Source organism: Streptomyces fumanus, from assembly GCF_014655295.1.
GTDB classification, from domain to species: Bacteria; Actinomycetota; Actinomycetes; order Streptomycetales; family Streptomycetaceae; genus Streptomyces; species Streptomyces fumanus.
In genome coordinates, this window is sequence record NZ_BNBI01000003.1 from 395,583 (window position 1) to 450,985 (window position 55,403).

Below are 55,403 nucleotides of genomic sequence, written 5' to 3' on the forward strand. Positions count from 1 at the left end.
CGCCGCGGGCCCACCGGGGCGGGCCGCTCGGTCTGCTGGACGCGGGCACCAGGGCGGCGATCGCGGAACTGCGGCTGCTCCCGCAGGAGGGCGTCGACTGCGACGCCGTGACCGCCGTGTGGGAGGAGGCGCTGCGCGGCCCCGGCCGGGACGGGCCCGAGGTGTGGCTGCACGCCGACCTGATGCCGGGCAACCTGCTGGTGGCCGGGGGCCGGCTGACCGCGGTGATCGACTTCGGCTGTACGGGGCGGGGCGACCCGGCGTGCGACCTGTTCCCGGCGTGGAACCCGCTGCCCGCCGACGCGCGGAAGGTCTTCCGGGAGAAGCTCGGGGTGGACGAGCCGGCCTGGCGGCGCCGCCGGGCCCGCACCCTCTCGCAGGCCCTGATCGCCCTGCCGTACTACCGCAACCGCAACGAGGCGATGGCCGGCAACGCCCGCCATGTCGTCCGGGAGGTACTGGCGGAGACGGGCTGAGACCGGCCCGCCCGTGGACGGGCCGGAGTCAGGGGAACGCCGGTCGCGCGGGCGGGGTCAGGGCCGCGCCGCGCCGGCCGCCGTCGGCACGGGGGGCGTCGAGGAGGCCGACCGAGGCCGTGGTGCGCTTGCCCACGGCCGCCCGTTCCGAGGCGAAGCTCTGGCAGAGGGCGATCACGATCTCCAGGCCGTGCTGGCCCACCCGGCTGGGGTCGGGGTCGCGTGCCACCGGCAGCGTGGGGACGCTGTCCCACACCGTGACCCGTACCTCTTCCCCGGCCAGCTCCAGTTCCAGCAGGGTCGGGCCCGGCGCGTGCTTGCAGGCGTTGGTGAGCAGCTCACTGACGACGAGCTGCACGACGTCCACGGCCCGGCGCGACACCGGCAGGCCGTGCTCCGACCGCAGCCCCAGCAGGAAGTCCCGTGCCATGTCGCGCGCACGCGCGATGTCACCAGGTGCTCCCTCGTACGCCGCCGACCTTCTGACCGGTCCCTCCTGGAGCCGGTCGTCATTCCGGGCAGCCTTGTCCATCCGATCCGCCCACTTCCCGAGCCACGACCGTTACGGCAGCCGTCTACCCAGAAAACCGTGAAGCAACGGACCGGGGCCCCGTCCGATCGGGTGGCGCCGGTCACCTCCGCCCCCGGGCGGACCTGCCCGAACGGTGGTCGTCGCACTGAACCACTACTAAACTTAACCGGTTTTGTCACCTGTGTTGTCAACCCCCATGTCTCCCCCTAGCCTCTTCCCCGATTGGCCGGGCCGGGCGCATTACGGCGCCCCGATCTCCCCTTTTCATTTTTTCGGCGCCACGGATTCCCGCTGCCCGCCCGGAAGAGGAATGCACCCGCGTCGGACGACCCTTCGGGAGCGACATGAGAAAGAGACTGGCCACCGTGGCCGGGGCGGTTCTGGCCCTGGCCGCCGCGCTGACCGCAGCGCCCCCCGCCACCGGCGCCGCCGGGGCCCCGGGGTTCCAGGTGAGCGACGGCCGGCTGCTGGACGCGAACGGCAACGACTTCGTGCTGCGCGGGGTGAACCACGCGCACACCTGGTACCCGGACCGCACCACCCGGGCCCTGCAGGACATCAAGGCGCTCGGCGCCAACTCGGTGCGCGTGGTGCTGAGCACCGGCGACCGCTGGACCAGGAACGACACCGCGGACGTGGCGTCGGTGGTCGACCGGTGCAAGCAGAACCGTCTGATCTGCGTGCTGGAGGCGCACGACACCACCGGCTACGGCGAGCAGAGCGGCGCGGCCACCCTCTCCCGCGCCGTCGACTACTGGGTCTCCGTCCAGGACGCGCTGCGCGGTCAGGAGAAGTACGTCATCGTCAACCTCGGCAACGAGCCGTACGGGAATTCCGGGTACGCCGCGTGGACGGCGGACACCAAGAACGCGATCGCCCGTATGCGGGCCGCCGGATTCGACCACACCCTCATGGTGGACGCCCCGAACTGGGGACAGGACTGGACCTTTACGATGCGGGACAACGCGGAACAGGTCGCCGCCGCCGATCCCGACCGGAACACGGTGTTCTCGATCCATATGTACGGCGTCTTCGACACGGCGGCCGAGATACAGGACTACGTGAACCGGTTCGTGTCCCGGAAGCTGCCGATCGTGATCGGCGAGTTCGGCGACGCGCACTCCGACGGCAACCCGGACGAGGACGCCATCATGGCGACCGCGCGGCAGCTCGGCGTGGGCTACCTCGGCTGGTCCTGGAGCGGCAACGGCGGCGGTGTCGAGTACCTGGACATGGCCACCGGCTTCGACGCCTCCCGGCTCACCGCCTGGGGGCAGCGGTTCTTCAACGGGGCCGACGGCATCCGGCAGACCGCCCGCGAGGCCAGTGTCTTCGGCACCGGGGGCGACACCCGGGCCCCCACCGCGCCCGGCACCCCGACCGCCACCGACATCGGCCCCACCGGTCTGCGGCTGACCTGGCCGGCCGCCACCGACGACACCGGCGTCACCGGCTACGACGTGGTCCGGCTGAACGGCACCCAGGAGACCCCGGTCACCTCCAGCACCACCACCGGCGCCACCCTGACCGGTCTGACGCCGTCCACGGCGTACGTCTTCGCCGTCTACGCCCGGGACGCGGCCGGCAACCGTTCGCCGCGCTCGGCCGAGGTGCGGGTGACCACCGCCGCGGCACCGGACACCGGCAACTGCGCGGTCGGCTACCGGCTGAGCGACTGGGGCACCTCGTTCAACGCCGACGTCACCGTCCGCAACACCGGCACCGCCCCCGTCAAGGGCTGGAAGCTGGAGTTCGCCTTCCCCGGCGACCAGAAGGTGAACTCGGCCTGGAACGCCAAGGTCACCCAGGAGGGCCGGCAGGTGCGGGCCACCCACGAGTCCTGGACCGAGACGATCCCGGCGGGCGGCTCGGTGAGCTTCGGTCTGAACGGCTCCTCCGGCACGGGCAACGGCGTCCCGGCCGCCTTCACCCTCAACGGCGTGCGCTGCGCCGTCCAGTGACACCGGCGCCCCGCCGCACGCCCCACGGCCCGCGGCGGGGCCCGCGACGGTACGTCCCTCTCCGTCGTTTTCGTCGGCCACAGGGCGGGAACCCGAGGTCACCGGTCCCCGACCAGGACCGACGAAGAGAGAGGCAGACACCGTGAACCAGCCGCAGAACCCCGCCCACCGGCATCCCGAGCCCGATCTCCCCGACCAGGAGCAGCCGCACCCCGGCTGGACCGGGCCGATGGACCCGCCCCCGGACCACGGCGAGGAGAGCTACCGGGGCAGCGGCAAGCTGGAGGGCCGCAAGGCCGTCATCACCGGCGGTGACTCGGGGATCGGGCGGGCGGTGGCCCTCGCCTTCGCCCGCGAGGGCGCCGACGTGCTCTTCACCCACCTCGACGCGGAGAAGGAGGACGCCGAGGAGACCGTACGGCTGGTCGAGGCGGCCGGCCGGCGCGCGGTCCCGGTGCCCTGCGACATCCGCGAGGAGGCCAACTGCCGGTCGCTGATCGACCGGGCCGTGGAGGAGTTCGGCCGCATCGACATCCTGGTGAACAACGCCGCCTACCAGATGTCGCAGCCCGACGGCATCGAGGCGATCTCCACCGAGCAGTTCGATCGCGTGCTGCGCACCAACCTGTACGGCATGTTCTGGCTGACCAAGTTCGCCCTGCCGCACATCCCGGAGGGCGGCAGCGTCATCAACTCGGCGTCCGTGCAGGCGTACAAGCCGAGCCCGCACCTGCTGGACTACGCGATGACCAAGGGCGCCATCGTCACCTTCACCCAGGGGCTGGCCCAGATGCTGGCCGAGCGGGGCATCCGCGTCAACGCCGTCGCCCCGGGGCCGGTGTGGACGCCGCTGATCCCGGCGACCATGCCGGACACCGTGGAGTTCGGCAAGCAGGCACCGCTGGGCCGGCCGGCCCAGCCCGCCGAGATGGCCCCCGCGTATGTGTTCCTGGCGTCGCAGGAGGCGTCGTTCATCACCGCGGAGATCGTCAACGCGACCGGCGGCACCCCGCTTCCGTAACCGAGGGGCGGGCCGATGACGACGCTGTCCGAGACCGTCCTGGTGCCCGGGGAACCCGCCGGTCTCCCCGGCGACTTCGTCTCACCCGCGCCCGCCCGCGCCGTCGCGCTGTTCACGGACGGCGGCGGCAGCTCACGGCAGAGCCCGCGCGACCGCAGGGTCGCCGCGGAGCTGCGCGAGGCCGGGTGCGGGACGCTGCTGGTGGATCTGCTCGGCGAGTCCGAGGACGGCGCGGGGCCCCGGCCGGCCGAGCGGCACCTCGACATCCCGCTGCTGGCCGGGCGGCTCGTCGCCGCGATCGACTGGCTGGCCACCTGGTCGCACGGCCGGGGCCTGCCGGTGATCCTCTGCGGGGCGGGCACGGGCGCGGCGGCCGCGCTGGTGGCCGCGGCCGACCGGCCGGAGCGGGTCCTGACCGTGATCTGCCGCGGCGGGCGGCCCGAGCTGGCCGGTGCCGCCCTGGAGCGGGTACGGACCCCGGTGCTGCTGATCGCCGGCGGGTACGACACCGAGGTGCTGCGGGCGAGTCACGGGGCGGCCCGGCGCCTGCGCGCCCCGCACACCCTGCACGTGGTGCCGGGCGCCACCCACCTCTTCGAGGAGCCCGGCGCGCTGGAGGAGGTCGCCGACACCGCCCGGCTCTGGTGCGAGCGGCACCTTCCCGATCCGGGGTGACGCGGTGAGAGGATGACGCCGTTCGCGCGGACGGGACGGCAAAAGGGGGCGGGCATGGCCGTGCTCGTGGAACCGGGGACGCCGGCGCAACTGCTGGTGGTGCAGCACACGCCCGGCGGCGGTCCCGGCCGGTTCGGTGACTGGCTCGCCGCCGACGGGATCGGCCTCGACGTGGTCCGGGCGTACGACGGCCAGGCCCTCCCCCGGCGTCTGGGACACGCGGGTGTCCTGGTGCTCGGGGGCGGCTACCTCCCGGACGACGACGCCTCGGCGCCGTGGCTCGCGCCCACCCGGGCGCTGGTCGCCGAGGCGCTGGACCGGGCCGTGCCGGTGCTGGGCATCTGTCTGGGCGGGCAGCTCCTCGCGCACGTCGCGGGCGGCACCGTACGGGGCCGGTACGGCAGGCCCGAGGTCGGCAGCACGCCGCTGACCCTGCGCGCCGAGGCGGCGTCCGACCCGCTGCTGCGGGGGCTGCCGCGCCGGGTGACCGCCGTGGAGCACCATGTGGACGCCGTCACCGCGCTGCCGCCGGGGGCGGTGTGGCTCGCCGAGAGCGAGCACTGCCCGTACCAGGCGTTCCGGGTCGGTGACGCGGCCTGGGGTGTGCAGTTCCACCCCGAGGCGGACGCGGCCCGGGTGCGGTCCTGGGACCCCGGGCAACTGCGGGCACGGGGCCTGGACCCGGAGGAGCTGGTGCGCGCGGCGGAACGGGACGAGCCCGCGGCCACGGTGGTGTGGCGGGAGGCGGCCCGCCGGTTCGCCGGGCTGGTGCTCGGCCGGGGGTGAGCGCCGCCGATACCCGGTGGCGCGGGCGGGGCGGCCGGTGGCAGGCTGGCCGGTCATGGTCGACCGACAGTTCTCCGAGGCGCGGCTCGCCGCGCTGTACGACCTCTTCTCGCCGTGGGAGGACCGCGACGACTTCGCGTTCTACCTGCCGCTGGTCAGATCCGCCCGGTCCGTCCTGGACGTCGGCTGCGGCACCGGCACCCTGCTGCGCCGGGCCCGGCGGGACGGGCACACCGGGCGCCTGTGCGGACTGGACCCGGCGGCCGGGATGCTGGACGTCGCCCGGCGGGACGCCGGTGTCGAGTGGATCCACGGCGACCTGACCTCCGTACCCGGCTGGGACCGTGAGTTCGACCTTATCGTGATGACCGGGCACGCCTTCCAGGTGTTCGTGACCGACGAGGAGCTGCGGGCGGCGCTCGCCGTGATCGCCGCGGCCCTCACCGACGACGGGCGGTTCGTGTTCGAGACCCGCAACCCGCTGGTGCGGGCCTGGGAGGAGTGGCACCTGCGCTACAGCGGCGAGGTGGTGGACGCCGCCGGCACGGTCGTCCGGGCGGTGTGCGAGGTGGACCGGCCGGTCCGCGGCGACCTGGTCTCCTTCACGCACACCTACACCAGCCCCGCCTGGGACGCTCCCGAGCGCAGCTCCAGCACGCTGCGCTTCCTGGACCGGGCCGGGGTGGCCCGGTTCCTGGCCGGGGCGGGCCTGGCCGTCGAGGAGCAGTACGGGGACTGGGACCGCGGCCCGTGCACCGACTCCGCCCCGGAGATCATCACGGTCGCGCGTCCCGTGCGCCGGCCGGTCACGGGCACGGGGTGACGCCGGGCCCCCGGCCGTCCCGGTCGCCGGACGCGGCCCGCCCCTGCGGCGGGCCGGTGGCGAGGTGGTCCGGGACGGGCTCGGGGTCGATCAGCCGGTTGAGGCGGCGCGGCACGTCGAAGCCGATGAGCGCGATCACCGTCAGGGTCAGGCCGCAGGTGAGGACGGCGAGGGCCCGGCCCAGGGACATCGGCCCGGCCAGTTCGGCGCCGAGCACCGGGGCGACGGCGCCGCCGAGCGCGCCCACGTTGTAGGTGAAGCCCAGGGACGCGGCCCGGGTCGCGGTCGGGAAGTGCCCGGCGATGTACCTGGGCAGCAGGCCGGAGATGCCCTGGAGGCAGGCGAGCATCAGGAACAGCAGCACGCCGAGGCCGACCAGGCTGTCGCGGACCGCGAAGACCGGGAACACGAAGGCGAGGCCGGCCAGCAGGGTGCAGCCGTAGGCCCTGCGGGTGCCGAACCGGTCGCCGAGGAACCCGGCGGCGACGCAGCCCGCCATGGTGCCGAACCCGGCCCAGTACAGGGCGTCGCTGACCTGCCCGGGCGTGAAGCCCAGCTCGGTCTTGAGGTAGGTGGGCAGCAGGGCCTGGACCGGCCAACTGTAGAGGAAGGCGCAGAAGACGGTGGCGCAGAGCGCGAGCAGCAGCAGCCACCGCCGCCGCCCGCCCAACTGCACCGCGAACGCCACCAGACTGGCCGCCGCCAGTACGGACAGCAGCGGCACCGCTCCCGCGCCGAGCGGGGTGAACACCGCGAACAGCGCCGCCGTGGCCACGGCCGTCAGCAGGGAGTTGACGGCCGCCCGGCGGGGGCCGGCGAACAGCGGCCGGAACGGGTTGGGCCGCTCGGCGGCGGCGCCCACCCGGGCCTGCCAGTCGTCGGCCTCGGGCAGCGCCCGGCGCACCCAGAGGGCGACGGCCACGGGGAACAGGCCGATGTAGAACAGCCAGCGCCAGCCGTGGGCGGGCACCACCTGCTCGTACACCTCGGCGGCGAGCACACCGCCGAGGGAGAACCCGGAGATGAGGAAGCCGGAGGCGCGGTTGCGCAGCCGGGCGGGCCAGCTCTCCAGGACGTAGGTGGCGCTGGCGCTGTACTCGCCGGCCATGCCGGTGCCGATGAGCAGCCGGGCGGCGAACAGGCTGGTGTAGTCCCAGGCGAAGCCGCAGGCGAAGGTGCCGGTGGAGTACAGCAGGATGCTGGCCACCATGGCGCTGCGGCGGCCGAACCGGTCGCCGAGGGCGCCGAGCACGGCCCCGCCGAGCCAGCGGGTGACGAAGGCACCGGAGACCAGGCTCGCGGACTCCACCGCCGTCAGCCCGAAGTCGTCGGCGATCTCGGTCAGGACCAGGGTGATCAGGACGAAGTCGAAGCCGTCCAGGAGATAGCCGAGCCAGGCGGCGAAGAAGGACTTCGCCTTCCGCCGGGTGATCTCGCGGTACCAGGGCGTGCGGGCGGGGCGCGCGGTGGGCATGGCGGCTCCCATGCGGGTGGGGGGCGGGCCGGGCGGCGGGCCCGGCCCGGGTCACAGGAGTCCGGCCTCGGCGAGGTGGGTGCGGACCCGGGCCACGGCCCGCTCGTCGAGGGGGATCTGCGGGGCGGCGGTGGCGGGGCAGTCGATCAGCCCGAGCAGATGGGCGGCGGCCTTGAACGCGCCGAGCGCCGAGGAGTTGGGGCCCATCCGGTCGGGGTCGCCCGCCTCGGTGAGGGCGAACAGGGCGGCGAGCCGGTCCTGTTCGGCCTTGGCGGCGGCCCAGTCCCCGGCCCGCGCGGCGGCGTACAGCCGTACGTAGCCGCGGGGGTCGACGTTGCCGAGTCCGGGGACCACGCCGTCGGCGCCCGCCAGCAGGGCGGTGTCGACGGTGAGTTCGGAGCCGGTGAGCACCGTGAAGCCGGTCGTGGTCCGGCGCGGGTCGATCAGCAGGCGGCGCAGTGACGCGTCGTCGCCGCTGGAGTCCTTCAGCCCGGCGAGCGTGCCGTCGGCGGCCAGGTCGAGCACCACCTCGCGGGGCAGCTCGGTGTGGACGGCGACGGGGATGTCGTAGGCGAACAGCGGGCGGTCGGCGGCGGCGCGGATCCGCCGGAAGTGGCCGGCGATCTCGGCGGGGTGGGTGCGGGCGTAGAAGGGCGCCGTCGCCACCAGCGCGTCGGCGCCCGCCCGGACCGCGTCGGCGGCCCGGTCCAGCACCCGGGGCGTGGTGGTCTCGATGACCCCGGCCAGCACGGGGACGCGGCCCGCGACGGCGTCGACGGCCGTCTCCAGGACGGTGCGCCGCTGGGCGTCGGTGAGGTAGGCGGCCTCGCCGCTCGACCCGAGCAGGAACAGGCCGTGCGCCCCGGCCGCGATCAGATGGCCGACGAGGCGGCGCAGCGAGGCGGTGTCGACCTCGCCCTTCTCGGTGAGCGGGGTGATGACCGGCGGGACGACGCCTCGCAGGGGCGCGGGAAAGGTCATGCGGCCTCCAGGTGGTGCGGTGGTGCGTGTCCCTCCGCCGGCCCGTGCGCGGGTCGGCGAAGGGACGTAGGACGTCTACGTCCTGTCAGGGTGTCACACGGCCCGGCGGCGGCGCAGGCGGCGTTTCCCGCACGGGGGCCGTGGTCAGCCGGCCGGTGCCGCCTCCCGTTCCAGGACCGTGCGCAGGCTGTTCGGGGGGCGGCCGGTGATCCGCCGTACGGTGTCGGTGGTGCGGTCCTCGGCGCCCTCGGCGACGGCCCGGTCCAGGCCGGCCAGCAGTGCGGCGAACTCCGCGGGCAGCAGCGCCGCCAGGCGGTCCCGCATCCCCTGGTAGCCGAGGTGCCGGTGGACGACCGGCCGGCCGGTGACCTCGGTGACCAGCGCGGCGACGTCGTCGTAGCTCAGCGCCTCGGGGCCGGTGAGGACCAGGTCGGTGCCGGGCGCCCGGTCGCCGGTCAGGGCGTGGGCGGCGACGGCGGCGATGTCGTCGGCGTCGACGAAGCCCACGCGGCCGGTACCGGCGGCGGTGAGGATCTCGCCGTCCTCGCGGATGCTGCGGGCGTGGGCGTGGTCGCCGGTGAAGTTCTGCATGAACCAGGAGGGCCGCAGCACCGCCCACTCCTCGAACAGCTCCGGCAGCGCCCGGTGCACCTGCCCCACCGCCGGGCCGCCCTCGGGGACGGCCGAGGCGCTGAGCAGCACCGCGCGCCGCACCCCGGCGGCGCGGGCCCGCCGCAGGAAGGGCAGCATGACCGCGGCCGGGTCGGGGTCGCCGACGGGCGGCACCAGGTAGACCCGGTCGGTGCCGACCAGCGCGTCGCCGTGGGTGGTGTCGTCGTACCAGTCGAAGCGGACCGGGTCCGCGCCGGGCACCGGGGCGGCGCGGCGGCTCGCGGCCCGGACCCGGTGCCCGGCGGCCAGCAGGCGCGCGGCGGTACGGCCGCCGGTGGTGCCGGTGGCCCCGGTGACGAGGACGGCGGCGCTCATCGGGCGGACCCGGCGAACTGTGCGCCCTCCTGCTGGAGGACGAGGGGGTTCCAGTAGTCGCGGTAGGAGGTGATCAGCCCGTCCCGGACCGTGATGACGGCGATGTACGTCATGTCGTAGGGAGCGCCGGTCCGTACCAGGCTGCCCACGGCGCGCATCTCGACGACGATCGTGCCCGGCTCGGTGGTCTCGTGGATGCGCAGGTCGGGGAAGTCGCGCAGGTCGATGTGGTCGGGGTAGTCCCGCATGTAGGCGGCGACGGCCTCCTTGCCCTCCAGGCGGGCGGGCCAGCCCTCGGGGGCGAACGGGAACTCCATCGAGCAGTCCTCGGCCCACAGGCCGAGCCAGCCCGGGATGTCCTTGTCCAGCAGCAGGCGCAGGCTGTGGCGGAACAGCTCCGCCGGTGAGGTGTGCGCGGACATGGGTGTGGTGTGCTCCGTTTCCCTGGATAAGATGCGGACCCGCGGTCCGTTTCACCGACAACAATACGGACCCGTGGTCCGTTTTTCAATCGAGAGGAGCCCGCGCGTGGCCGAGCGCAGACCCCGCAAGGACGCCGAACGCAACCGGGCGGCCGTCCTGGCCGCCGCCGACGCCCTCTTCGCCCGCTGCGAGCGCCCCGAGGACGTCACCATGGCCGACATCGCGGCCGAGGCCGGAGTCGGCAAGGGCACCCTCTTCCGGGCCTACGGCGACCGCGCCGGACTGATCCGGGCGCTGTACTCGGCGAAGCTGCGGCCGCTGCGGGAGGCCGTCGAGGAGGGCCCGCCGCCGCTGGGACCCGGCACTGACCCGCTGGAGCGGGTGCCCGCGCTGCTCGACGCCGTGCTCCGCTTCAAGCTCGACCACCGCCACCTCGCACTGGCCCTGGAGAGCGACGGCGGCGGCAGCCCGTACGGGGCCGAGCACTACGACCGGTGGCACACCCTGCTGCGGACCACGCTGGAGGGGGTCCCCGGTCTGGCCGACGGCGACTTCGCCGCGCACGCGCTGCTCGCCGCCGTCCGCGCGGATCTCGTCGAGCACCTGGCCGGGCAGGGGGTGGCGCGGGAGGCGATGCGCGCCCGGCTGGCGCAGTTCACGGCGCGGTTCCTCGGCGCCGGGCATTGACCGGGGCGCTCCCGCCCGTGATCATCGCCACGGACCCAGGGCGGCAACCGGGCTCCCCGCTCCCGGTGCGCCGGGGCGGCCGGGCAGGTGCCGACCCGCCGACAGAGAGGACCCCGTCATGTCCCGCACCATCGCCGTACTCGGCCCCGGCGGCGTCGGCGGCCTGCTCGCCGCGCTGCTCTCCCGGGCCGGCCACCGCGTGATCTGCCTCGCCGGGGAGGAGACCGTCCGCGCGCTGCGCGAGCACGGTGTCCGGGTGACCAGCCGCCAGTACGGTGCCTTCACGGCCCGGGTGGAGGCGGACACCGTGCTGCGCGAACCGGCCGGCCTGTGCCTGGTGTCGGTCAAGCACGGCGCGCTCGGCACCGCCCTGGACCGGGTGCCGGCGCCACTCCTCGGCGACGGGCTCGTCCTGCCCTTCCTCAACGGCGTGGACCACATGGCCGTGCTGCGCGGGCACTTCGGCACCGACCGGGTGGCGGCGGCGGTGATCCGCGTCGAGTCCGCCCGCACCGCGCCGGGCGTGATCGAGCACCACAGCCCGTTCACCGACATCGACCTGGCCGGGTCCGCCGAGCGCCTCGATCCGGTGGTCGCGCTGCTCGAAGCCGCCGGGACCCGGGCCCGGGTGCTGCCGGACGAGAACGCCGTGCTCTGGGGCAAGCTGGCCTTCCTGGCCCCGTTCGCCCTGCTGACCACCCGCTACCGGCTGCCCATCGGCGCGCTGCGCACCGAGCGGCGCGCGGAGCTGACCGCCCTGGTGGCGGAGGTCTGCGCCGTCGCCCGGGCCAGTGGCGGCGGCACCGGCGCCGAGCGGGTGCTGGCGGGCTACGACGGCTTCCCGGCGGACGGCAAGTCGTCGATGCTGCGCGACGCCGAGGCGGGCCGGCCGCTGGAGCTCGACGCGATCGGCGGGGCCGTGCTGCGGGCCGCCGCCCGGCACGGCGTCCCGGTCCCGGTGACGGAACGCCTGGTGGCCGAACTCGCCGCCGGCTGAGGACGGCGGGGCCGCGCAGGGGGCGGCGGCACCGGCCCGCACGCCGCCCCGCTCCCGGGCCGGCGTACGGGCCGCCGCTCACGTCAGTCGACGATCACCGTGCCCCGCGGCACCGGGGCGGGCTTCGCCGTGAGGGCGCCGCCGAAGTTGCCCTCGACCTCGGCGCGTTCCGCCGCGTCCGGGTAGGGGTTGGTGCACGCGGTGCCCGCGCTGGAACCGGACATCAGGCTGGAGCAGGGGCCGGGCTTGCGGTCCGGCAGGCCCAGGATGTGGCCGAGTTCGTGGGAGGAGATCCGGACCGTGTTGTACCCCTGGTTGACGGCCTGCCGTCCTATGTAGACGGTCCCGTTGCCGAGCGAGGTGGGCAGGGCGCGGGGCCAGCCGTTGTCCGCGAGGACCCGGACGTTGGCGCGCTGCCCGGCCGCCACCGGGCGCAGTTCGACGGCGTCGACGCTCTCGTTCCAGATCGCCGCGCCCCGGTCGACGGCGGACCGGAACTCCGCGGCGCCGCTGGCGTCGTAGGTGACGACCCGGGCGGCCGCCCCGGCGGGTTCGGCGGGAGCGGCGAGGGCCTGGCCGCCCGCCAGCGGGAACGTCACCACCAGCGCGGCGGCGAGTCCTCTGGTCAGCGTACGGATGTGCATGGTCGACCTCCTTGTGGGGGAAGGCAGTCGTGCTCATGACAGTTCAGGTTCCAGGGCACCCTGCCCGCCGGAACCGGGCGCCAATCCGTCAGTTCGACCGACCGTCACGCCGTGCACTCCGGTCCCGGCCGTCCGCGCGGCGCGCACACCGCTGCCCGGCGCCGTCGGGTCCGGGGACCGACCGCGCCGGGCAGGAGCGGGGGCACTCAGTCCCGGTCGGTGTGCTCGCGTACGACATCGCCCTTGACGGCGTCGATGTCGTACGTCGTCTTGTTCCAGTTGCCGGTGTCGACGACGTCGACGGACCAGACCAGGCGCTTGTCGTCGTTCTCGTCGAGTTCGACGGAGGTGACGGTGCCCTTGGTCTTGCCGGTGGCCGTCTTCACGGCCTGCTGGGGGGTCTGCTTCGCCTTGTCGAGCCGGTCGGCGATCTCGCTCTTGTCGTCCGCGTCCTGGTCGGCGGCGAGCTGGGAGCGGAACACCTTGCCGGTGACCGCGTCGATGTCGATGTCGTGCACGGTGCCGTCGGGGGCGGCCACCTTGGCCGCCCATTCCGGGGCGCCCGAGGACGGGGCGGGGTTGGGGGTGGACGGACTGGCCGAACCGGACGCCGAGGGCGACTCGCCGGAGACGCGTCTCAGCTCCAGCTCGGTGAGTTTGCCTTTCGGTACCTCCTTGACCGCGGTGTCGGCCGCCTTGTCCCAGGTCACCTTGGCCTGGGGGACCAGGGCCTTGCGGTCGGCCTGGTCCTCGGTCATCGAGGACTCACTGGCCGAGGGGCTGCTGGACGAGGGACTGGCGGTGGCCGAACCGCTGGCGGACTGTCCGCTCGCGGACGGGCTGGTGGGGGCGGCGGCGACCACGTCGGCGCGGGTCGTTTCCGCGTTCCCGCAAGCGGTCAGCAGCAGGGCGGAACTTCCCAGGGCGCAGATCAGGGCCGCCGGACGGGCGGAGAGAAGACGTCGCACAGAACTCATGTGATGGTCGTTAACCGTGCTGTCCAGCCATCACGCCGGGTGTCGCCGGAAACCACCTGGATGGCCGGGTGGGGACGACCCGGCCGGCCCTCAGGCGCAGGCCCAGGCGGACATGCCCTGGATGTCGGCGAGCCGCTCGGCCACCGCGATCTGCTCGGCGCGGGTGGCCAGATCGGCGCGCGGGGCGTACTTCAGCCCGCCGGCCGCGGCCCAACTGGAGGGCTTGAACTGGAGCCCGCCGTAGTGGCCGTTGCCGGTGTTGGCCTGCCAGTTGCCGCTCGACTCGCACGCCGCGATGGCGTCCCAGTCGGTGCCGCGGTGGCCCGGGGACGGGGCGGCGGAGGCCATGGCCGGGGCGGTGCCAAGCGCAATCGCGGCCGTGACGGGGACCAGGACCGCGCGGACGGAGCGGCGGACGAGGGCGCCGCGCTGGGTCGTCTCAGGGTTGTGTGACCACATCATGGACAGACTGTTGCACGACGTGACGGAGCGTGCGGGCACGGGACAGGCGGGGGTACGCCGGATGGCGGCACGGCGTACGGCCTCCCGCGCACCGGATCGCGCGCCGGCAGAGGGCGCCGCGTACCGGAGCAGGGTGCCGGCACCTGTCGGCCGGGGCCGAAACGTGCGGCCGGTAGCGTCCCGTCCATGCGGACCACCCCGGATGCCGGAGCCCGGCCATGACGCCCCTGGAGATGACCGCCGTGCTGCTCGCCGGCGCGGTCGGCGGCGCCCTCAACACCGTCGTCGGCTCCGGGACGCTCGTCACCTTCCCCGTACTGCTCGCCGTCGGGCTGCCGCCGGTCACCGCGACGGTCTCCAACGCCCTGGGCCTGGTGCCCGGTTCGGTCGGCGGGGCGATCGGCTACCGGCGGGAGCTGACCGGCCAGCGGCGGCGCGTGCTGCAACTGGCCGCCTGTGTGCTGCCGGGCGGGCTGGTCGGGGCGGGGCTGCTGCTGGCGCTGCCCGGCTCCGCGTTCGACCTGATCGTGCCGGTCCTGGTGGGCCTGGCCCTGCTGCTGGTCGCGTGCCAGCCGCTGATCGACGCGCGGGTGCGGCGGTGGCGCACGCGGACCGGCGGTGCCGCCCGGCGGGACGGCGGTCCGGCGCTCGCCGCCGGGCTGGCGCTGGCCAGCGTCTACGGCGGGTACTTCTCCGCCGCCCAGGGCACCGTGTACCTGTCGCTGATGGGCGTCTTCCTCGACGAGTCCCTGCAGCGGCTCAACGCCGTCAAGACCGTCCTGGTCGGCGGCGTCAACGCGGTCGCCGCGGTGTTCTTCCTGTTCGCCGCCGAGTTCGACTGGGCGGCCGTGCTGCTGGTGGCGGTCGGCTCGGCGGTCGGCGGGCAACTGGGGGCGGGATTCGGCCGGAGGCTGCGCCCGGCGGTGCTGCGCGGCGTGGTCGTGGGCTGGGGCGTCGTCGCGCTGGTGCTGCTGCTGGCGCGCTGACCGGCCGGCGGTCGTGACAGCCGCCGAGGGGTGCGGCCACACTGGTGGGCCGAGAGGGGGTGGTCCGGTGGAGGACGGCCGGGAATCCGCACGGAAGGTGGACCGGGGACGGGAGCGGCCGGGCTGTCCGGTCGGCCGGGCGCCGGACGGGACCTGGCAGGTGCGGGAGTACGCCGTGGCCCGGGAGGTGCTGCGCGCGCCGGACACCGTGCAGGCCGGGCTCGGCATCGAGACCGTGCGGAAACTGCCGCGCCGCATCCGCCGGCCGGTGCTGTACCGCGACGGGCCCGAGCACCGCGAACACCGCCGCCAGACCGCCCGGTACTTCACCCCGCGCCGGGTCGACGAGCACTACCGCGGCCTGATGGTGCGGATCGCCGAGGAACAGGTGGCGCGGTTGCGGGCGGCGGGCCGGGCCCCGCTGTCGGACCTCGCGTTCGACCTGACGATCGGGGTGGTCAGCGAGGTCATCGGGCTGCGGTACAGCCGTCCCGGCATCCGCCGCCGGCTGGAGCGGTTCTTCCCCGAGGAGTTCGGCGAACCGGGCCTCACCAGTGCGCGCGGCCTCTACTGGCTCTTCCGGCAGAACACCAACTGGCTGCGCATCCACCTCGCCGACGTCCGCCCCGCCATCCGCGCGCACCGCCGGGCGGAGCACGACGACCTGATCTCCCATCTGCTCGCCGAGGGCTGCTCGGACGCCGAGATCCTCGGCGAGTGCCTGACCTTCGCCGCGGCCGGGATGGTCACCACCCGGGAGTTCATCTCGCTGGCCGCCTGGCACCTGTTCACCGACGAGGCGCTGCTGGCCCGCTACCGGGCGGCGGAGGAACCCGAACGGCTGGCGGTCCTCCAGGAGTTGCTGCGGCTGGAGCCGGTGGTCGGCACGCTGCGCCGCCGGGCGACGGCCGCGCTGCGCCTGCCCACGCCCGACGGGCCCGCCGAGGTCCGCCCCGGTGAGTGCGTCGAGGTGCTCCTGGAGGACGTCAACACCGACCCGGCGGCCGTCGGCGCCGATCCGCTGCTGGTCCGCCCCGACCGGGACATCGCGTCCGGGCCCGGGCGGGCGGGGCTGTCGTTCGGCGACGGGCCGCACCGCTGCCCCGGGGCGCACATCGCCGTACTGGAGACCGATGTCCTGCTCAGCCGCCTGACCGCCCTCGACGGCATCCGGATGGCCGGGCCGCCGCGCGTCGCCTTCCAGGAGGCCATCGGCGGCTATGAGATCCGGGACCTGACCGTGGCACTGGACTGAGCCGCACGGCCGGGCCCCCGCCTCAGCGGGCCGGTTCCCGCTCCACCGGGAGCCACAGCTCGGCGTCGGCGTGCGCCCCGTCGTCCGACAGGACCGTGCGCAGGATCTCGGGGCCGGGCCGGCCGCGGTAGGGGGTGGACGGGAACCACTGGGTGAACACGTCCGCCCACAGCGTCTGGATCGCCTCCGGTGCCGGCCCCGAGGTGGTGAAGACCGCCCAGGTGCCGGCCGGGACGCGCAGCGCGGCCGTGTCCTCGGGCGGGTCCGCGGCGGTGATCACCCCGTGGTAGTAGTCGAGTTCGGTGCCTTCCGCCCGGCTCGGGTCGAGGCCGTCGCAGACGGCGACGATGCCGTGCGGCTCCTGGTCCGACAGCTCCTCCAGTCGTCGCAGGGTCTCTGTGCCTATGCCGCGGACGAAGTCGATGATGGCCTGGTTGGGGCCCGAGTGGATCAGGGGGACCCGGGTCCTGGGGCCGACGACGGTGAAGTCCGGCTTGTCGATGACGCGGTAACGCATGCTGCTGCTCCCTTCGATGGTGAGGCGGAAGGCCATCCGGGGCTGGGAGCTGAGCGCGGCTCCGGTGCGGCGGGCCTCGCCGGGTCCGACGCCGTGCACGGCGCGGAACGCCCGCGCGAACGCCTCTCCCGAGCCGTAGCCGTAGCGCACCGCGATCTCCAGCAGCGTCCGCTCGCCCGCGAGCACCTCCGCGCCCGCCAGCGTGAGCCGGCGCCGCCGGACGTACTCCGACAGCGGCATGCCCGCGAGCGCGGAGAACATCCGGCGGAAGTGGTACTCCGACGTGGCCGCGACACGGGCCAGCTCGGCCGCGTCCACGGTCCCGTCGAGATGCTCCTCGATGTGCTCCATCGCCTGGTTGAGCCGCTCCAGCACGCCCGTCCCCTCTCCTTCTCGCCGTCCGCCACGCTAGGCGGCGGGCACGGCGGCGGACCCGACATTCCGTGCCGGGTCCGGTCGGGTGGACGGGGTGGGGCCGAAGGGAGGTGTGCAGGTGGCGGCGCGGCCGTCCCTTGCCGCGCCGCCACGCCCCTGCACCTTCCCGCGACAGGCGAGTGCCCACCGCGCGGGCGCGCACACCCGGGTTCCCGGCGGAGTCCGGGGACGACCACCCGATCGGCGGAAGAGTGACCCGCCCGCCATCCGCCGCTCGCCGCTCGCCGCTCGCCGAGAACGACGCCCGCCCCGCCGGGAGCGGCGGGGCGGGCGTGTGAAGGGGGCGCCGGGTCAGGCGTTCAGGGCGGCGAGGACGACCTCCTTGGCCTCGTCCTGCACCTGGCGGAGGTGGTCCGGTCCGCGGAAGGACTCGGCGTAGACCTTGTAGACGTCCTCGGTGCCGGAGGGGCGGGCCGCGAACCAGGCGTTCTCGGTGGCCACCTTGATGCCGCCGATGGAGGCCCCGTTGCCCGGTGCCTCGGTGAGCACCGTGGTGACCGGCTCGCCCGCCAGGGTGTCGGCGGTGACCTGCGCCGGGGAGAGCTTGGCCAGCTTGGCCTTCTCCTCCCGGGTCGCGGGCGCGTCGATGCGCGCGTACGCCGGTTCCCCGAACCGGGCGGTAAGGTCGGCGTAGTGCTCGGAGGGCGTCCGGTCGGTGACGGCGGTGATCTCGGAGGCGAGCAGCGCCAGGATGATGCCGTCCTTGTCGGTGGTCCACACCGAGCCGTCGCGCCGCAGGAAGGACGCCCCGGCGGACTCCTCGCCGCCGAACCCGAGCGAGCCGTCGACCAGCCCGTCCACGAACCACTTGAAGCCCACGGGCACTTCGACCAGCCGGCGGCCGAGGTCGGCGGCGACCCGGTCGATCATCCCGGAGGAGACCAGGGTCTTGCCGACCCCCGCGTCGGCGGGCCAGTCGGCGCGGTGGGCGTACAGGTAGGAGATCGCGGTGGCGAGGTAGTGGTTGGGGTTCATCAGCCCCGCGTCCGGGGTGACGATGCCGTGCCGGTCGGCGTCGGCGTCGTTGCCGGTGGCGATCCGGAACCGGTCCCGCTGCTCGATCAGGGAGGCCATCGCGTACGGCGACGAGCAGTCCATGCGGATCTTGCCGTCCCAGTCCAGCGTCATGAACCGCCAGGTCGGGTCGGTCAGCGGATTGACCACGGTCAGGTCCAGGCGGTGCTGCTCGGCGATCCGGCCCCAGTAGGCGACGGACGCCCCGCCCAGCGGGTCGGCGCCGATGCGCACCCCGGCGGACCGGATCGCGTCCAGGTCGAGCACGGCCGGCAGGTCGGAGACGTAGCTGCCGAGGAAGTCGTAGCGGCCGGTGCCGGGCGCGGCGAGCGCCTTGGCGTACGGCAGACGGCGTACGTCCTTCAGGCCGCCCGCGATGATCTCGTTGGCCCGGTCCTGGATCCAGGAGGTGGCGTCCGAGCCGGCCGGGCCGCCGCTGGGCGGGTTGTACTTGAAGCCGCCGTCGGCGGGCGGGTTGTGCGAGGGGGTGACCACCACGCCGTCGGCGAGGCCGGAGGTGCGGCCCCGGTTGTGGGTGAGGATGGCGTGCGAGACGGCCGGGGTGGGCGTGTAGCCGTCCGCCTCGTCGATCAGGACGGTGACGTCGTTGGCCGCGAAGACCTCCAGGGCGGTGACCCTGGCCGGCTCCGACAGGGCGTGCGTGTCGGCGCCGAGGAACAGCGGGCCCGTGGTGCCCTGGGCCGCGCGGTACTCGCAGATGGCCTGGCTGGTCGCCGCGATGTGGTCCTCGTTGAACGCCGCCGCCAGCGACGAGCCGCGGTGCCCCGAGGTGCCGAACGCCACGCGCTGCCCCGGTTCCGCCGGGTCCGGGTGCAGCGCGTAGTACGCCGTCACCAGCCGGGCGACGTCGATCAGGTCCTCGGCTCCGGCCGGCCGGCCGGCCCGGTCATGCTGCATGCGCCCACTCCTCCGCATCGTCGTACATTCGCTCGCTGCCCTATCTTCCCCGGACCGCCGGTCACCTGCGCGTCCGGGGGCCGGGGCGGGGCGGGGCGGAGGGACCGGGCCCGTCGGCGCCGCGCGCGGGCCGGCGGACGGACGGGGTCCGGGTCGGGTGTGCGGGTCAGATGCGGCCGCCGGTGAGCCGGGTGAGGGGCCCCTGGGGCTGGCGTCCCGCGCGCCGTCCGGCCGCGTAGGAGGCGGCGGTGAGCACGGTCAGACCGGCACCGACACCGGCGGCGACGGCCTTGCGGTGGGCGATGACCGTCCACGCGGTCTTGGCGGTGGCGGCGACCTGACCGGAGGTCGTGATGATCGCCTGCCGGCCCACCTCGACGCCCTTGGCGGCGCTCTGCACGGCTCCGGTGGCCGCCTCGGCGGCACGGCCCGCGCCCGACCCGGCGGCTGACGCGGCGTCACTCGCCGTCGACTTGGTCTTGTCGGCCGCCTTGCCCGCGGTGTCCCCGGCCTTGTCGGCGGCGTTGCGCGCCGTGCGGGACGCCGGGGCGGTGGCCTTGTCGGCGGTCTTCCGCGCCGTGGACTCGGCGGTCCGCTCGGACTGCTGGCTGCTGTTCTTGGTCGGTTCAGTCATGGACATCGCGTTGCCTCTCGCCGCTTGCGCAAACGCCTCTGTCGATGCCTGTTTCGGCCGAAACCTGGCCGGAACACAGCCGTCTCGCGCCGGGCCGGTCCCGGGCGGGTAGAGGTCTCGCAGTTCACACGCCCGCGCGTCCGCACCGGACGGCGGGCCAGGGGCAGGGGGCCGGCTCCGATGGCATCGTGGCGCGGCACGACCGGCGGGGACGGCTCGCCGCGCGCCCGACGGCGGCGCACGGTGCGGCTGTTGCGGGCCGAGGGGCGGCAGGGGCCAGGGTTCCGCGAGGTGTTCCCGGCGCTGGCCGGGCTGGTCCTCGTGCTGTGCGCCGCGGTGGCGGGGCTCGCGGCCGGTTACCGCGTCCTCGGCATCGGTGTGCCGGCCGCCTTCCTCGTCCTGCTCGCCCTCGCCGTCCCGTTCGTCCTGCGGCGGCTGCGCCCCGCGGCCCGGCGTCGGCGCGGCTACTACACCACGCGGGAGATCGCCGAACTGGACACGCCGCAACTGGCGTCGGCCGTGGCCCGGATGCTGCGCCGGGACGGCTGGTCCGCGCACCCGCCGGCCGGCGATCGGGTACGTCCCCGGGTGCGGGCCCGCCACCCCCGGGGCCTGCGCCTGGAGGTGGCCTTCCGGCCGGTCGCCGAACCCCTGCCCGACGAGGAACCCCGCCGGCCGCCTCCCGGACACGCCGAGCCGCTCGTCCGACTCGTCGTCCACCGGGGCCGGTTCACCGACCGGGACGTGCGGTGGGCGAGCCGCCGGAGCGGCGTCCGGCTCATGGACGGGGCGCTGCTGGGCCGTTGGGCGCAGGGCACGCCCCTGGAGCGGCTGATCGACCTGGACGGGGAGCGGGGCGTGGGCGACGACGGAACCGGCGAGTGAACGGACCGGGCGGCCTGCCTACCGCTCACGCCGGTCGCGCGGGCGTCCGGGGCGGCCCGGGCAGCGCGGAGTGGACGGCGTGGTGCACGGCTCGGGCCAGTCGGGCGCCCCACTCCGAGCGCGGCCCGGCGAAGGCGTGCGCCCCGGCGCCGGGCCCGGGGACGCGGGCCGCGACGCACACCGCGTCGGTGGGCGTGCCGGAGCAGTCGTACCCCGCCTCCACCAGCGCCTGCACCTTGGCCTCGGTGGCGGTCAGCACGGCGTTGACCAGGGCCGCGTCGGTCAGTGCCACGGGCACGGCGACGACGGTGTTGATCGTGCCGGGCGCGGGGGTCCCGGCGGCGCCCGGGGCCGGGGAGGCCGCCCAGCCGCGTACCGAGACGCCCGCGGTGACGACGGCCTCCACTCCCCCGTCGGCCGCGCGGCCGGGCCGGGTCACGTCGGCGGCGGTCATCAGGCCGACGCCGGAGCCGTCGGCGCCCGCGGCGCGGGCCAGCCCGGCCAGGTGCCGCGCGGGGTCGGTGCGCCGGTAACCGTGCGCGACCTGGGCGTTGAGCACCCAGGCGCGGTCACCGACACCGCCGCCCAGCACGGCGCTGCTGACCATCCGCCAGCCGGGTCCGGCCCGCCACAGCAGGGCGTGCAGGTCCTCGCCGTCCTCCCGGCGGACCAGGCGCTCCCCCTCCAGCAGGCGCGGCGGGCCGGTACGGACGGGCGGCAGGACGGCGGACACCGGGGGCGGCTCCTTGCGACGGACGGGCGACGGATCGGGCGACGAACCGGACGATCGTACGCGCCCGCCTGGCCGGGCCCGCCCGGGTGCCGGTGCGTACGGGGTGCTAGGCCGTGTCCGCAAAGTCCCTCCTGCCCCGCGACGCCCCGCGCCGGTGCAGCGACGGACCCTGCCGGACGGCTACCGCCGCGCCATCATGGCGCACCGTCAGGCCGTCCGGCCGTCGAGGGTGGACCCGGCCATCGCCGAAGCGGTGGATCGGCAGACCGCCGCGATGCGGGAGCTGAGCCGCCGTGCGTTCCCCGAGCCGGACGTCGTCGCGGACGCTGCGCCCGCCTCGATCGTGGCGGGCGCAGCGCCGCCGCCAGGAGGCCGGAAGGGCTGTGAGGGCCGCTCGACGGGTCGCGTACGGACGACTACGGTGTGAACCTTTGTTCTATTTAGTGATTGTTCAGGATCGGTACGAACACCAGCAGTCCCGGTCGTCGCTTCCCGCAACGTGGCGGCGGAGGGCATCGTTGGGCAGCACACAGCAGGAGGGGACCAGTGAGCGACCGTAGTGCGATCGAGTGGACCGAGGCGACGTGGAACCCGACCACGGGATGCGACCGTGTGTCGGAGGGCTGCGACAACTGCTATGCACTGACGCTGGCGAAGCGCCTGAAGGCGATGGGCTCGCCGAAGTACCAGACGGACGGTGACCCGCGGACCTCCGGTCCGGGTTTTGGGCTGACGGTCCATCCGGACGCCCTGCGAGTGCCCTACGGGTGGAAGAGCCCGCGCACGGTGTTCGTGAACTCCATGAGCGACCTCTTCCACGCCCGGGTGCCGCTGGACTACGTGCGCCGGGTCTTCGAGGTGATGGCCGACACCCCGCAGCACACCTACCAGGTGTTGACCAAGCGGGCGCGGCGCCTTCGGCAGGTCGCCGGCCGGCTGGAGTGGCCGGACAACCTGTGGATGGGGGTGTCGGTGGAGAGCGCGAAGGAGTTGGCGCGCGTGGACGACTTGCGGCAGGTGCCGACGGCGGTGCGGTTCCTGTCGTGTGAGCCGCTGCTGGGACCGCTGGACGGGCTCGAGCTGTCGGGGATCGACTGGGTGATCGCGGGTGGCGAGTCCGGGCGCAGGCACCGGCCGTTGGACGAGGCGTGGGTCGCGCAGATTCGGGACGTGTGCCAGCAGGCCGGTGTCGCGTTCTTCTTCAAGCAGTGGGGCGGCCGCACGCCGAAGGCCGGCGGCCGCGTACTGGACGGCCGCACCTGGGACGAAATGCCCCAGCCCGCGACGGTATAGCACCGCGGGCCGCAGATGGCTTGGTCAGGGGCGTGCGGGCTGCACGACCAGAGCCCGGGTCTTGTCGCCGCCGACACCTGTAGTGGGTGTCTTGCCCTGGCTGTGCAGGTACTTGACGGCCTTGCGGGCGGCCGGATCGGTGACCTGCCCGAAGTAGTCGCCGAACACGGCCAGGGTGTGGTCGACCAGCCGGACCGGGCGCCCCGCGCTCAGCAGTCTCTCCAGGTTGGCGGCCATCGCTGGGACGGCTTCCTTCTCCACGGTGGCCGGGTCGGGCCGCAGGACGGAGACAGCGGAGAACAGGGCGTCAGGGTCGTCCCGGGTCTCCTGCAGTTCCAGGGTCTTCCACCATTCCGCGCGGGCCCGGGCCACGGTGTCGCCGAACACCCACAGCCCGTACTGGCTACGGGTGGCGAACACCAGCCGGTAGACCGCGCGCTTGTGCGGGGCGTGAGAGACCGGCACCGAATGCACGAGCATGCCGGTGCGGCGGGCCAGGCGGCGGGCGTACTCGGCTGCCACCGCCTCAATGGCGTCCTCCGCAGCGCCGACCTGTGCACCGGGGGCCGCCGCCTCGGCGAAGTACTCTCGCCACCAGGCGCCCCCGCAGACCTCGTCGAAGCGCCGCAGCGAGGTCTCGTTGCCTTTCGGCGAACGGACGTGCCCGCCCAGCCGCCACACCGCCATCATGCTGAAGTTCATCAGCAGCTCGGTCGCCGGTTTCTTGTCCGGCCGCTGTCTGGCCAGCACGTCCACGAGCCGGTCCTGGGGCAGCACCAGCCCGCACGGGTCCAGGAAGAGAAAGAGCGGTCTGCCTGCTGCCCGCCGGACGACGCTGTCGAGCACCCCGTCGACCTCACCGCAGTGAGCGTGCGCGACGACCCCCTGGCGGCGGTAGCCCTCCACGACGTCCTGCAGCCGCTGGAACGACCTGGCCCGCGCCTCGGTGAAGAAGCCCTCCACCGTCACCCCGTGGCTGGCGCGGAAGTAGGAGGCGACCCGGAGCGCGAGCTCCGCCGAGGCTGGCGCGCCGTTCTCGTAACGGCCCTCGCCCGCGTACCCATCCAGGTAGACCACCCGTTTGTCGTGCGACTGGCCGCTCAACATGCCGCCGAACTGCGCCAGATAGCGCTTCAGCAGATCATGTTTGAAGACGCTGGGCAGTGCTTTGTCTTTCCAGTAATCTCCGCTCGTTCCTGTCGACATGACCCCCACCTCGCCACGGTCCGGACAACCGTTCCGCTACGAATCGTCAGCCACGCACCGGAGTCCGACAAGAGGTGAATTGCCTAACCCCCGCAGTTCTGGCCCGGCGGTGCTGCTTGAGAGCCCACCGCGCCCGGGCACGATTGCAGGGCGTAACCCGTTCGAGTGGCAGACCCGCCATGCATCGGTACCGCGCTGGCCAGGCCCCGGGCCACCGTCCCAGTCTCGTGACCTCCTCATTTCCGTCCCAGGCCGAACCGACAGTGTTGATCAACACCCGGCGTTCGGCTTCGTCGCGGGCCAGCAGCCTGGCCAGGATGCCGACCTCGAGGTCGAAATCCTTAGGCGGGCGCACTGCCGGTGAGCGGCGGAGTGGAGCCGTTCCTCGTTGTATCAGGTGGCCTATTGGAAGCTCGCCCGCTCGACCTGGTCAACGTCCCGCCACGGTCCTTGCATCTCGATCAGCTCGGCCTTGAAGGTGCCGTTCAGGGCCTCGGCCATCGCGTTGTCGTAGCGTCCGCGACCGAGCCGACCGAGGCTGAAGCCCCGATCTCGGACAGCCTCTCGGTATACCGGATTGATACGTATTGCGACCCGCGGTCGCTGTGATGAATGAGGCCGGAGTCCTTCTTGATCCGGCGCCTCCACAACGCCATTTCCAGCGCATCCAACGGCAGTTCGGTCCGCATGTGGTTCGCGACCTGCCAGCCGACAATCATCCGCGAGTACACGTCCAGGACGAACGCCACGTACGCCCAGCCGGACCAGGTGCGTACATACGTCATGTCCGCCACCCACAGATGGTCCGGATGTGAGGCCGTGAAGTCGCGGTCGACCAGGTCCGGCGGCCTGGGTGCCGACGGCTCCGGCACCGTGGTACGGCGACGCTGCCCGCGGATCACGCCCTCCAGGCCCAGCTCACGCATCAGCCGCTCGACGGTGCATCGGGCCACGAGGACGCCCTTGCGCCTGAGCGCGCGGGTGATCCGGCGGACACCGTAGGTGCCGCCGGACTCGGCATGGACCTGTTCGATCAGCGGCATCATCTGCTCGTCGCGCAGCCGGCGGGCCGACTTCGGCCGTTTCCTGCGCGCGTAGTACGCCGACTCCGACAGCCCCAGCACCCGGCAGGTAGACCCGACCCCGAGACCCTTGTCCTTGAGGTGCTCGATCACCTGGTCGGCCTCGTCCGGGGACGTTCGACTTCCGCCGCAAAAAACGCGCTCGCGGCCTTAAGGGTCTCGCAAAGTTGCCTCAGCTCTTCCCGCTCGGCGGTGGTCAGCCGGTCATCGCGTTCGCCGGTGTCCGCCTCGGCCTGGCGGACCCAGCCGCGCAGGGCCTCCTTGTGGAGGCCCAGGTCCTTCGGGCCAGGACCATGAGCCTGGCTTCAGGTACTCCACCAAACCGGGGGCAGCTCAGGTAGCGGGTGGGTTGTTCGCGGTGGTGGTAGCAGGGGGTGCGGAAGGTGGCGCCAGCGCCCTGGTAGGCGCGGGCGGCAGCCACCGGTGAACGGCCACCGCGGCCGACCTGGCGCGACACGCCGCGCGCCGGAAGAGACCGCCGGGACGGCAGGAGGTGGAGCGCGCCTCCGCCGGGGATCCGGCCGGCCTCGTCGGGCGCGGTGCGTGTCGCGATCACCCGGGTGCCATTGACGACGGGACGCCACTTCAGTGACCATCCGCTGTTTTTTAACTACGCTACGGAGTCATCATGTGCATCACACCACAGGGAGGCAGACGATGCTCAGCCCCAAGCCCGAGTTGGTCTGGCAAGGCCGGGTACACCTGGGCGACGAGCCCGGTGTATACGGCGACTCCTGCTACTCCGGGCTCGCCGTGGACATCCCCTTGACCCTGCTGAAGACCGACCCCGGCGGAGCGGACACGACCACGCTCCAGATCGTGACGGAGGACGTCGAAACGTTCGCCGGCTATCCGGGGCACCTCATCACCGTGGTGCTCTACGAGCCGGAGCCCTCCCAGCCGCTCCACTTCAGGGAGGTGGAGCTGGCGAGCACCCGGCTGACAAGCGCGGACGACAACCGCGTGAACGTCAGCATCAACCTGGCGAACAGGCCCTCGCCCGCTCGCGTCAGCGTCCGTGTCCGGGTGGACACGGAGGTGCCGGCGGGACTGTACGACGACTTCGTGGTCACCCGGCTCAGCAACAAGTCGTCGAACTACACGTGGGTCGCCTCACTGGGCTTCCCGGCCTGACGCAGCAGGCGGACCCGTGAATTCCTTGCTGCCCGCCCTCGTCCACAGCCATGCAGGTTCCTGGCATGACTGTGGCGTGGCGATGCTCCTGCCCGACGGCGGGATCGTGGCGTTGGCGTCCGAGCGCGTCGGGGAGCGGCGCAAGCACAGCTGGGACCCCCGGCCCGCCTACTACCATCTGCGGTCTCTCCCCGCCTATCAGCCGTACTTCGGCGGCCCGGGCGACCAGTTCGTGGACAACGTCGACGGGCTGCACGTCGACGACCACCATCGCAACCACGCCGCGAGCGCGTTCCACGGCTCCGGTTTCGAGCAGGCCGCGGTGCTGGTGGTGGATGGCCAGGGCTTTTGCGGGGACCGCCTGGTCACCACGTCCATCTGGGCGGGGACCGCCGCGGGCCTGCACCTGGTGGAGGAGCAGGCGGACCCGGGCGGGGTTTTCGCGGCACGTTCGATCGGTCACTTCTACAGCGCCGTGGGCGCCCTGGCGGGGATGGGGCGACTGCACGACGAGGGGAAGACGATGGCCCTCGCCGCGTACGGCCGGCCTTCGCGTTTCCTCGACAGGCTGCGCGTGTTCGCTGGGACGGAGGAGGACGGCGGTTACCGGATCGATCCGAGGTTCACCACGACGGTGCTGGCCAACACCCTCGGCCGGCAGTACTACGGGTGGTCGGCGCCCTCGCCGGAGGACCAGGCCCTGTGGGACGACCTCGTCGCGGCACGTGCCCGGCCCCCGATGGCGGGCTGCTTCGACCAGGACGACATGGACATCGCCTACGCCGGCCAGGTGATCCTGGAGGAGATCGTTCTCGGCCTGGCCCGCCGGGCCCACCGCTTGACCGGCAGCACCCGTCTCTGCCTCGCCGGCGGTGTCGCGCTGAACTGCGTGGCGAACGGGCGGGTGGCCGGGGACGGGCCTTTCGAGGAACTGTTCGTGGTGTGCGCTCCCGGCGATGACGGTCAGGCCGTGGGAAAGCTGTTTCTGGACGTGAAACGGCGCGCGCTGCCCGTGGACACCACGATGCATACCGCCTACTACGGCCCGGAGTATTCGGCGGCACAGATCGAGTTGGCCGTACGGGAGGCAGGAGCGAGCGTCGTGTGCGTGCGCATGGACGACTCCGACCTCCTGCCCGAAGTGGCCACCCGGCTGTCGAACGGAGAGGTGATCGGCTGGTGGCAGGGACGGTCGGAGCTCGGCCCGCGGGCACTGGGCCACCGCAGCATCCTGGCCGACCCTCGCCGGCCCTGGATGCGGGACCACATCAACTCGTCCGTCAAGGAGCGCGAGTGGTTCCGGCCACTCGCCCCGATGACCGTCGAGGAACGGGCCGGGGAATTCTTCGAACTTGATCAGCCGAGTCCGTTCATGGCGCGCGCCGTCAAAGTACGCCCCGGCGTGCGTGCGCTGATCCCGGCCGTCACCCATGTCGACGGTACGGCCCGTGTGCAGACCCTGCGCCGCAGTCAGGATCCGCGTTGCTACGAACTACTGGAGCGCTTCGACGAACGCGCGGGCGTGCCGATCCTGCTGAACACCTCGTTCAACCGGCGTGACGAGCCCTTGGTCGAGACGCCGTCCGACGCGTGCCGGGCCTTCCTGGACATGAACCTCGACGCACTCGTCCTGGAAGACCGTCTCCTGGTCAAGCAGGGTGCCCGGTAGCGCTTCCGGCCGGTCGGATCCCCAGAACGTTCCGCCGGACGGCCTTCCAACGGTCGAACTGCTCGGCGCGGACGGTACGGATCTCCAGCGCGTCCTCGTCGGAGGGCGCCGAGACCTCGGTGCCGTCGGGAAAGAAGACGGCGCTGCGCCCCAGGTAAATGGTCCCGTCCTCCTCCGCGCCGTGCCTGTTGCAGAAGACGCTGACGACCTGGTTCTCCAACGCCCTCGCCTGGTGGATGATCCGCAGGAACTCGACCGACACGGTGGAAGGGCTCAGTACCAGGTCCGCACCGGCCGCCGCTGCGGAACGAGCCGGCTCGGGGTCGACGATGTCCAGGCAGATCTGCACCGTGCTCGGCAGGCCCGCGATGTCGACGATCCGGTGCGAGGCCCTCCCCCTGCTGAAAACGTCCAGTTCGGCACCGAACAGCCTCGTCTTGTCGTGCACGGGGAAGACCCTGCCCGACTCGATCACCACCGCGCGGTTGAAACTGTTGCCGGCGGAGCGCACGGGAAGGCTTCCGACGAAACTGATCCCCTGCTCTGCGGATGCGGCAAGCAGAGGTCCGAGCTGTCGCGCCAGCTCTCCTTGGCCGGAAAACACGCGCGAGTGCGCTCGATAGCTTCCGAGGAAGAACTCTGGCAGGACGACAAGCGCCTCCGTGACCCCGCGAACCGCCGAACGGATGAACTCCACGTTCTCCTTCTCCGAACGGACCTGGGGGGCGAACTGGAGAAATCCGACCTGCACCTCGTCACGAACCGGTCCCGCTTCTCCGGGTTCGCCTCGCCGCCGGGTCGTCTCGGAAGGGTTCGGGCAGGGGTACGTGATGTTGCTCATGTTCCTGACTTGTGGGGGCTCGCGACGAAACGGAGCCCACGGGTGCCGGGCTCGGTGTGCAGAGGGCACGAAGGGCAGACAGCGTGAAAGCGTACAGTTCGAACACCGGAGACGGAGTGCAGTGGGCCACACCGTCGGGCCCGACCGGCTCCGCGCGGCTGCGGCGGACCTCGCCCCGGGATGCGGTCCGGCGCGGGCCGCCGCCGGTTCCGCATACGGTCGGCCGTGAGACTCTCCCGAGAGTCGATCCGGGCGACGTGATGCGGAACACGGACCGTACGGCGACCGTCGGCGTCCGCAGAGCCCACGGGCCGGTCGCCCGCCGCCCCCGGACCGCCCCGCCGCACGGGCTCTCCCGGAAACTGCCGGCGAACGGCCCGTGTACCGGTCGACCAGACCCTGTTCTGAAGGAGCGGCTCCGGCGCACCGCCATATGCACGGGACCGGCGTCGGCACCTGCCGGAGTAGTGGGTCCTTGGATACCTGCTGGTGCTCGGGGTGGTCACTGCGGGCGTGGTGGAGGGGTTCGTCGATGCTTTCGGTGTGCTGGTAGGGCTGGAAGAGAGGGGAGGAGGGCGGTGGCGAGTTCAGTTTGTGGGGCGTTGAGGCGGCTGGGGGCGCGGGCGGGCGAGGAAGGCGCCGCACGGGGCCGGCCTTGTGCATCATGCCCTGGTCGCCGCCCGGAGAGCGGCGCGACCGGACGAACAGGCCGCCGGGAAGGAGCAGCCGGAGCGGTGCACCGGCGCGGTCGTGCGCCTCAGCGGCTGTGAGCCGCCCGAGCTCGGCTACGCGATCCGCATGATGCTGGCCGAGCGCGGCATGGCCGCCGCTGCCGCCGGCGGCAGCGTCCTCGCGTCCTTCGATGGCGTCATCGCCGCGGCCGTGCCGGTACTCGCCGGGATGTCCGGGCCGTGGCGTTCGGCGCGGCACCAGCTGCCCGGACGTTGCCCCGGCGCCCCGTCTGGGGCAGAAAGCTGCTCCGGAGTGCGCCGGAGCTGGTCGCGGCCTTCAGCGAGATGGCGCGGCGCGAACGTCCGCATGCCCGGCCCGGGGCGCATTGGCGCTGGCCCCGGTAAATTTCTTGACACGCTTATGGGACCAACCTGGCCACCAGTCACGGCAAGCACCGTTGCAGTACTAGCGGCGCGAGGTCAGGCGCCGGAGCGCGCGGTCGGCCTCGGTGGCCTCTCGTTCGGCCCGGTCGAGGGCGTGCGCGGCGTCGCGGTGGCGGTGCTCGGCGCGGTCGCGGTCCTCGTCGGCCCGCCGCAGTTCCTCGCGGGCCCGGCGCAGTTCCCGTTCCAGCTCGGTCACCCGCCGCTCGGCGGCCTCCCGGCGGTCGCGCGCGTCCTGGCGGGCGGCGTCCGCGCCGGCCTGCTCGGCGCGTGCGGCATCGAGCCCCCGCACCGCCTCCTCGGCCGCCTGCCGGGCCCGTTCCGCCTCTTTCCGCCGCTTGCGCCGCCGCTCGGCCAGCTCGTCCCGGACCCGCGCCTTGCGCTCGGCCTCCGCCTCGGCCCGCGCAGCACGCTCGGCCTCGGCCTCCGACCCGGCCCGCGCAGCACTTCCCGCCCCGGGCTCCGCCCCGGCCCGCGCCGCACGTTCATCCCCCACCAACGCCCCCTTCCCCTCCCCCGCCGAGAATCCATCACCCGGAAAGGCCGACGGCGGGGTGAGCGCGGTGGTCAGGCGGCCGGAGGACCAGTGCCCGGCGGCCTCCTCGTCGGCCAGGACCGCGGTCAGGGTCGACTCGACCTCCTGGCGTACGGCGTCCGACAGCCGGTGTCCGGCCTGGTCGGCCAGGTCGGCGGCCTGGCGGGACAGCGCGGCGACGACGCGCCGCCGCGCGGTCAGCGACTTCAGCTCGGCGGCGTCCAGGGTGCGGTACGCCTCGCGCAGCGCGCGGCCCAGTTCGAGCAGCTTCGCGGCCTCCTCGGGGCGGGAGCGCAGCAGCAGGTTCGCCGCCCAGGCCGCCAGGGTGGGGCGGCGGGCGGCGCGGAGGCGGCGGGCGTCCTCGGCGCGCCCGGCCGTCCGCGCCCGGGCGGCGAGTTCCTCGCGGCGGGGCACGAAGGCGGGCGGCGGGGTGGTGTAGAGGGCGTCGAGCGCCGCCTCCACGTCTTCCGCGTCCTCGTCCGCGCCGCGTCCACGGCGTTCCCGGTCTGCGCCGCCGCCGCGGCGCGCACTCCCGCGCTGCACGGCACCAGGCTCCCCCGGTGCGGGCGCCCGCGCACGCCGTGCCGAAGCGGGCGTCCAGTACCCGGACGACCCGGCAAGAACATGGCGGATGCACCTACCGTGCGGTGCGGACGGTGTCGTCCGTACCCGAGAGGAGTTCGCGCATGGCCGGGGAGACAGCACAGCACGCGGCGGACGGCCCGGTGCCGCCCGTCGTCCGGCTCCGGGACGTGAGTGTCCGCCGCTACACCACCGACCAGGTGATCCTGGACGCCGTCGACTGGACCGTGCGGCCCGGCGAGCACTGGGCGCTGCTGGGTGCCAACGGCGCCGGCAAGACCACCCTGCTGCGGCTGCTCGGCGCGCTGATGCACCCCACGACCGGCAGCGTCGAGGTGCTGGGCGCCACCCTCGGCCGGGTCGACGTGCGGGAGTTGCGCGCCCACATCGGACACGTCACCTCGGCCCAGCGGGTCCCGGAGGACCTCGGCGCGCACACCGTGGTCCTGACCGGCCACACCGGCACGGTGCAGCCGCTGTGGCGGATGTACGACCAGCGGACCCGGGAGCGCGCCCGCGAACTCCTGGCCGAACTGGGCATCAAGGAGCTGGCCGACCGGCCGTACGGGGTGTGCTCGGGCGGGCAGCGGGCCCGGATCCTGATCGCGCGGGCGCTGATGGCGGACCCCGCGCTGCTGCTCCTGGACGAGCCGTTCAACGCGCTGGACCTGCCCTCCCGGGAGGATCTCATCGAGGCCGTGCACCAGTTGGCCGAGGGGCGTCCGCACCTGGCCACCGTGACCGTGACGCACCACCTGGAGGAGCTGTCCCCGGCCATCGGTCACGCGCTGCTGCTGCGGGAGGGCCGGGTGCTGGCGCGGGGGCCGGTCGGCGAGGTCCTCACCGGGGAACGGCTCACCGCGTGCTTCGGCCGGCCCATCACCGTGGCCCGGCGCGAGGGACGCTGGGCGGCCTGGTCCGGCCGGTCCGGGAGCACGCCGCCCCCGCCGGCCGGGTGAGCGGCCGGCGGCGGGGCGGGGCTCTCCGTCCGCCCGTCGGTCACTCGGACCGGCCGAGCCACAGGTCGGGGCCGAACACCTCGTAGTGGACGCGCTCGGCGGGCACCCCGCGGCGCAGCAGGTCGCCGCGGACGGCGCGCAGGAACCGCAGCGGGCCGCAGAGGTACGCGGTGAGTCCCGGGGGCAGGTCCAGGGCGCCGAGGTCGGCGCGTCCGGCCGACGCTCCGGCCGGTGCCGCGTCGCCGGGCTCCTCGTAGAAGAGGTGGAGCCTCGCGCCGGGGAGGGCGGCGGCGAGGGCGAGGTGCTGGTCGCGGTGGGCGTGGTCGGCCGGGGTGCGGTCGGCGTGGACGACGGTCACCGGGCGGCGGTCGCCGGTGCCGGCGAGGTGGTCCAGCATCGACAGCATGGGGGTGACGCCGATGCCGGCGGAGGCCAGCAGCAGCGGGCCGTCGCCCTCCGCCAGGACCAGGTCGCCGAAGGGCGCGGACACGGTGAGGACATCGCCGACGCGGGCGTTCGCGTGCAGGTACGAGGAGACCTCGCCGTCCGGTCCGGCGCCGCCGCGGACCCGCTTGACGGTGATGCGCCAGTCGTCGCGGCCGGGGGCGGTGGAGAGGCTGTACTGGCGTATCTGCCGGGCCCCGTCGGGGAGTTCGACCTGGACGCTGACGTACTGGCCGGGGCGGAAGGAGCGCGCGGGGCTCCCGTCGGCGGGGCGCAGGGCGAGGGAGACGGCGTCCGGGGTCTCTTCGTGGCGGGCGACGATCTCCATGGGCCGCCGGACATCGCCCTCGGCGGTACCGGCCTCCTGGTAGAGGCGGGTCTCGATGGCCGTGAGCGCGTTGGCCATCAGCCAGTAGACCTCGTCCCAGGCGGCGGCGACCTCGGGGGTCACCGCGTCGCCGAGCACCTCCGCGATCGCCGCGAACAGATGCCGGTGGACGATCTTGTACTGGTCCGAGGTGACGCCGAGCGAGGCGTGTTTGTGCGCGATGCGGGCCAGCAGCGCGTCGGGGCGGGCGTCGGGCCGTTCCAGCAGCAGTCCGGCGAAGGCGGCGATGGAGCCGGCCAGGGCCCGCTGCTGCTCCCCGTTGGCCTGGTTGCCCCGGTTGAACAGGTCCCTCAGCAGCTCCGGGTGGGCGTCGAACAGCCGCCGGTAGAACAGCCGGGTGATGTCGTCGATGGCGGCACCGACGGCGGGAAGGGTGGCCCGGACGACCGGGACGGACTGTTCGGAGAGCACGGCGACTCCTTAATAGGTAGATGATCTTCGTGTTTAAGCGGGTGCGGAACCCCCGGCGCGGGCCGGGGGTCTCAGGCGGGCGGGCGGTTCATGAGGCCGACCAGGACCGGCCCCGTCGGCGAGGCCACCAGGTCGGTCACGGTCAGCGGGTCGAGGGCGGCGTAGAACGCCTCCTGCGCGGCCCGCAGCGCCCCGCGCAGCCGGCAGGCGGCCCGCAGCGGACAGGGCGGATCGTCGTCGCAGCCGACCACCTCGACGTCCCCCTCCAGCTCCCGCACCAGCCAGCCGACCGAGGCGCGCCGCCCGAGCGCGGTCAGCGCCAGCCCGCCGCCGCGCCCGCGCCGCGCCTCGACCACGCCGAGGTGCTGGAGCCGGGTGACGGCCTTCGCCGCGTGGGTGTACGGCACGCCCATGGCGTCCGCCACCTCCCGGGTGGTCAGCGGGGCGTCGCCGTCTCTCATGACCGCCAGGCGCATCACGGAACGGAGGGCCAGGTCGGTGAACTTCGTCAGCCGCACCTCCCGGACGCTAGCAAATACGCATGTACGATGCTTCTTCGGGTGTCGGGTTCCGGCCGGTGGAGTGCGTCACGCGGGCGGCCCGGCGGTGGAGCGGACCGAGGGACGGTGACCGGGATGACGGGACGGGACGGCGACGGACCGGACCCGGCGGCAGCGGCAGCGGCGGCCGGCCAGGCGCCCGCGCCGCGGGTCCTCACGGACACGGCCGCCCTCGCGGCCCTGCCGGACGCCCCGTCCGGCGCCCTGTGGAAACTGGCCGAACCCGGACGGCAACTGGACGCCAACGTGGTCCACCTCCCGCCCTCGGCCCGGGTCGCCCCGCACACCGAGCCCGACCTCGACGTCCTGCTGCTGGTCCTGTCCGGCGCCGGCACCCTGCTCGGCACCGACGGTCCGCGCGGCCTGCGCGCCGGTGAGCTGGCCTGGCTGCCGCGCGGTGCCGAGCGCGGCATCGAGGCGGGCCCCGACGGGCTGACGTACCTGACCGCGCACCGCCGCCGCCCGGGCCTGAGCATTCGGCCCCCGAGCGACACGCGGAACACGGGCGGCTGAGCGCGCCGGTGCGCGACGCGCGGGGCGCCCTCCGTTACGGCTGTCCCGCCGCACGCCCCGCCTCCGCCGTTTCGCCTTGACCTTCGCCGCCGTTTTCGCCGTCCGGGCCCGGGAGCCCCAGGGCCAGGTTGCCGACGTGGAGCAGGTCCTCGTGGCGGCCGGCGAGGAAGGGGATCCGGTCCGTGGGGCGCATGGTGCCGGTCGGGCAGGCGCCCAGGCCGAGGTCCGTCGCGGTGAGGCAGAGCGTCTGCACCAGGCACCCGGTGTCGCGGTAGATGAGGCTCAGCGCCAGGCCCTCGTACTTCCAGCCGGTGCGGGCGGCGTGCGAGGCGAGCAGCAGGCTCGCGGGCGGCGGCTGCGTCATGTACGCCGGGAGGGTGACCGTGGCGTCCAGCACGGCCGCCAGCCCGTCGTCCCAGGGGGCCAGCCGGTGCAGGGCGTGGTCGAACGGGTCGTAGTGGTAGGCCCCCGGGGCCAGCCCGGACACCTCCCGGGCGACGACGTACACCTCGATGCTGTGCCGTCCGCCGCCGGACGGGGAGGGGCGCCGGGTCTGCTGGAGCCGGTGCGGGCCGATGCGGCCCCGGACGCGGGCCGCGCGGGCGAGGAGCACCCCGAGGCGGTCGAGCGGCAGCGGTACGGGGGCGAAGTCGCGGACGCAGCGCCGGTCGGCCAGGACCTCGCGCAGCGGGCGGCTGGGCGGTGCGTCGGCGTCGGTGTCGGTGTCGGTGTCGGTGTCGGTGAGCCGGACGGTCTCCGTCGCCTCGGGGTGGCTGAGCCGGGCCGGGGGCGGTGTGCCTTGCTGGGTGCCGGGGGCGGGGCCCTGTCCGGCGCGGGCGTGGGCGGCGAGTTCGTAGGGCGTCAGGCCGTGTGCCACGGGGGCGGGGCGGGAGGTGGCGCGGATCAGGCCGGCGTCGGCGAGGTGTTCCAGCGTCCGTCGGGTGCCGGAGCTGTCCTGGCCGGTGCCGTCCGGGGCGGCCCAGCGGGCGTGGGCCTCCTCGGCGGTGAGCGGGCGGTCCAGCAGGTCGAGGAGGGCCAGCAGGCGGGGGCGCGCGGTGAACTTGCGCCATCGGCGGCAGTCGACGAGGACGGGTCCCGCCCCGTCCTGCCATTCGAGGAGCAGGTCGGGGTTGCGCCGGTAGCGCACGGGGCCGGACGCGCCGGTGTCACCGGGGCCGCTGTCGCCGGTGCTGTGGGCCGGGGGTGCGGAGCTCTCCGCGGCACGGGTCGTCACGGTTCCTCGGTGCCTCTCTGTCGGTCGGGGTGCCGGGCGCGGCCGCGGGACGGAAGGCTGCCGCGGGGCCAGGGCGGCGCGGGACTCACAGGAAGGGCAGGGGCAGCGGGTTGAGCTGCTCCTCCGTCAGCGGGGTCTCGCGGACGCCCATGGCGAGCGGCGCCCGGAACACCCTCGGTCCGCCGCGGCGGTGGAAGTCGCTGCGCAAGGTGATCGGGCAGAGTCCGGGCACCACCGTCCGGACGACCGTCACCCCGCACTCGGCCACGTCGACGGGGGTGATGTCCACGGCGATCGTCTCGTGTCCGCGCGCCGCGAGCCGCCGCACCGCCTCCGTGACGTCCGCCGGCAGCCCGGCGGAGGGGCGTGCCGCCGGTACCGGGAGCAGCGGCCCCTCGTCCCAGAACGCCAGGTGGGCGAGCCGGTCGGGCGCCCAGTAGAAAAGGGAGAACTCCTTGAGGGTGGACAGCACGTCGCCCGGGGCGGGGATGGTCTCCCCCGCGTCCAGGTTGTCCTGCCACAGCCGGGCGCCCGCCCAGCCCAGGCAGCCCTCCTCCAGGGCGCCGAGCAGGGCGGCGTGCGGGTCGAGGTCCGCGCGGGCGGAGTGCGTGACCACGGGCCGCCGTTCGGTGTGGCGGAGGAAGCGCACGCCGACCGCGGGGATGCCCAAATCCGTGGTCAGGTCCTTGGCGGTGACCGTCACGCCCTGGGCGCGCATGCGCTCCACGATGCGGCGGGCCGGTCCGTCGGGCAGTCCGTCCAGGTCGAGGGTGGGCAGGACGAGCCGGTTCTCCCAGAAGACCACGGACGCGTCCCTCTCGACGGCCTCCATCAGGCCGCCGTGCACCGCGTGGTGGAAGCTGCCGCCCGCCGCGAGGCCGGTGGAGATCGGGTCGTACCAGGCCCGGTGGCCGGGCGGGAAGCGGTAGGGCAGGTAGACCGCGCAGGCGGGGACGTACCGGGTGCGGCCGGTGGTGAGGGACCGGCCCGGTACCCAGTCGATCTCCGCCTCCGGGTCGTACGGGGCCAGGCGGTCGTGGCGGTCGTACTCGGCCGGCGAACCCAGGGGCAGGGAGCGGGGGTCGACCGCCTCCTCGCCCAGCGCGGCGGCGGAGGCGCGGACCAGTCCCGCCGGGTCGTAGACGCCGGCCGCGTACCGTTCCAGGGTCTCGCCCACCGCGCACACCCGGGCCGTCACCGGGTCGTTCTTCACCGCGCCGCCCCGCGCCTCGGCCGTGACCGGCGAGAACCAGTGCGTCTTGGTCATCCCGGCCGTCCGCGCGTACGTCGTCTCCCCCAGCGCGTCGTCGCGTTCGTCGACCAGCAGGCGGAGCACGATGCCGGTCAGCTCGTCCACCGCGCCGCGCATCCGCTCCCAGCTCACCGCGGCGTCGATGTGGTCGGGTTCGTCCGCGCGCCGGGGCGGCGTGACGTGCGCGGCGCAGGCGGGGCAGCCCGGCAGGTGGAACAGGTCGTGCTCGGCGCGCTCCAGCGAGCCGTGCTCGACCTCGGTCAGCCTGCCCCGCCCCGTCGGGGGCGCGTCCTCCGGTGTCCCGTGCTGTCCCTGCGGTGTCCCGTGCTGTCCCTGCGGTGTCCCGTCCCGTCCGTGCGGTGTCCCGTCCTGTCCGTGCGGGGTGCCGGACGTCAGGAGGGTGAGGACCTCATGGGCGAGCAGCCCCGCGGCGACCGCCGTGCTCGGCCAGGTGCCGGTGTCCGCCGCGCCGAGCAGGACGCCCAGCGGCAGGTCGGCGATGGGCTGCCAGACGTGGTTGGCGCGCAGCCGGCGCACCAGGCAGACCGGGCAGGGCGTACGGGGCGGGGTGAGGGTGGCGTAGAACAGCCGGGTGGGCGTGTCGAGGTAGGTGACCAGCGGTGTACCGGCCTCCAGGGCGGAGGCGACCCGGCGTACCAGGTGCTCCTCGGGCAGCGAGAGCGGCAGCACCGCGGCGGCCGCCCGTCCGGTCCGGTCGTCGGGGACCGCCGTCAGGCCCATGCGCTCCAGCAGCGCGCTGACCTCGCCGCCCAGTCCCTCGGGGGCGACGGCGACCGGCCGGTCCGCGTCGAGCGCCGCCGTCTCCCCGTACAGCGGGTGGACGAGCCGGCCCCGCTCGTGCGCGAGTCCCCGGGCGCGCAGTCCGTGCACCACCTGCTCGGGGACGGCGTCGGCCGGTACGGCCTCGCCGCCGGTCGCGGGGACGGGCACCCGGGCGGGGACGCGCAGGGTGCCGGTGCTCGCGCAGACGTAGAGGTGGTCACCGCGCGGGACCAGACGTACGTCGGGCCGCAGCTCGGTGGGGGCATGGGCATCCAAGGGGGCCGCCTTCCGGGAGGGGTGGGGGCCGGCGCACCCGGCACAGCGCCGGGCGGCGGGCCCGCGGTCACGCACCGCGACGCGCGAAACGCCCCCGGCAGCGCGGTCGCGCGCGGCCAGGGGCGCGGAGCCTCAGGAGGCTACCGGCGCGCTCACCATGTCGGTGGGCTCGGGAGCCGCCCAGGACAGACAGCTATGACCCGCGAACGCCTCCTCCGACTCCGGAATGACCATTTCCTCGAACAGCGCTTCGCCGTCCAGCTCTACGGGGGGTTTTGTCTGCTGCATGTTTCTGCCCTTTCGCTCGCGTGTCTTGTTTCTTCTTCGCTGAGCACTGCAACCGCGCAACCGCCCAGGGCAGGTTCCGCGATTCCATTCCAGATGCGCGGCCGCCGGAAAGACAAGGAAACGACGGACTAACCCCCCTAGCAGGTGGAAAGGAAGCTTTCGGGGCGCGCACGGTAGCCAGGGGGCGCGCCGCGGCGGTGGTTCCGAGCCGCCGGGGCGAGCGGCCGCGTGACCGACACCACAGCCTCCGGCCGGCACCGGAGGGTTTGCTTCCGCAGGGAGTGGTGAGGCGGCAGAAATGCCGACCGCCTTCCTCATCTCCGTAACCCCGGTAAGACGCGTGAACGCCGGTGCGCGTTGCCCAGGAGACGCGATGGGGGCGGTGTGACGGAGGCCGTCCGGACCGCGGAGGCCCCCGCCGCGGCCACCCGTCCCGCCCCCCGCCCCGCGACCGGTACCCGGGCCGAGCCGGCCGCCCGGCGCGACGCGTTCTTCGACAACGCCAAGTACCTGGCGATCGTGCTCGTCGCCGTCGGACACGCCTGGGAGCCGCTGCGCGACGACAGCCGCGCGGTCACCGCGCTCTACACGCTCGTCTACGCCTTCCACATGCCGGCGTTCATCGTCATCTCCGGGTACTTCTCCCGGACCTTCGACGCCAGCCCCGGCCGGATCAAGCGGCTGGTCACCGGGGTCGCCGTGCCGTACGTCGTCTTCGAGACCGCGTACACCCTCTTCACCCGGTGGAGCGACGGCGAACCGGACCGGCCGATCAGCCTGCTGGACCCGCTGTACCTGACCTGGTTCCTGGCCGCGCTGTTCGTCTGGCGGCTGACCACGCCGTTCTGGCGGAGCGTGCGGTGGCCGCTGCCGCTGGCGCTGGCCGTGGCGATGCTGGCCACGCTCTCCCCGGACATCGGCGACGACCTCGACCTCCAGCGGACCCTGCAGTTCCTGCCGTACTTCGTGCTGGGCCTGAGCCTGCGGCCGGAGCACTTCCGGTGGGTGCGCCGCCGGGCGGTGCGGCTGCTGGCGGTGCCGGTGTTCGCGGGGGCGCTGGTGGCGGCGTACTGGCTGGCCCCCCGGTTCGAGTACGCCTGGCTGTTCCACCGCAGCAGCGCCGAGCGGTTCGGGGTGCCCGCCTGGTACGGGCCGCTGATGACGCTGGCCCTGTTCGGCTGCTCGCTGCTGCTCGTCGCCTGCTTCCTGGCCTGGGTGCCGGGGCGCGCCACCTGGTTCACGGCCCTGGGCTCCGGCACGCTGTACGGCTATCTGCTGCACGGTTTCGTCGTCCAGGCCGCCAACCACTGGCACTGGAGCCGCGCCGGGTGGGCGCGGGAGCCCTACGGCGCGGTCGTGGTCACCCTGGTGGCCGCCGCGGTGGTCACCCTGCTGTGCACGGCGCCGGTGCGGCGCGTGTTCCGGTGCGTGATGGAGCCGAGGATGGACTGGGCGTTCCGGCGGTCCGGCGTCCAGACCGCTGCACCGCGGCGGTGACGCGCGTTCCCCGGGGCGTCGGGCTAGGTTGGGGGAACCCGGCCCGGCCCGGCGGCCGCGCCCACCAGCCGCCCCGAGGACCGCCTTCGAGGAGAGCGCCCGCGTGAACCGGTTCCTGCGCCCGTTCCACTCCCTGTGGGACCGGCTGGCCGCCACCGCCCTCGTCCGGCGCGGCCGGGAGCTGGAGCTGATGCACCGGGCCATGGGCTTCGCCACGATCGCCCTGGTCACCCTGGCGCCGCTGCTGATCGTGGTGGCCGCCGCCGATCCGCTCGGGCGGGGCGGCTTCGCGGCCTGGCTGGCGGACGGCATGGGGCTGTCCGGGCGGTCCGCGCGGGTGCTCACCGACATCGTCAGCCCGCCCCGCGAGGTCATCGGCACCACCAGCGTCTGGGGCGGTCTGCTGCTCGCCGTCTTCGGGGTGTCGTTCGCGGCGAGCGTGCAGAACGGGTACGAACGGGTCTGGGGCCTGCCGTCGGGCCCCTGGCACCGGGTCTGGCGGCAGCTCACCTGGGTCGTGGTTTTGACCGGGTACCTCTACCAGGAGGTGCAGACCCGGACCACGCTGCACGGCTCGGCGCGGATCGCGCTGTCGACGGTGACCGGCGTGCTGTTCTTCTGGTGGGGCCAGTACTTCCTGCTGGGCCGTCAGGTGCGCTGGCGGGACCTGCTGCCGGGGGCGATCGCCACCATGGCCGGGCTGGTCGGGCTGCGCGGCTTCTCCTACCTGGTGTTCACGCCGCTGATCCTGGACAACGCGATCAGCTACGGCACGGTCGGCATCGTGCTGGTGGTGGAGTCCTGGCTGATCGGGGTGGGGTTCGTGGTGTTCGGGGGCGCCCTCGTCGGCCACTGGTTCCACGAGCACCACTGGTCGACCCGGGGCGGCCGGAAGCGCGTCGGCCGGCGCCGCCCGCCGCCGCGGTCATGACGGACGGCACCCCTACCCCGTCCGGTCAGGTTCACGAGGGCCGCGCGGCGCCCAACTCGCCCGCGTGGGCGGGCCGATGGGCGGCGGACGTACGATGATCGTCCACCGCGGCGAAGCGTCACCCCGGACATCGGAGCCTGCCATGACGACGGACAGCACCCGGCCCCCGCACATCGACACCAGCAAGGCCCATCCCGCGCGGGTCTACGACTGGCTGCTGGGCGGCAAGGACAACTACCCCGTCGACGAGGCGGTCGGCGAGACCCTGCCGCCCGAGGCCCGGGACGCGGCACGGCAGAACCGGGCGTTCATGCACCGCGCCGCCGCCCACCTCGCCGCCCGGGGCGTCGACCAGTTCCTCGACATCGGCACCGGCATCCCCACCGAGCCCAACCTGCACCAGATCGTCCAGCGGACCGTGCCGGCCGCCAAGGTCGTCTACGCCGACAACGACCCGATCGTGCTGCGGCACGCCGAGGCCCTGCTGGTCAGCCACCCCGAGGGGGTCACCGACTACATCCAGGCCGATGTGCGCGACCCGGACGAGATCGTGCGGCACGCCCGGGGCGTCCTCGACTTCGACCGGCCGATCGCGCTCTCCCTGATCGCCCTGATGCACTTCGTCCCCGACGACCAGGACGCCCACGGCATCGTCCGCAGGCTGGTCGGCACCCTCGCCCCCGGCAGCCACCTGGTCCTCTCGCACGCCGCGATCGACCTCTTCCCGGAGCTGGCGGAGCAGGTCGTCGCCCAGTACGCCAAGGCCGGCATCCGGCTCGGCTTCCGCACCCGGGCCGAGGTCGCCCGGTTCTTCGACGGACTGGAGCTGCTCCCGCCCGGCCTGGTCACGGCCACCGAGTGGTACGGCCCCGGGCAGCAGGCGCCCGAGCCCGAGGACAGCGGCATCTACGCCGCGGTGGCCCGCGTTCCCTAGGTCCGGTCGGCCAGGCCGTTCCTCAGGCCCCCGGGCCCGGTCAGCGCCGGCGGCCCCGCGCCGCCCAGCCGCTGCCGATCCCGGCGACGTGCAGGGCCACCAGGGCCAGCCCGACGAGCATGAAGTTGGTCGAGGTGAAGACGTCGTTGGTCGAGATGTCCGCGGCGTTGATCAGAAAGGCGATGAGGAACAGAACCGCTCCGACGATGGCGAGCACGAGTACCTCCTCTGGCGGACGGCGTCCTTCGCCGCCGTGCCACCCGTATGCCCCCGCCCCGGCCCCGAACACAGGTCCGACGGCACCCCCGGCACACCCCGTACAGTGGAACAACGGTCCTTTCCTGGACATACCTCACGCCGCGGAGCCCCCATGCACCACCCGTCCACCTTCGAGGACAACGGCTCCGGCACGCTGTTCGGGCTCGACGCCCTGACCGGGACGGCTGCCGAGGAGCCCTCGTTCCGCGACTCCCCCGCCGCCCGCCGGATGCTGCCCGTGCGGGAGATCCACGCCGAGCCCGCGGCGGCCGAGTCGGCGCGCGGCCGGCAGATCATCGCCCGCTTCCCCGGGGCCCGGCTGATCACCGTCGACTCCCACTGGCGCATCCCCGGGCTGCACGGCAACGAGGGCAACGTCGACCGCTGGGTCCGCGTCAAGGGCGAGACCCTGGTCCTCGGCGAACGCAAGACGCTCACCACCCGCCCCAACGGCCGCTCCGCCGACTGGATCGCCCCGGGCGCCTCCAACGGCTGCGCGATGGCCTGCGCCTACTGCTACGTCCCGCGGCGCAAGGGGTACGCCAACCCGATCACCGTCTTCACCAACATCGACCGGATCATCGCCCACCTCGGCCGGCACCTCGCCCGCCTCGGCCCGAAGACCGAGCCGAACCAGTGCGACCCCGACGCCTGGGTGTACGACATCGGCGAGAACGGCGACTGCTCGGTGGACGCCCTGGTCAGCGACAACACCGCGGACCTGGTGCGCGCCTTCCGGCAGTGGCCGACGGCCAAGGCGTCCTTCGCCACCAAGTTCGTCAACCCCGACCTGCTCGCCCTCGACCCGCGCGGCCGGACCCGGGTCCGCTTCTCCCTGATGCCACCGGACGACGCCCGGCTGCTCGACGTGCGCACCTCCCCGGTGGCCGAGCGGATCGCCGCCGCCGCGGACTTCCTGGACGCCGGGTACGAGGTGCACTTCAACCTCTCGCCCGTGGTGATCCGCCCCAACTGGCGGGAGGCGTGGGCGGAGCTGCTGCGCCACCTCGACGACGTGCTGCCCGAGCGGGTGAAGCGACAGGCCGCCGCCGAGGTGATCATGCTGACGCACAACCGGGACCTGCACGAGGTCAACCTGGGCTGGCACCCCCGGGCGGAGGAGGTGCTGTGGACACCGGAGCTCCAGCAGGCCAAGCGCTCGGAGAACGGGGCGCTCAACGTCCGCTACCGCAACGCGGTCAAGGCGGAGGCGGTACGGACGCTGCGCGCGCTGATCGACACCCACGCGCCCTGGCTGCGCGTCCGCTACGCCTTCTGACCCGACCGGCCAGGTGAGGCGGACCTAAGATCCGATAACGTTGATCGTGCAACCACCTGTGCACGACACCCCCGGGAGCCGGCCTTGCCGCACACCACCGACACCGCCGGCCGCGTCACCGGGGCGGGCTGGGCCGAGCTGCGCTCGCCCGAGGAACTGCGCGCCCGGCTGGGCGAGCCCTGGCCGATCGTGATCGACAAGGTGCACGACCGGCTGACCGACGAGGACCTGGACATCCTGGCCCGCTCGCCGTTCTGCCTGCTGGCCACCTCCGACGCGCGGGGCAACTGCGACGTCTCGCCGCGCGGCGACGCCCCGGGCTTCACCCACGTACTGGGCCCCAGCGCCCTCGCCCTGCCGGACCGGCCCGGCAACCGGCGCGGGGACAGCTTCCACAACATCCTCGACAACCCGCACGCGGGGCTGCTGTACCTGATCCCGGGCGGCAAGCAGGTGCTGCGGATCAACGGGCGGGCCCGCATCCTCACCGACGCCCCGTTCTTCGACGCGATGGCGCGCGACGGGCGCCGTCCGGACCTGGCCCTGGTCCTGGACATCGACGAGATCTACCTGCACTGCCCGCAGTCCCTGAACCGCTCGGGGCTGTGGAAGTCCCCTGCCGCGCGGACGAGTTGAGACCACCGCCCGGGACGCCGGGCGAGCGGCGGGGCGGTGCGCCGGGGGCCGCCGCTACCAGCACTTCTTAGGTTAGGCTAACCTTCGCCTCGTGAGATCAGGTGAAGAGGCGACCGACGGCTCCCGGCTGCGCGGTCATGAACTGACGGCCACGGACATGACCGTGTCCTACGACGGCGTCGACGTCGTCCACGGCGCGGCGCTCACCCTCCGGCCCGGCGAGGTGACCGTCCTGGTCGGCCCGAACGGCAGCGGCAAGTCGACGCTGCTGCGGACCGTCGCCCGCCTCCAGCGCCCGCGCGGCGGCACCCTGCGGATCGACGGGGACACCGACGGGCTGGCGCTGACCTCCCGTGAGTTCTCCCGGTACGTCGCCCTGCTGACCCAGGGCCGGCCCACGCCCGGCGGGCTGACCGTACGGGACGTCGTGGAGTTCGGCCGCTACCCCTACCGGGGACGCTGGGGCCGGCCCGACCCGGACGGCCCGGCGGCGGTGGACCGGGCGCTCGCCCTGACCGGCGTGTCGGACCTCGCCGACCGGGGCGCCGACCATCTGTCGGGCGGCCAGTTGCAGCGGGTCTGGCTGGCGAGCTGCCTCGCCCAGGAGACCGGCGTGCTGCTCCTGGACGAGCCCACCACCTATCTCGACCTGCGCTACCAGGTCGAACTCCTCGATCTGATCCGCGACCTGGCCGACGACCACGGCATCGCCGTCGGCGTCGTCCTGCACGACCTCGACCAGGCGGCCGCCGTCGCCGACCGGATCACCCTGCTCCAGGCGGGCCGGATCGTCGCCGACGGCCCGCCCGAGGACGTCCTGACCCCGGAGCGGCTCACCGCCGTCTACGGCATCCGCATCGAGGTCGGCCCCGACCCCCTCACCGGCCGGCTGCGCACCCGCGCGATCGGCCGTCACCACACCCGACGTGAAAGGCTCGGCACCACCTCATGAGACGCGCTCTCCTCACCGCGGCCACCGCCACCGCCGCGGCGCTCACCCTCGCCGCCTGCGGCACCACCGAGCCGGCCGCCGACGGCAAGGCCGAGAAGTCCGCCGGGGCGATCACGCTCACCGACGGCACCGGCGCGAAGGTGAAGCTCGACGGCCCGGCCACCAAGGTCGTCGCCACCGAGTGGAACGTCGTCGAGAGCCTCGTCTCGCTCGGCGTGCGGCCCGTCGGCGTCGCCGACGTCAAGGGCTACCGCACCTGGGACTCCGCCGTGCCGCTGACCGGCTCCCCCAAGGACATCGGCACCCGCGGCGAGCCCAGCACGGACACCGTCGCCGCGCTCGCGCCGGACCTCATCGTCGCCACCACCGACCTGCCGGCCTCCGCCGTGAAGCAGTTGAAGAAGATCGCCCCCGTGCTGTCGGTGAAGTCCGCCGACGGCACCGGGCAGATCGACCAGATGCTCGAGAACGTCGACCTGATCGCCGAGGCCACCGACACCACCGACCGGGCCGCCACGGTCCGCGAGGACTTCCAGGCCAAGGTCGCCGAGGGCAAGAAGGCCCTGGCCGACGCCGGTCTCGCGGGTGCCGACCTCGCCTTCGCCGACGGTTACGTCACCTCCAACCAGGTCTCCATCCGCCCGTACACCGCCACCTCGCTCATCGGTGAGGTCAACGAGGCGATCGGGCTGAAGAACGCCTGGACCGTCAAGGGCGACGCCGCCTACGGCCTCGGCACCACCGACGTCGAGGGCCTGACCGGGCTGCCGAAGGACACGCGGTTCGCGTACATCGGCAACGACCAGGACAAGAACGCCACCCCGTTCACCGGCGCGCTCGCCAAGAACTCGGTGTGGAAGTCCCTGCCCTTCGTCGAGGCCGGCCACGTGCACCGGCTGGACGACGGCATCTGGATGTTCGGCGGCCCCGGGTCGATGTCGGCGTACATCGACTCCGTCGTCGACGCGCTGACGAAGTAGCGAGGCCATGGCCGTCACCGCAACGAAACCCGCCGTCCGGCCGCCGGCGGCTCCCACCTCCCGGTCGGGCGCGGCCGCGGTGACGGCCGTGCTCGTCCTCGTGGTCGCCGTGCTGGCCGTGCTCGACCTCACCCAGGGCACCTCCGCCGTCGGCCCCGCCGAGGTGTGGAAGGCGTTCACCGGACGGGCCGACGCCTCCGACGCGTCGGTCGTCGTCGCCTCCCGGCTGCCGCGGGCCGCCGCCGGACTGCTGGTCGGCGCCGTCCTCGGGGTGGCCGGCGCCGTCCTGCAGACGGTCAGCCGCAATGTGCTCGCCTCGCCCGACACCCTCGCCGTCAACGCCGGTTCCTACCTGGCGCTCGGCCTGGTCGGCGCCACCGGCGTCTCGCTGCCGCTGCTCGCCTCCTCCGGCGTCGCCTTCGCCGGCGGACTGGCCGCGGCGGCGATCGTGCTCGGCCTGTCCGGGCTGGGCACCGGCACCGTCCGGCTGGTCCTGGCCGGCACCGCGCTGATGCTCGGCCTGAACTCCGTCACCGAGGGACTGCTCCTGCTCTTCCCCGAGCAGACCGAGGGCCTCTACCAGTGGAACCAGGGCAGCATCGGCCAGAACGGCTTCGACGGTGTGCTCCAGATGCTGCCCGTCGCCGTCATCGGTCTCGTCGGGCTGCTGCTGACCGCCCGCCGGATCGACGCGCTCGCCCTCGGCGACGACGCGGCGCGCGGCCTGGGTGTGCCCGTGCGGGCCACCCGCGTCACGGTGGTCGTGCTGGCCTCGCTGCTGTCCGCGGCGGCGGTCACCCTGGCCGGGCCGATCGGCTTCGTCGGCCTGTGCGCGCCCGCCCTGGTGCGGCCGCTGGCCCGCCGGTTCCGCGGCTTCGCCCGCTCGCGCGGGAGCCTGCCCGCCGCCGCGCTCACCGGCGCGGTGCTGGTCCTCGGCTCGGACGTGCTGCTGCGGGCGCTGGTCCCGGCCGACCTGTCGGTGGCGGTGCCCACCGGCGTGGTCACCAGCCTGGTCGGCGCGGTGTTCCTGGTCGCGATGGCGCTCCGGCTGCGGGACACCGCCGGGGCCGGCGCGCCGGAGCGGCTGCGCATCCCGGGCCGGACCGCGTTCCTGGCCGTGCTGGCGGTCCTCGTCGTCGCCGTGGTCGGTGTCGCGGTCGCGGCGGTCCTGATCGGCGACAGCAAGCTGCTGCTGGGCGATGTCGCCAACTGGGCGCAGGGCCGGGCCGGGCGGGCCGTCTCCTTCGTGCTGGACACCCGGGTGCCCCGGGTGCTGGCCGCGCTGTGCGCCGGGGCCGCGCTCGCCCTCGCGGGCACGCTGGTGCAGGCGGTGACCCGCAATCCGCTCGCGGACCCGAGCGTCCTCGGCGTCTCGGGCGGCGCGGCGCTCGGCGCCGTCCTGCTGGTGACGACCGCGCCCGTCGCGGCGGGCTGGAGCATCGCCGGGGCCGCGTTCGCCGGGGCGGGCGTCGCCGCGCTGGTGGTCTTCGGGCTCGCCGCCCGGGGCGGGTTCCAGCAGAACCGGCTGGTCCTGGTCGGCATCGGGGTCGCCTCCGCGACCACCGCGACGATCAGCCTGCTCATCGTGCTGACCGACCCGTTCAACGCGACCAAGGCGCTGACCTGGCTGTCGGGGTCCACCTACGGGCGGTCCCTGCCGGACGTGGTCCCGGTGGCCCTGGCCCTGATCCTCGGCACCGCGTTCGCCGTCGCCCGGCGCACCGAGCTGGACCTAATCTCGCTGGACGAGGACACGCCCCGGCTGCTCGGGCTGCGACTGGCGCCGGGCCGTCTGGGGTTCCTGGTGGTGAGCGTGCTGCTCAGCGCGACCGCCGTGGCCTGCGCGGGCACCATCGGCTTCGTCGGCCTGGTCGCCCCGCACGCGGCCCGCGCCCTGGTGGGCCGGCGCCATGTCCGGGTGGTCCCGGTCGCGATGCTGCTCGGCGCCACCCTGGTCTGCGCGGCCGACCTGCTGGGCCGCACGGTGATCGCCCCGGCCCAGGTGGGCGCGGGACTGATGACCGCGGTGATCGGCACGCCGTACTTCCTCTACCTGCTGGTGCGCAGCCGCCGCTGAGCCGCCGCGGGCGGGCTTGTTAGACGGAGAGTCAAGTTACTCAACCGTAATATGCCGGGTGCTACCCGGGGTAACCCCTGTCTCGGTACGGTCCCGTCACCCCCACCGGTGCAGCGCTTCCCCAGGAGGTCCGCCATGCCCGCACGCCCGACCCTGCTCGCCGCGGCCACCGCCGCCGTCGCCCTCGCCCTCGGCGCCCAGACCGTCCCCGCCGCGGCGGCCGACGCCTCGGCGTCGGTGATCTCCCGCGGAGTGCGGATACCGGAGTTCTACAACCCGCCGTCGACGCTGCCGGGGGCCGACGGCACGCTGGTGCGCACCGAGCCGCTCCGCCTCGCCCTGAGCCTGCCGAGCCTGGGCGGCCCGCTGCCGGGCCGGGCCACCCGGCTGATGTACAAGTCCACGGACGCCGGCGGCGGCCCGGTCGCCGTCACCGGCGCCTACATAGAACCGACCGCCCAGTGGCGCGGCGACGGCCCCCGCCCGCTGGTGGTGGTCGCCCCCGGCACCATGGGCCAGGGCGACCAGTGCGCCGCCTCGATGGGCCTGGAGCACCCGCTGCGGCTCAACGGCGAGACGGTGTCGGTCGGCTACGAGGACCTGTCGGTCTACCGGCTGCTGGCCCGGGGCGTCGCGGTCGTCGTCACCGACTACGTGGGCCTGGGCGCCACCGACCGGCTGCACACCTACGTCAACCGCGTCGACGGCGCGCACGCCGTGCTGGACGCCGTACGCGCCGCCCGGTCCCTGGAGTCGGCCTCCGTCACCGAGGACTCGCCGGTGGGGCTGTTCGGCTACAGCCAGGGCGGCGGCGCCACCGCCGCGGCGGCCGAGCTCCAGCCGTCCTACGCCCCCGACGTGGAACTCGCGGGCACCTACTCGGGTGCGCCGCCCGCCGATCTGACCGAGGTCACCGAGGGCATAGACGGCAGCGACCTGGCGGGCGCGCTGGGCTGGTCGCTCAACGGCTTCCTGCAGACCGAGCCGGCGCTGCGGCCGATAGCCGACCGCTACCTCAACCCGGCGGGCCGGAAGGCGCTGGAGGACCTGTCCACCGCGTGCGTGGGCGACGCCCTGTTCGGCTACGCCTACCGGCGCAGCAGCTCCTGGACCACCACCGGGCAGTCGCTGGGCGAGATCATCGAGGCCGAGCCCGTCCTCCAGGCGTTCCTGGCCAAGCAGCGCATCGGCACCCTCAAGCCGGCGGGCCCGGTCCGGGTGGCCACCGGCGTCAACGACGATCTGGTGCCGCACGGCCAGGCCCGACGGATGGCCGCCGACTGGTGCGCGCTGGGCGGCAAGGTCAGCTACGACCCGGTGCTGCTGCCCAGCGTCGGCAACTCCCTGCTCAACCACTTCGGGCCGCTGCTGAGCGACCAGGGCGACGCGATCTCCTGGCTCACCGACCGGCTCTCCGGGGAGCCGGCCGGGTCCAACTGCCGCGCCCTGCCGCTGCTGCCCTGAACCGCTCCCGGCTCACTTGGTGGTGAGCATGCCCTCGCGCAGCTTGGCCAGGGTGCGCGAGAGCAGCCGGGAGACGTGCATCTGGGAGACGCCGAGCCGCTCGCCGATCTGCGCCTGGGTCAGCTCCTCCACGAACCGCATGTGGATGATCTGCCGGTCGCGGTCGGCGAGCTGGGCGATCAGCGGGGCGAGCGCGTGGAAGTCCTCCACCAGCTCCAGCGCCGCGTCCTCGGTGCCGATGAAGTCGGCGAGCACGGTCTCGCCGTCCTCGCTGCCGCCGAGCGCGGCGTCCAGGGAGGAGGAGTTGTAGCCGTTGGCGGCCAGCCGGGCCTCCACCACCTCGTCCTCGGACAGGCTCATCAGCTCGGCCAGTTCCTTCACGGTCGGGGTGCGGCCCAGGCGGCTGCGCAGCTCGTCCGTCGCCTTGGCCAGCTCCACCCGCGCCTCCTGGAGCCGGCGCGGCACGTGCACCGCCCAGGAGGTGTCGCGGAAGAACCGCTTGATCTCGCCGACGATGTAGGGCACGGCGAAGGAGGTGAACTCCACCTCGCGGGTCAGCTCGAACCGGTCGATCGCCTTGATCAGGCCGATCATGCCGACCTGCACGATGTCCTCGCGCTCCTCCGGACCCCGGCTGCGGAACCGGGAGGCCGCGTACCGCACGAGGGACATGTTCATCTCGATCAGCGTGTTGCGCGCGTACTGGTACTCGGGCGTGCCCTCCTCCAGCACCGCGAGCTGGTCGAAGAAGAGCCGCGACAGCTCGCGGGCGTCCTTGGGGGCCACCTTCGAGGGGTCGGCGACCGTGGGCAGCCGGACCGCTTCCTCCTGGACGTCCGTCTTCCGCGTCGTCGCCGCCGTCATGATGTGCCCTCCCGAGTCGTCCGGTCCCCGTGCCGTGCCGGTGCGCGCCGGCAACAGGTCGCTTACCCCGACTTCGCCCGGACAGTCCTGGTGACGCTCGTCACATCCGGAGGTGCGGACCGGGGCACCTCCGGTCCGGGGGCGGCCCCGGGACCGGTCGGTACGATCGCGGCGGCGGGCGAGTGAGGAGCGGTCGTGACGGCCAGACCCAGGATCAAGGACGTGGCGGAGTACGCGGGCGTCTCCCCCAAGACCGTCTCCAATGTGATCAACGACTTCGAGCATGTGTCGGAACGGACCCGGGCCGCCGTCCGGGAGGCCATCGAGGCGCTCGGCTACCGCGTCAACCTGGCCGGACGGCAACTGCGCCGGGGCCGTACGGGCATGATCACGCTGGCCGTGCCGGAGCTGGACATCGCCTACTTCGCGGAGCTGGCCCAGCGGGTGACGGCCGAGGCGGACCGGCGGGGCCTGACCGTGCTGCTGCACCCGACCGGCGGGGTGCGCGAGCGGGAGCTGGCCGCGCTGCGCGGCTTCGACGCGCAGTTCTCCGACGGAGTGGTGCTCAGCCCGCTGGCCCTGCTCCCCGAGGACCTGGCCGGACGGGACCGGCGGCTGCCGGTGGTGCTGCTCGGGGAGCGGCCCGCCGACGGGGGCACCGACCACGTGGGCATCGACAACGTCCGGGCCGCCCGGGAGGCCACCGAGCACCTGCTGGCCCGGGGCCGCCGCCGGATCGCCGTGCTGGGCGGCGCGGTCCGGGGCCGGCAGGGCACCGGCAGGCTGCGCACCGACGGCCACCGGGCGGCGCTGGCCGCGGCCGGGCTGCCGTTCGACCCGGCACTGGTGGTGCCGGTCGCGGAGTACCACTGGCGGGACGGCGCCCGGGCCGCGGCCGGGGTGCTGCGGGCGCCCCGGCCGCCGGACGCGCTGCTGTGCATGAACGACCAGCTCGCGCTGGGCGCGCTGCGGGCGGCGCACGAGGCCGGGCGGTCGGTGCCGGGCGACCTCGACGTGGTGGGGTTCGACGACATCGAGGCCGCGCGGTTCAGCGTGCCGACGCTGACCAGCGTGGCGCCGGACAAGGAGGCGATCGCGCGGGCCGCGGTGGCGCTGCTGCTGGCCCGCGTCGACCGGCCGGAGGCGGCACCGGCCCGGGACGAGGTGACCGGGCACCGGCTCGTCGTCCGGGAGAGCAGCGGCGGCCCCGCCCGCCCCGGCGCCGGCTCGCGGTAACGGGACCGCTTCCCCTCCCCCGCCACCTGTTCGGCCCTGCCCCCGCCGTCCCGTCCGTCCTGCGTGGTCCGGCGCACACCAGCGGCCCCGTGTGGGCGCGGTCAGCCGGGGCAGCAGCCCTGGCGTGCGCCGGACGATCAGTGCGGCACAGAATTCGCTCAGGCGAAAGCAGTGAACGGAACAGAAAGGCGGCAGTGTGGTCGACGCCAAGCCCGACGGCCGGTCGGGTCCCCTGGGCCGGATGAAGACGCCGAAAGCAGTCGCGAAGCTGCCCCGGCAGGTCCGGGACGAGCTGACCCGTCGGCTGCGGCGGAACAAGGGCGCCTTCCGCGAGGAGGACGTACAGGTCGTCGAGGCGCCCCTGCTCAAACGCGCGGTGGGCGCCTCCGCGCTCGGCAACTGCATGGAGTGGTTCGACTTCGGGGTCTACAGCTACCTCGCCGCCACCCTCGGCAAGGTGTTCTTCCCCGGCGCCTCCCCGGGCGCCCAGCTCATCTCCTCGTTCGCGACCTTCGCCGCGGCGTTCGTGGTCCGTCCGCTGGGCGGTCTGGTCTTCGGCCCGCTCGGGGACCGCATCGGCCGGCAGAAGGTGCTCGCCACCACCATGATCATGATGGCGGCCGGCACCTTCGCCATCGGCCTGATCCCCAGCTACGCCACGATCGGCATCGCGGCCCCGGTGCTGCTGCTGCTCGCCCGGATGGTGCAGGGCTTCTCCACCGGCGGCGAGTACGGCGGCGCCACCACCTTCGTCGCGGAGTACTCGCCGGACCGCCGCCGCGGCTTCCTGTCCAGTTGGCTGGATTTCGGCACCTTCGTCGGCTACGCCCTCGGTTCGGCGCTGGTCACCGTGCTGAACCTGGCGCTCAGCGACGACCAGATGCTCTCCTGGGGCTGGCGGCTGCCCTTCCTGATCGCCGGCCCGCTGGGCGTCATCGGCCTCTACATGCGGATGAAGCTGGAGGAGTCCCCCGCCTTCCAGCAGCAACTGGACGAGCACGAGAAGAGCCTCGCGCAGGAGTCGGCGGGCAGCGAGTTCCGCACCATCGTCCGGCGGCACTGGCGGCCGCTGCTGGTCTGCATGGGCCTGGTGCTGCTCTACAACGTCACCAACTACATGGTCACCGGCTACCTGCCGACGTACCAGACCGAGACGCTGGGCCGCTCCAGCAGCTTCGCCGATGTGCTGGTGCTGATCGGGATGCTGTGGATCGTGGTGCTGATCACCTTCCTCGGCCGGCTCAGCGACCGGGTGGGCCGGCGTCCGCTGTACGCGGGCGGCGCGGCGGCGATGATCGTGCTGGCGGTGCCCGCCTTCCTGCTGCTCAAGGCGGGCGGCACGGCCGGGCCGGTCCTCGGGGTGCTGCTGCTGTCCACGCTGCTGGCCTGCTTCGCCGCGCCGAGCGCCGCCACGCTGCCCGCGCTGTTCCCGACGGCGGTGCGGTACGCGGCGATGGGCATCGGCTTCAACTTCGCCGTCGCCGCGTTCGGCGGCACCACCCCGCTGTTCACCGAGGCCCTGGTCAATGTCTCGGGCGACGACCTGGTCCCCGCGTACTACCTGATGGTGGCCGGTGCGATCGGGCTGATCACCGTGAAGTTCCTGCCGGAGAGCGCGCAGGTGCCGCTGCACGGTTCGCAGCCGATGGTCGGGTCGCGCACCGAGCAGCGGGAGCTGATCAGCACCTCCCAGGAGCTCTACCGCTTCTCCAAGGAACGCTCCAAGGTCCGCTGACCCCCGCCCGGCGCGGCGCGGCGGCGCCGGGACAGCGCGCCCGACCCGAGGGCGACCCCGGCGCAGACCAGGGCGCTGCCCGCGGCCTGGGCGGGACCGTAGGCGCCGGTGCCGGCCAGCGGGGCGGTACCGGCGGCGGCGACCGGGATGAGCCCGGAGAACAGGGTGGCGCGCTCGGCGCCGAGCCGCCGCAGCCCGCTGTACCAGCAGACGAAGCCGACGACGGTGACCACGACCGCCTGCCACAGCAGCGCCGCCGCCTCGGTGCCGTCCGGCACGCGCAGCCACCCGGCTCCGTCGGCCAGCACCCCGGCCGCCGCCGACTCGGCGGCGGCGATCGCGCACACGGCGGCGGACAGCAGTTTCGGCCCCAGCGGACGGACGACGGGCACGGCGAGCACGGCGAAGCCGACCTCGCCGAGCAGGGCGCAGCCGGAGAACGCGAGCCCCGCGCCGTCGGTGCGGCCCCAGCCCTGCACGGTGAACGCCCCGACGGCCACCAGCAGCGCCCCGTACAGCACCGGGCGCCGGGGCCGGCGGCCGTCCAGCAACGGCACCAGGACGGCGACCACGACGGGCGCGCAGCCGACCAGGACGCCGGGGACCGCCGGTTCGGCGGTGCGCTCGGCGGCGAGGACGGCCAGGTTGAAGCCGACCATGCCGACGGCCGCGAGCAGCGCCAGTCGCACCCACTGCCGGGGCCGCAGCGCGGCCAGCCTCCTCCTGGCGTCGGCCCGGTCGAGCAGCGGCACCAGCAGGGCGCAGGCGAGCGCGTAGCGCAGGAACTGGCCGCCCGCGTACGGGTAGGCGCCGAGCAGGCTGTTGGCGGTGAAGGAGCCGCCGACGAGGACACAGGCGAACGCGGCGGACAGGGCGCCGCGCGTGGTGGTGGCGTTCATGACAGCGACGGTAGGGACCGCGGTGGTCCCCCTTCGAGGACCACTTGGCGGGCGCTGTCGGGGACCAATCAGCCGCGGTCAGATGTCGTGCCGCGGCGGCCGGTCGGAGTCGGGCCAGAGGTAGGGCAGGTCGTCGGGGACGCCGGGGAAGAGCGGGGCGTAGGTGTCGGGGTCCTTGCGGACCAGGGCCGAGCGGTGGCTGACGTGGAAGGCTTCGTCGCCGAGCCAGGGCGGCAGCTCCCCGGCGCGGGCCAGCGTCGCCTGGTCGCGCACGGGCGCGCCGGGGTGGAGGTCGGCGAGCCCGGCGACGAGGGAGGCGGCGACGCTGTCCTGGTGCCCCAGCTCCCGCCAGACCCGGCAGATCTCCAGGCCGTAGCGGACCAGGGCCTCCTCGTACCCGGTCCACATCCGCACCGCCGGGTGCCGGCGCCAGCCGTAGCCGGGGACGGTCAGGCCGCGCAGCACCTGGAGCGCCTCGACGCGCTGTTTGCCCAGGCGGCGGCGGTCCAGGACGAGGGCCGACTCGTGGAAGCCGGGGTGCGGCAGGAAGGTCTGCACGGTGTGCTCCTCGCGGGTCAGCCGGGGAAGAGGCCCCGGTCGAGGAGGTGCCGGCGCCGTTCGGCGTAGGCGAGGTCGTCGCGCCACAGGCGGCCGGCGGCGGCGCTCATCAGGGGCCGCAGGGCGGGTGCGAGCCGCCGGGCGAGGGCGAAGCCGGGCCGGTCGGAGGTGGCGAGGACGGCCTCGGTGACGGCGGTGCGGGGCCGGCCCAGGTCGTCGGGGGCGAGCGGGGTGGCGTGGGTCTCGACCACCGAGCCGGTGCCCTCGCCCTCGGTGATCCGCATGACCACGGTACGGGGTCCGGGCGCGGTGAACTCGGCTCGGACCGGGACGACCAGGCGCCGGGTGACCCGGAAGGAGACGTCCACCGTGAAGCGGTCGTCCGCGTCTCTCCCGCCGGGTTCCGCGACCACGGTGAGGTCGGTGAAGGAGTACGGGTGGAACCAGGCGCCGTGCCAGGGGTCGAGGCGGTTGGCGAGCACGTCCTCGGGGGCGCAGCGGCCGACGCCCCGCCACACCGACCGGACGGCCGAGGCGAGCGGCGGCCGGACCGGCGGCGCGGGGGCGTCGGTGGGTTCCTCGCCGCCGGCCCGGTCCAGGCGGACCCAGGCGAGCACGCCGTCGTCGTGGACGGGGAGGGGTTCCCATCCGGCGTACGGGGTGCCGTCGAGGGCGAGTCCGTGCCAGTGGCAGACCAGGGTGCCGCACCGCACCGGGCTGCCGGCCAGCGGGGCGCCGAGGTGCGGGCAGATCCCCGGTCCGCCGACCAGGCGGCCCCGGGCGTCCCGCCACAGGACGACCTCGACGCCGGCGACGGTCTCCGCGAGCGGCCGGCCGGGCCGGGCGCCGGGGGCGGCGCCGACGACGTACCAGTTGCCGCCGGGGCGCGCGAGGGCCCGCTTCAGGGCCGCGTCGATGACGGCGGGCCGGGCCTCGCGCCAGGTCGGCCGCTGCCGCTCCCAGCGCACCGGGCGGCCCAGCCGCAAGGGGTAGCGGCCGTTACGGGGTTCAGTGCTCATCCGTGTCCTCCCGCGGGTCGTGGGTGCGGCGGGCGCGCAGTTGGGCGGCGAGCGCCCGGGTGAGCCCGTCGGCGGCGACGGCCGCGCGGCGCCGGCGCGGCACCACCGCCCGCCGGTGCAGCACCGCGTGCCCGCCCTCCCGGATGGTGTCGAGGATGTTGCGGTACAGCACGTAGGCGGTGCGGATGCAGGGCCGGGCCACCGGGTCCAGCATGGCCAGGCCGGGCGCGGCCTGGCGG

55 protein-coding genes and 1 pseudogene (2 of these 56 cut by a window edge) are annotated in these 55,403 nt (G+C 74.1%); 27 read left to right on the forward strand and 29 right to left on the reverse strand.

Translation table 11 applies throughout. The features are described 5' to 3' along the window. Positions 1–476, forward strand: partial view of an aminoglycoside phosphotransferase family protein gene (locus IE316_RS08915; RefSeq protein WP_190203618.1) — the 3' portion only. 415 nt of this gene lie to the left of the window's left edge; 476 of the gene's 891 nt are visible here — the last part of the coding sequence; its start codon lies off the left edge, out of view; the stop codon is at positions 474–476. Positions 477–504: 28 nt separating this feature from the next. Here IE316_RS08915 and IE316_RS08920 read toward each other — a convergent pair whose 3' ends face one another. Continuing rightward, positions 505–1,008 (reverse strand): ATP-binding protein, encoded by a 504-nt coding sequence (locus tag IE316_RS08920; protein WP_190203619.1) that lies wholly within the window; start codon positions 1,006–1,008, stop codon positions 505–507. Between the two features lie 344 nt (positions 1,009–1,352). On the opposite strand from IE316_RS08920, the gene IE316_RS08925 reads away from it, so the two are divergent. The 5 genes from IE316_RS08925 to IE316_RS08945 all read left to right on the forward strand — a co-directional run bounded on the left by IE316_RS08925 (position 1,353) and on the right by IE316_RS08945 (position 6,274). Continuing rightward, entirely contained in the window at positions 1,353–2,969 is a 1,617-nt protein-coding gene (locus IE316_RS08925; protein WP_190203620.1) for a cellulase family glycosylhydrolase, read from the forward strand. A gap of 142 nt (positions 2,970–3,111) precedes the next feature. After that, positions 3,112–3,990: an SDR family oxidoreductase gene (locus IE316_RS08930; protein ID WP_190203621.1), complete on the forward strand. Its 879-nt coding sequence runs from the start codon at positions 3,112–3,114 to the stop codon at positions 3,988–3,990. Positions 3,991–4,005: 15 nt separating this feature from the next. Further along, entirely contained in the window at positions 4,006–4,665 is a 660-nt protein-coding gene (locus IE316_RS08935; RefSeq protein WP_190203622.1) for a dienelactone hydrolase family protein, read from the forward strand. A gap of 54 nt (positions 4,666–4,719) precedes the next feature. Beyond that, positions 4,720–5,451: a type 1 glutamine amidotransferase gene (locus IE316_RS08940; protein ID WP_190203623.1), complete on the forward strand. Its 732-nt coding sequence runs from the start codon at positions 4,720–4,722 to the stop codon at positions 5,449–5,451. A gap of 55 nt (positions 5,452–5,506) precedes the next feature. Beyond that, complete coding sequence (locus IE316_RS08945; RefSeq protein ID WP_190203624.1) at positions 5,507–6,274, forward strand: class I SAM-dependent methyltransferase; 768 nt, start codon at positions 5,507–5,509, stop codon at positions 6,272–6,274. On the opposite strand, the gene IE316_RS08950 is transcribed toward IE316_RS08945, so the two are convergent. From IE316_RS08950 to IE316_RS08965, 4 genes are all read right to left on the reverse strand, one after another. Further along, entirely contained in the window at positions 6,258–7,748 is a 1,491-nt protein-coding gene (locus IE316_RS08950; protein WP_190203625.1) for a sialate:H+ symport family MFS transporter, read from the reverse strand. The two genes, IE316_RS08945 and IE316_RS08950, sit on opposite strands and share 17 nt — an antisense overlap. Before the next feature lie 51 nt (positions 7,749–7,799). After that, on the reverse strand, positions 7,800–8,729 hold the full coding sequence (locus tag IE316_RS08955; protein WP_190203626.1) for a dihydrodipicolinate synthase family protein: 930 nt from the start codon (positions 8,727–8,729) through the stop codon (positions 7,800–7,802). A gap of 144 nt (positions 8,730–8,873) precedes the next feature. Beyond that, positions 8,874–9,716, reverse strand: coding sequence for an NAD(P)H-binding protein (locus IE316_RS08960; RefSeq protein ID WP_190203627.1), 843 nt, complete (start codon positions 9,714–9,716; stop codon positions 8,874–8,876). Further along, positions 9,713–10,138, reverse strand: coding sequence for a nuclear transport factor 2 family protein (locus IE316_RS08965; protein WP_190203628.1), 426 nt, complete (start codon positions 10,136–10,138; stop codon positions 9,713–9,715). The genes IE316_RS08960 and IE316_RS08965 overlap by 4 nt, the downstream gene beginning before the upstream one ends. Before the next feature lie 106 nt (positions 10,139–10,244). Between IE316_RS08965 and IE316_RS08970 the strand changes: the two genes are divergently transcribed. Both IE316_RS08970 and IE316_RS08975 read left to right on the forward strand, forming a co-directional pair. Further along, complete coding sequence (locus IE316_RS08970) at positions 10,245–10,826, forward strand: TetR/AcrR family transcriptional regulator (RefSeq protein WP_190203629.1); 582 nt, start codon at positions 10,245–10,247, stop codon at positions 10,824–10,826. Positions 10,827–10,944: 118 nt separating this feature from the next. Then, the gene (locus IE316_RS08975; RefSeq protein WP_190203630.1) at positions 10,945–11,823 is read left to right on the forward strand and encodes a ketopantoate reductase family protein; all 879 of its coding nucleotides are present in this window, start codon (positions 10,945–10,947) and stop codon (positions 11,821–11,823) included. Between the two features lie 83 nt (positions 11,824–11,906). Here the strand turns inward: IE316_RS08975 and IE316_RS08980 are convergent, their stop codons facing one another. From IE316_RS08980 to IE316_RS08990, 3 genes are all read right to left on the reverse strand, one after another. Beyond that, positions 11,907–12,467, reverse strand: a complete 561-nt coding sequence (locus tag IE316_RS08980; RefSeq protein WP_190203631.1) for a snapalysin family zinc-dependent metalloprotease — start codon at positions 12,465–12,467, stop codon at positions 11,907–11,909. Between the two features lie 206 nt (positions 12,468–12,673). Continuing rightward, positions 12,674–13,444: a PepSY domain-containing protein gene (locus tag IE316_RS08985; RefSeq protein ID WP_190203632.1), complete on the reverse strand. Its 771-nt coding sequence runs from the start codon at positions 13,442–13,444 to the stop codon at positions 12,674–12,676. 90 nt (positions 13,445–13,534) lie between these two features. Continuing rightward, on the reverse strand, positions 13,535–13,792 hold the full coding sequence (locus tag IE316_RS08990; RefSeq protein ID WP_373311124.1) for a transglycosylase family protein: 258 nt from the start codon (positions 13,790–13,792) through the stop codon (positions 13,535–13,537). A 332-nt stretch (positions 13,793–14,124) separates the two neighbouring features. Here IE316_RS08990 and IE316_RS08995 point away from each other — a divergent pair, with 332 nt between their 5' ends. Both IE316_RS08995 and IE316_RS09000 read left to right on the forward strand, forming a co-directional pair. Continuing rightward, entirely contained in the window at positions 14,125–14,892 is a 768-nt protein-coding gene (locus IE316_RS08995) for a sulfite exporter TauE/SafE family protein (protein ID WP_190203634.1), read from the forward strand. A 97-nt stretch (positions 14,893–14,989) separates the two neighbouring features. Next, positions 14,990–16,147 (forward strand): cytochrome P450, encoded by a 1,158-nt coding sequence (locus IE316_RS09000; protein ID WP_229910281.1) that lies wholly within the window; start codon positions 14,990–14,992, stop codon positions 16,145–16,147. 22 nt (positions 16,148–16,169) lie between these two features. On the opposite strand, the gene IE316_RS09005 is transcribed toward IE316_RS09000, so the two are convergent. The 3 genes from IE316_RS09005 to IE316_RS09015 all read right to left on the reverse strand — a co-directional run bounded on the left by IE316_RS09005 (position 16,170) and on the right by IE316_RS09015 (position 19,671). Further along, the gene (locus IE316_RS09005) at positions 16,170–17,039 is read right to left on the reverse strand and encodes an AraC family transcriptional regulator (RefSeq protein WP_190203636.1); all 870 of its coding nucleotides are present in this window, start codon (positions 17,037–17,039) and stop codon (positions 16,170–16,172) included. 351 nt (positions 17,040–17,390) lie between these two features. After that, on the reverse strand, positions 17,391–19,031 hold the full coding sequence (pgm, locus tag IE316_RS09010) for a phosphoglucomutase (alpha-D-glucose-1,6-bisphosphate-dependent) (protein ID WP_190203637.1): 1,641 nt from the start codon (positions 19,029–19,031) through the stop codon (positions 17,391–17,393). Between the two features lie 166 nt (positions 19,032–19,197). Then, positions 19,198–19,671: a hypothetical protein gene (locus tag IE316_RS09015; RefSeq protein WP_190203638.1), complete on the reverse strand. Its 474-nt coding sequence runs from the start codon at positions 19,669–19,671 to the stop codon at positions 19,198–19,200. A gap of 174 nt (positions 19,672–19,845) precedes the next feature. On the opposite strand from IE316_RS09015, the gene IE316_RS09020 reads away from it, so the two are divergent. Continuing rightward, entirely contained in the window at positions 19,846–20,550 is a 705-nt protein-coding gene (locus IE316_RS09020) for a hypothetical protein (RefSeq protein ID WP_190203639.1), read from the forward strand. A gap of 25 nt (positions 20,551–20,575) precedes the next feature. On the opposite strand, the gene IE316_RS09025 is transcribed toward IE316_RS09020, so the two are convergent. After that, the gene (locus IE316_RS09025) at positions 20,576–21,283 is read right to left on the reverse strand and encodes an adenosylcobinamide amidohydrolase (protein ID WP_190203640.1); all 708 of its coding nucleotides are present in this window, start codon (positions 21,281–21,283) and stop codon (positions 20,576–20,578) included. Positions 21,284–21,829: 546 nt separating this feature from the next. Here IE316_RS09025 and IE316_RS09030 point away from each other — a divergent pair. Further along, the gene (locus tag IE316_RS09030) at positions 21,830–22,576 is read left to right on the forward strand and encodes a DUF5131 family protein (RefSeq protein WP_190203641.1); all 747 of its coding nucleotides are present in this window, start codon (positions 21,830–21,832) and stop codon (positions 22,574–22,576) included. A gap of 24 nt (positions 22,577–22,600) precedes the next feature. Here IE316_RS09030 and tcmP read toward each other — a convergent pair whose 3' ends face one another. From tcmP to IE316_RS36180, 4 genes and pseudogenes are all read right to left on the reverse strand, one after another. Then, positions 22,601–23,782, reverse strand: coding sequence for a three-Cys-motif partner protein TcmP (tcmP, locus tag IE316_RS09035; RefSeq protein WP_190203642.1), 1,182 nt, complete (start codon positions 23,780–23,782; stop codon positions 22,601–22,603). Positions 23,783–24,267: 485 nt separating this feature from the next. Continuing rightward, complete coding sequence (locus IE316_RS09040; protein ID WP_190203643.1) at positions 24,268–24,957, reverse strand: IS3 family transposase; 690 nt, start codon at positions 24,955–24,957, stop codon at positions 24,268–24,270. After that, the gene (locus tag IE316_RS36175) at positions 24,954–25,139 is read right to left on the reverse strand and encodes a transposase (protein ID WP_190203753.1); all 186 of its coding nucleotides are present in this window, start codon (positions 25,137–25,139) and stop codon (positions 24,954–24,956) included. Before IE316_RS36175 ends, IE316_RS09040 begins: the two co-directional genes overlap by 4 nt. Positions 25,140–25,201: 62 nt before the next feature. Then, positions 25,202–25,285 (reverse strand): annotated as a pseudogene (locus tag IE316_RS36180) (IS5/IS1182 family transposase); the annotation flags it as partial. A gap of 236 nt (positions 25,286–25,521) precedes the next feature. Between IE316_RS36180 and IE316_RS09050 the strand changes: the two are divergent. Together IE316_RS09050 and IE316_RS09055 are read left to right on the forward strand one after the other, a co-directional pair. Continuing rightward, complete coding sequence (locus IE316_RS09050; RefSeq protein WP_190203644.1) at positions 25,522–25,998, forward strand: hypothetical protein; 477 nt, start codon at positions 25,522–25,524, stop codon at positions 25,996–25,998. 82 nt (positions 25,999–26,080) lie between these two features. After that, complete coding sequence (locus IE316_RS09055; RefSeq protein ID WP_190203754.1) at positions 26,081–27,667, forward strand: carbamoyltransferase family protein; 1,587 nt, start codon at positions 26,081–26,083, stop codon at positions 27,665–27,667. Here IE316_RS09055 and IE316_RS09060 read toward each other — a convergent pair. Together IE316_RS09060 and IE316_RS09065 are read right to left on the reverse strand one after the other, a co-directional pair. Further along, positions 27,648–28,508 carry a nitrilase-related carbon-nitrogen hydrolase gene (locus tag IE316_RS09060; protein WP_190203645.1) on the reverse strand — a complete coding sequence of 287 codons (861 nt, stop codon included), beginning with the start codon at positions 28,506–28,508 and terminating at the stop codon, positions 27,648–27,650. The genes IE316_RS09055 and IE316_RS09060 overlap by 20 nt on opposite strands. Before the next feature lie 1,137 nt (positions 28,509–29,645). Then, positions 29,646–30,698: a hypothetical protein gene (locus IE316_RS09065; RefSeq protein WP_373311115.1), complete on the reverse strand. Its 1,053-nt coding sequence runs from the start codon at positions 30,696–30,698 to the stop codon at positions 29,646–29,648. A gap of 143 nt (positions 30,699–30,841) precedes the next feature. Between IE316_RS09065 and IE316_RS09070 the strand changes: the two genes are divergently transcribed. After that, complete coding sequence (locus IE316_RS09070) at positions 30,842–31,696, forward strand: ABC transporter ATP-binding protein (RefSeq protein ID WP_190203646.1); 855 nt, start codon at positions 30,842–30,844, stop codon at positions 31,694–31,696. A gap of 40 nt (positions 31,697–31,736) precedes the next feature. Here the strand turns inward: IE316_RS09070 and IE316_RS09075 are convergent, their stop codons facing one another. Together IE316_RS09075 and nsrR are read right to left on the reverse strand one after the other, a co-directional pair. Beyond that, complete coding sequence (locus tag IE316_RS09075) at positions 31,737–32,939, reverse strand: globin domain-containing protein (protein ID WP_190203647.1); 1,203 nt, start codon at positions 32,937–32,939, stop codon at positions 31,737–31,739. Positions 32,940–33,010: 71 nt separating this feature from the next. Then, positions 33,011–33,457, reverse strand: a complete 447-nt coding sequence (gene nsrR / locus IE316_RS09080) for a nitric oxide-sensing transcriptional repressor NsrR (RefSeq protein WP_190203648.1) — start codon at positions 33,455–33,457, stop codon at positions 33,011–33,013. Positions 33,458–33,574: 117 nt separating this feature from the next. Here nsrR and IE316_RS09085 point away from each other — a divergent pair, with 117 nt between their 5' ends. After that, positions 33,575–34,012: a hypothetical protein gene (locus IE316_RS09085; protein WP_190203649.1), complete on the forward strand. Its 438-nt coding sequence runs from the start codon at positions 33,575–33,577 to the stop codon at positions 34,010–34,012. A 34-nt stretch (positions 34,013–34,046) separates the two neighbouring features. Here the strand turns inward: IE316_RS09085 and IE316_RS35920 are convergent, their stop codons facing one another. The 3 genes from IE316_RS35920 to IE316_RS09100 all read right to left on the reverse strand — a co-directional run bounded on the left by IE316_RS35920 (position 34,047) and on the right by IE316_RS09100 (position 37,845). Then, a complete protein-coding gene (locus IE316_RS35920) occupies positions 34,047–35,246 on the reverse strand; it encodes a SagB family peptide dehydrogenase (RefSeq protein WP_268257635.1) in 1,200 nt (399 codons plus the stop codon). 85 nt (positions 35,247–35,331) lie between these two features. Next, positions 35,332–37,557, reverse strand: coding sequence for a YcaO-like family protein (locus IE316_RS09095; protein WP_229910282.1), 2,226 nt, complete (start codon positions 37,555–37,557; stop codon positions 35,332–35,334). A gap of 132 nt (positions 37,558–37,689) precedes the next feature. After that, positions 37,690–37,845: an azolemycin family RiPP peptide gene (locus tag IE316_RS09100; protein ID WP_190203650.1), complete on the reverse strand. Its 156-nt coding sequence runs from the start codon at positions 37,843–37,845 to the stop codon at positions 37,690–37,692. Positions 37,846–38,229: 384 nt separating this feature from the next. Here IE316_RS09100 and IE316_RS09105 point away from each other — a divergent pair, with 384 nt between their 5' ends. The 3 genes from IE316_RS09105 (at position 38,230) to IE316_RS09115 (ending at position 41,207) form a co-directional block, all read left to right on the forward strand. Then, positions 38,230–39,342, forward strand: a complete 1,113-nt coding sequence (locus IE316_RS09105) for an acyltransferase family protein (RefSeq protein WP_190203651.1) — start codon at positions 38,230–38,232, stop codon at positions 39,340–39,342. Positions 39,343–39,445: 103 nt separating this feature from the next. Next, positions 39,446–40,273, forward strand: a complete 828-nt coding sequence (locus tag IE316_RS09110; protein ID WP_190203652.1) for a YhjD/YihY/BrkB family envelope integrity protein — start codon at positions 39,446–39,448, stop codon at positions 40,271–40,273. Positions 40,274–40,415: 142 nt separating this feature from the next. After that, positions 40,416–41,207 (forward strand): SAM-dependent methyltransferase, encoded by a 792-nt coding sequence (locus IE316_RS09115; RefSeq protein WP_190203653.1) that lies wholly within the window; start codon positions 40,416–40,418, stop codon positions 41,205–41,207. A gap of 40 nt (positions 41,208–41,247) precedes the next feature. On the opposite strand, the gene IE316_RS09120 is transcribed toward IE316_RS09115, so the two are convergent. Next, positions 41,248–41,424: a hypothetical protein gene (locus IE316_RS09120; RefSeq protein ID WP_190203654.1), complete on the reverse strand. Its 177-nt coding sequence runs from the start codon at positions 41,422–41,424 to the stop codon at positions 41,248–41,250. A 153-nt stretch (positions 41,425–41,577) separates the two neighbouring features. On the opposite strand from IE316_RS09120, the gene IE316_RS09125 reads away from it, so the two are divergent. From IE316_RS09125 to IE316_RS09150, 6 genes are all read left to right on the forward strand, one after another. After that, positions 41,578–42,744, forward strand: coding sequence for a spore photoproduct lyase family protein (locus IE316_RS09125; RefSeq protein ID WP_190203655.1), 1,167 nt, complete (start codon positions 41,578–41,580; stop codon positions 42,742–42,744). An 84-nt stretch (positions 42,745–42,828) separates the two neighbouring features. Then, a complete protein-coding gene (locus IE316_RS09130) occupies positions 42,829–43,380 on the forward strand; it encodes an MSMEG_1061 family FMN-dependent PPOX-type flavoprotein (protein WP_190203656.1) in 552 nt (183 codons plus the stop codon). Positions 43,381–43,471: 91 nt separating this feature from the next. Then, entirely contained in the window at positions 43,472–44,332 is an 861-nt protein-coding gene (locus IE316_RS09135) for an ABC transporter ATP-binding protein (protein WP_190203657.1), read from the forward strand. Further along, positions 44,329–45,312, forward strand: coding sequence for an iron-siderophore ABC transporter substrate-binding protein (locus tag IE316_RS09140; RefSeq protein WP_190203658.1), 984 nt, complete (start codon positions 44,329–44,331; stop codon positions 45,310–45,312). Before IE316_RS09135 ends, IE316_RS09140 begins: the two co-directional genes overlap by 4 nt. Positions 45,313–45,319: 7 nt before the next feature. Next, on the forward strand, positions 45,320–47,389 hold the full coding sequence (locus IE316_RS09145; protein ID WP_190203659.1) for an iron ABC transporter permease: 2,070 nt from the start codon (positions 45,320–45,322) through the stop codon (positions 47,387–47,389). Positions 47,390–47,524: 135 nt separating this feature from the next. After that, entirely contained in the window at positions 47,525–48,853 is a 1,329-nt protein-coding gene (locus tag IE316_RS09150; protein ID WP_190203660.1) for a lipase family protein, read from the forward strand. Between the two features lie 12 nt (positions 48,854–48,865). On the opposite strand, the gene IE316_RS09155 is transcribed toward IE316_RS09150, so the two are convergent. Beyond that, a complete protein-coding gene (locus IE316_RS09155; RefSeq protein ID WP_190203661.1) occupies positions 48,866–49,717 on the reverse strand; it encodes an RNA polymerase sigma factor SigF in 852 nt (283 codons plus the stop codon). Positions 49,718–49,912: 195 nt separating this feature from the next. Between IE316_RS09155 and IE316_RS09160 the strand changes: the two genes are divergently transcribed. Next, complete coding sequence (locus IE316_RS09160) at positions 49,913–50,953, forward strand: LacI family DNA-binding transcriptional regulator (RefSeq protein ID WP_190203662.1); 1,041 nt, start codon at positions 49,913–49,915, stop codon at positions 50,951–50,953. Between the two features lie 241 nt (positions 50,954–51,194). Then, positions 51,195–52,688 carry an MFS transporter gene (locus tag IE316_RS09165; RefSeq protein WP_190203663.1) on the forward strand — a complete coding sequence of 498 codons (1,494 nt, stop codon included), beginning with the start codon at positions 51,195–51,197 and terminating at the stop codon, positions 52,686–52,688. On the opposite strand, the gene IE316_RS09170 is transcribed toward IE316_RS09165, so the two are convergent. The 4 genes from IE316_RS09170 to IE316_RS09185 form a co-directional block, all read right to left on the reverse strand. Then, positions 52,652–53,587, reverse strand: coding sequence for a DMT family transporter (locus IE316_RS09170; protein ID WP_190203664.1), 936 nt, complete (start codon positions 53,585–53,587; stop codon positions 52,652–52,654). The genes IE316_RS09165 and IE316_RS09170 overlap by 37 nt on opposite strands. A gap of 78 nt (positions 53,588–53,665) precedes the next feature. After that, positions 53,666–54,145 (reverse strand): MSMEG_6728 family protein, encoded by a 480-nt coding sequence (locus IE316_RS09175; RefSeq protein ID WP_190203665.1) that lies wholly within the window; start codon positions 54,143–54,145, stop codon positions 53,666–53,668. Positions 54,146–54,162: 17 nt separating this feature from the next. Next, on the reverse strand, positions 54,163–55,164 hold the full coding sequence (locus IE316_RS09180; RefSeq protein WP_190203666.1) for a Rieske (2Fe-2S) protein: 1,002 nt from the start codon (positions 55,162–55,164) through the stop codon (positions 54,163–54,165). Further along, positions 55,154–55,403, reverse strand: the final stretch of a protein-coding gene (locus IE316_RS09185) for a phytoene/squalene synthase family protein (RefSeq protein ID WP_190203667.1). 725 nt of this gene lie beyond the right edge of the window; only the last 250 of its 975 coding nucleotides appear in the window; the start codon falls outside the window, past its right edge; it ends in the stop codon at positions 55,154–55,156. Before IE316_RS09185 ends, IE316_RS09180 begins: the two co-directional genes overlap by 11 nt.

What these genes read in the sequence shown, in the direction of transcription:
- IE316_RS08920 (WP_190203619.1), bottom strand. Translation starts at nt 1,008, where the DNA reads ATGGACAAGGCTGCCCGGAATGACGACCGGCTCCAGGAGGGACCGGTC.
- IE316_RS08925 (WP_190203620.1), top strand. Translation starts at nt 1,353, where the DNA reads ATGAGAAAGAGACTGGCCACCGTGGCCGGGGCGGTTCTGGCCCTGGCC.
- IE316_RS08935 (WP_190203622.1), top strand. Translation starts at nt 4,006, where the DNA reads ATGACGACGCTGTCCGAGACCGTCCTGGTGCCCGGGGAACCCGCCGGT.
- IE316_RS08940 (WP_190203623.1), top strand. Translation starts at nt 4,720, where the DNA reads ATGGCCGTGCTCGTGGAACCGGGGACGCCGGCGCAACTGCTGGTGGTG.
- IE316_RS08945 (WP_190203624.1), top strand. Translation starts at nt 5,507, where the DNA reads ATGGTCGACCGACAGTTCTCCGAGGCGCGGCTCGCCGCGCTGTACGAC.
- IE316_RS08950 (WP_190203625.1), bottom strand. Translation starts at nt 7,748, where the DNA reads ATGCCCACCGCGCGCCCCGCCCGCACGCCCTGGTACCGCGAGATCACC.
- IE316_RS08955 (WP_190203626.1), bottom strand. Translation starts at nt 8,729, where the DNA reads ATGACCTTTCCCGCGCCCCTGCGAGGCGTCGTCCCGCCGGTCATCACC.
- IE316_RS08960 (WP_190203627.1), bottom strand. Translation starts at nt 9,716, where the DNA reads ATGAGCGCCGCCGTCCTCGTCACCGGGGCCACCGGCACCACCGGCGGC.
- IE316_RS08965 (WP_190203628.1), bottom strand. Translation starts at nt 10,138, where the DNA reads ATGTCCGCGCACACCTCACCGGCGGAGCTGTTCCGCCACAGCCTGCGC.
- IE316_RS08975 (WP_190203630.1), top strand. Translation starts at nt 10,945, where the DNA reads ATGTCCCGCACCATCGCCGTACTCGGCCCCGGCGGCGTCGGCGGCCTG.
- IE316_RS08980 (WP_190203631.1), bottom strand. Translation starts at nt 12,467, where the DNA reads ATGCACATCCGTACGCTGACCAGAGGACTCGCCGCCGCGCTGGTGGTG.
- IE316_RS08985 (WP_190203632.1), bottom strand. Translation starts at nt 13,444, where the DNA reads ATGAGTTCTGTGCGACGTCTTCTCTCCGCCCGTCCGGCGGCCCTGATC.
- IE316_RS08990 (WP_373311124.1), bottom strand. Translation starts at nt 13,792, where the DNA reads ATGGCCTCCGCCGCCCCGTCCCCGGGCCACCGCGGCACCGACTGGGAC.
- IE316_RS08995 (WP_190203634.1), top strand. Translation starts at nt 14,125, where the DNA reads ATGACGCCCCTGGAGATGACCGCCGTGCTGCTCGCCGGCGCGGTCGGC.
- pgm (WP_190203637.1), bottom strand. Translation starts at nt 19,031, where the DNA reads ATGCAGCATGACCGGGCCGGCCGGCCGGCCGGAGCCGAGGACCTGATC.
- IE316_RS09015 (WP_190203638.1), bottom strand. Translation starts at nt 19,671, where the DNA reads ATGTCCATGACTGAACCGACCAAGAACAGCAGCCAGCAGTCCGAGCGG.
- IE316_RS09020 (WP_190203639.1), top strand. Translation starts at nt 19,846, where the DNA reads ATGGCATCGTGGCGCGGCACGACCGGCGGGGACGGCTCGCCGCGCGCC.
- tcmP (WP_190203642.1), bottom strand. Translation starts at nt 23,782, where the DNA reads ATGTCGACAGGAACGAGCGGAGATTACTGGAAAGACAAAGCACTGCCC.
- IE316_RS09050 (WP_190203644.1), top strand. Translation starts at nt 25,522, where the DNA reads ATGCTCAGCCCCAAGCCCGAGTTGGTCTGGCAAGGCCGGGTACACCTG.
- IE316_RS09055 (WP_190203754.1), top strand. Translation starts at nt 26,081, where the DNA reads ATGCTCCTGCCCGACGGCGGGATCGTGGCGTTGGCGTCCGAGCGCGTC.
- IE316_RS09060 (WP_190203645.1), bottom strand. Translation starts at nt 28,508, where the DNA reads ATGAGCAACATCACGTACCCCTGCCCGAACCCTTCCGAGACGACCCGG.
- IE316_RS09070 (WP_190203646.1), top strand. Translation starts at nt 30,842, where the DNA reads ATGGCCGGGGAGACAGCACAGCACGCGGCGGACGGCCCGGTGCCGCCC.
- IE316_RS09085 (WP_190203649.1), top strand. Translation starts at nt 33,575, where the DNA reads ATGACGGGACGGGACGGCGACGGACCGGACCCGGCGGCAGCGGCAGCG.
- IE316_RS09100 (WP_190203650.1), bottom strand. Translation starts at nt 37,845, where the DNA reads ATGCAGCAGACAAAACCCCCCGTAGAGCTGGACGGCGAAGCGCTGTTC.
- IE316_RS09115 (WP_190203653.1), top strand. Translation starts at nt 40,416, where the DNA reads ATGACGACGGACAGCACCCGGCCCCCGCACATCGACACCAGCAAGGCC.
- IE316_RS09125 (WP_190203655.1), top strand. Translation starts at nt 41,578, where the DNA reads ATGCACCACCCGTCCACCTTCGAGGACAACGGCTCCGGCACGCTGTTC.
- IE316_RS09140 (WP_190203658.1), top strand. Translation starts at nt 44,329, where the DNA reads ATGAGACGCGCTCTCCTCACCGCGGCCACCGCCACCGCCGCGGCGCTC.
- IE316_RS09145 (WP_190203659.1), top strand. Translation starts at nt 45,320, where the DNA reads ATGGCCGTCACCGCAACGAAACCCGCCGTCCGGCCGCCGGCGGCTCCC.
- IE316_RS09150 (WP_190203660.1), top strand. Translation starts at nt 47,525, where the DNA reads ATGCCCGCACGCCCGACCCTGCTCGCCGCGGCCACCGCCGCCGTCGCC.
- IE316_RS09155 (WP_190203661.1), bottom strand. Translation starts at nt 49,717, where the DNA reads ATGACGGCGGCGACGACGCGGAAGACGGACGTCCAGGAGGAAGCGGTC.
- IE316_RS09165 (WP_190203663.1), top strand. Translation starts at nt 51,195, where the DNA reads ATGAAGACGCCGAAAGCAGTCGCGAAGCTGCCCCGGCAGGTCCGGGAC.
- IE316_RS09170 (WP_190203664.1), bottom strand. Translation starts at nt 53,587, where the DNA reads ATGAACGCCACCACCACGCGCGGCGCCCTGTCCGCCGCGTTCGCCTGT.
- IE316_RS09180 (WP_190203666.1), bottom strand. Translation starts at nt 55,164, where the DNA reads ATGAGCACTGAACCCCGTAACGGCCGCTACCCCTTGCGGCTGGGCCGC.